The sequence below is a fragment of the Halocatena salina genome (assembly GCF_023115355.1).
GTDB classification, from domain to species: Archaea; Halobacteriota; Halobacteria; order Halobacteriales; family Haloarculaceae; genus Halocatena; species Halocatena salina.
The window spans coordinates 1-57671 of sequence record NZ_CP096023.1; the positions used below are offsets into that span (position 1 = coordinate 1).

At 54.3% G+C, this 57671-nt stretch carries 35 protein-coding genes and 4 pseudogenes (1 of these 39 running past the window's edge); 20 read left to right on the forward strand and 19 right to left on the reverse strand.

Translation table 11 applies throughout. The features are described 5' to 3' along the window. The first annotated feature begins 253 nt into the window (after positions 1 to 253). A complete protein-coding gene (locus MW046_RS18690; protein ID WP_247996007.1) occupies positions 254 to 1111 on the forward strand; it encodes a ParA family protein in 858 nt (285 codons plus the stop codon). Continuing rightward, a complete protein-coding gene (locus MW046_RS18695) occupies positions 1111 to 1548 on the forward strand; it encodes a DUF7970 domain-containing protein (RefSeq protein ID WP_247995958.1) in 438 nt (145 codons plus the stop codon). The genes MW046_RS18690 and MW046_RS18695 overlap by 1 nt, the downstream gene beginning before the upstream one ends. Before the next feature lie 63 nt (positions 1549 to 1611). On the opposite strand, the pseudogene MW046_RS18700 reads toward MW046_RS18695, so the two are convergent. Further along, a pseudogene (locus MW046_RS18700) lies at positions 1612 to 1766 on the reverse strand (DUF1931 domain-containing protein). Positions 1767 to 1929: 163 nt separating this feature from the next. Continuing rightward, positions 1930 to 2307: an HVO_A0114 family putative DNA-binding protein gene (locus tag MW046_RS18705; RefSeq protein ID WP_247995959.1), complete on the reverse strand. Its 378-nt coding sequence runs from the start codon at positions 2305 to 2307 to the stop codon at positions 1930 to 1932. 268 nt (positions 2308 to 2575) lie between these two features. Here MW046_RS18705 and tnpA point away from each other — a divergent pair, with 268 nt between their 5' ends. The 3 genes and pseudogenes from tnpA to MW046_RS18720 all read left to right on the forward strand — a co-directional run bounded on the left by tnpA (position 2576) and on the right by MW046_RS18720 (position 6776). Next, on the forward strand, positions 2576 to 2980 hold the full coding sequence (gene tnpA / locus MW046_RS18710) for an IS200/IS605 family transposase (protein WP_247995960.1): 405 nt from the start codon (positions 2576 to 2578) through the stop codon (positions 2978 to 2980). Between the two features lies 1 nt (position 2981). Then, a pseudogene (locus MW046_RS18715) lies at positions 2982 to 4220 on the forward strand (RNA-guided endonuclease InsQ/TnpB family protein). A gap of 621 nt (positions 4221 to 4841) precedes the next feature. Continuing rightward, the gene (locus MW046_RS18720; protein ID WP_247995961.1) at positions 4842 to 6776 is read left to right on the forward strand and encodes an ABC transporter ATP-binding protein; all 1935 of its coding nucleotides are present in this window, start codon (positions 4842 to 4844) and stop codon (positions 6774 to 6776) included. A gap of 19 nt (positions 6777 to 6795) precedes the next feature. On the opposite strand, the gene MW046_RS18725 is transcribed toward MW046_RS18720, so the two are convergent. Further along, positions 6796 to 7323, reverse strand: coding sequence for an NUDIX domain-containing protein (locus MW046_RS18725; protein WP_247996008.1), 528 nt, complete (start codon positions 7321 to 7323; stop codon positions 6796 to 6798). Between the two features lie 201 nt (positions 7324 to 7524). Between MW046_RS18725 and MW046_RS18730 the strand changes: the two genes are divergently transcribed. Then, a complete protein-coding gene (locus MW046_RS18730) occupies positions 7525 to 7818 on the forward strand; it encodes a PadR family transcriptional regulator (RefSeq protein WP_247995962.1) in 294 nt (97 codons plus the stop codon). A gap of 91 nt (positions 7819 to 7909) precedes the next feature. Here the strand turns inward: MW046_RS18730 and MW046_RS18735 are convergent, their stop codons facing one another. Beyond that, complete coding sequence (locus MW046_RS18735) at positions 7910 to 8185, reverse strand: excalibur calcium-binding domain-containing protein (protein ID WP_247995963.1); 276 nt, start codon at positions 8183 to 8185, stop codon at positions 7910 to 7912. 107 nt (positions 8186 to 8292) lie between these two features. On the opposite strand from MW046_RS18735, the gene MW046_RS18740 reads away from it, so the two are divergent. Further along, entirely contained in the window at positions 8293 to 8550 is a 258-nt protein-coding gene (locus tag MW046_RS18740; protein ID WP_247995964.1) for a hypothetical protein, read from the forward strand. 43 nt (positions 8551 to 8593) lie between these two features. Here MW046_RS18740 and MW046_RS18745 read toward each other — a convergent pair whose 3' ends face one another. Beyond that, positions 8594 to 8737, reverse strand: coding sequence for a hypothetical protein (locus MW046_RS18745; protein ID WP_247995965.1), 144 nt, complete (start codon positions 8735 to 8737; stop codon positions 8594 to 8596). A 151-nt stretch (positions 8738 to 8888) separates the two neighbouring features. Between MW046_RS18745 and MW046_RS18750 the strand changes: the two genes are divergently transcribed. Both MW046_RS18750 and MW046_RS18755 read left to right on the forward strand, forming a co-directional pair. Next, positions 8889 to 9134, forward strand: a complete 246-nt coding sequence (locus MW046_RS18750) for a hypothetical protein (protein ID WP_247995966.1) — start codon at positions 8889 to 8891, stop codon at positions 9132 to 9134. A 231-nt stretch (positions 9135 to 9365) separates the two neighbouring features. Beyond that, complete coding sequence (locus MW046_RS18755) at positions 9366 to 10220, forward strand: lamin tail domain-containing protein (RefSeq protein ID WP_247995967.1); 855 nt, start codon at positions 9366 to 9368, stop codon at positions 10218 to 10220. 142 nt (positions 10221 to 10362) lie between these two features. Here MW046_RS18755 and MW046_RS18760 read toward each other — a convergent pair whose 3' ends face one another. After that, positions 10363 to 10893 (reverse strand): HNH endonuclease, encoded by a 531-nt coding sequence (locus MW046_RS18760; protein ID WP_247995968.1) that lies wholly within the window; start codon positions 10891 to 10893, stop codon positions 10363 to 10365. Positions 10894 to 11045: 152 nt separating this feature from the next. Here MW046_RS18760 and MW046_RS18765 point away from each other — a divergent pair, with 152 nt between their 5' ends. After that, entirely contained in the window at positions 11046 to 11438 is a 393-nt protein-coding gene (locus MW046_RS18765) for a hypothetical protein (protein ID WP_247995969.1), read from the forward strand. 28 nt (positions 11439 to 11466) lie between these two features. On the opposite strand, the pseudogene MW046_RS18770 reads toward MW046_RS18765, so the two are convergent. From MW046_RS18770 to metG, 7 genes and pseudogenes are all read right to left on the reverse strand, one after another. Then, positions 11467 to 12107: pseudogene (locus MW046_RS18770) on the reverse strand (IS6 family transposase). Between the two features lie 415 nt (positions 12108 to 12522). Further along, positions 12523 to 12939 carry a restriction endonuclease gene (locus MW046_RS18775; protein WP_185715605.1) on the reverse strand — a complete coding sequence of 139 codons (417 nt, stop codon included), beginning with the start codon at positions 12937 to 12939 and terminating at the stop codon, positions 12523 to 12525. A 236-nt stretch (positions 12940 to 13175) separates the two neighbouring features. After that, positions 13176 to 15206, reverse strand: a complete 2031-nt coding sequence (locus MW046_RS18780) for a hypothetical protein (protein ID WP_247995970.1) — start codon at positions 15204 to 15206, stop codon at positions 13176 to 13178. A gap of 57 nt (positions 15207 to 15263) precedes the next feature. Then, positions 15264 to 17051 (reverse strand): DEAD/DEAH box helicase, encoded by a 1788-nt coding sequence (locus MW046_RS18785; protein ID WP_124955281.1) that lies wholly within the window; start codon positions 17049 to 17051, stop codon positions 15264 to 15266. 853 nt (positions 17052 to 17904) lie between these two features. After that, positions 17905 to 19302, reverse strand: coding sequence for a Cdc6/Cdc18 family protein (locus MW046_RS18790; RefSeq protein WP_368411457.1), 1398 nt, complete (start codon positions 19300 to 19302; stop codon positions 17905 to 17907). An 800-nt stretch (positions 19303 to 20102) separates the two neighbouring features. Continuing rightward, positions 20103 to 20284: pseudogene (locus MW046_RS18795) on the reverse strand (IS6 family transposase); the annotation flags it as partial. Between the two features lie 458 nt (positions 20285 to 20742). Continuing rightward, a complete protein-coding gene (gene metG / locus MW046_RS18800) occupies positions 20743 to 22815 on the reverse strand; it encodes a methionine--tRNA ligase (protein WP_247995971.1) in 2073 nt (690 codons plus the stop codon). A 383-nt stretch (positions 22816 to 23198) separates the two neighbouring features. Here metG and MW046_RS18805 point away from each other — a divergent pair, with 383 nt between their 5' ends. Next, positions 23199 to 23372 (forward strand): hypothetical protein, encoded by a 174-nt coding sequence (locus MW046_RS18805; RefSeq protein ID WP_247995972.1) that lies wholly within the window; start codon positions 23199 to 23201, stop codon positions 23370 to 23372. 150 nt (positions 23373 to 23522) lie between these two features. Beyond that, positions 23523 to 23759, forward strand: coding sequence for a hypothetical protein (locus MW046_RS18810; protein ID WP_247995973.1), 237 nt, complete (start codon positions 23523 to 23525; stop codon positions 23757 to 23759). Between the two features lie 673 nt (positions 23760 to 24432). On the opposite strand, the gene MW046_RS18815 is transcribed toward MW046_RS18810, so the two are convergent. The 5 genes from MW046_RS18815 to MW046_RS18835 form a co-directional block, all read right to left on the reverse strand. After that, positions 24433 to 25338: an ADP-ribosylglycohydrolase family protein gene (locus MW046_RS18815; RefSeq protein ID WP_247995974.1), complete on the reverse strand. Its 906-nt coding sequence runs from the start codon at positions 25336 to 25338 to the stop codon at positions 24433 to 24435. Positions 25339 to 25783: 445 nt separating this feature from the next. After that, positions 25784 to 27049, reverse strand: coding sequence for an McrC family protein (locus MW046_RS18820; protein WP_247995975.1), 1266 nt, complete (start codon positions 27047 to 27049; stop codon positions 25784 to 25786). A 2-nt stretch (positions 27050 to 27051) separates the two neighbouring features. Next, positions 27052 to 29178: an AAA family ATPase gene (locus MW046_RS18825; RefSeq protein ID WP_124956160.1), complete on the reverse strand. Its 2127-nt coding sequence runs from the start codon at positions 29176 to 29178 to the stop codon at positions 27052 to 27054. 611 nt (positions 29179 to 29789) lie between these two features. Then, the gene (locus tag MW046_RS18830; RefSeq protein ID WP_247995976.1) at positions 29790 to 33431 is read right to left on the reverse strand and encodes a UvrD-helicase domain-containing protein; all 3642 of its coding nucleotides are present in this window, start codon (positions 33429 to 33431) and stop codon (positions 29790 to 29792) included. After that, entirely contained in the window at positions 33424 to 36609 is a 3186-nt protein-coding gene (locus tag MW046_RS18835; protein ID WP_247995977.1) for a PD-(D/E)XK nuclease family protein, read from the reverse strand. The genes MW046_RS18830 and MW046_RS18835 overlap by 8 nt, the downstream gene beginning before the upstream one ends. A gap of 345 nt (positions 36610 to 36954) precedes the next feature. Here MW046_RS18835 and MW046_RS18840 point away from each other — a divergent pair, with 345 nt between their 5' ends. The 6 genes from MW046_RS18840 (at position 36955) to pglX (ending at position 50832) form a co-directional block, all read left to right on the forward strand. Continuing rightward, a complete protein-coding gene (locus MW046_RS18840; RefSeq protein WP_247995978.1) occupies positions 36955 to 37722 on the forward strand; it encodes a BrxA family protein in 768 nt (255 codons plus the stop codon). After that, positions 37719 to 41396, forward strand: a complete 3678-nt coding sequence (locus tag MW046_RS18845) for a DUF6079 family protein (RefSeq protein WP_247995979.1) — start codon at positions 37719 to 37721, stop codon at positions 41394 to 41396. The genes MW046_RS18840 and MW046_RS18845 overlap by 4 nt, the downstream gene beginning before the upstream one ends. Further along, positions 41393 to 41974 (forward strand): BREX protein BrxB domain-containing protein, encoded by a 582-nt coding sequence (locus MW046_RS18850; RefSeq protein ID WP_247995980.1) that lies wholly within the window; start codon positions 41393 to 41395, stop codon positions 41972 to 41974. Before MW046_RS18845 ends, MW046_RS18850 begins: the two co-directional genes overlap by 4 nt. Beyond that, complete coding sequence (locus tag MW046_RS18855; protein ID WP_247995981.1) at positions 41971 to 45807, forward strand: hypothetical protein; 3837 nt, start codon at positions 41971 to 41973, stop codon at positions 45805 to 45807. Before MW046_RS18850 ends, MW046_RS18855 begins: the two co-directional genes overlap by 4 nt. Positions 45808 to 45880: 73 nt before the next feature. Beyond that, on the forward strand, positions 45881 to 46525 hold the full coding sequence (locus MW046_RS18860) for a hypothetical protein (RefSeq protein ID WP_247995982.1): 645 nt from the start codon (positions 45881 to 45883) through the stop codon (positions 46523 to 46525). 92 nt (positions 46526 to 46617) lie between these two features. Continuing rightward, positions 46618 to 50832 (forward strand): BREX-5 system adenine-specific DNA-methyltransferase PglX, encoded by a 4215-nt coding sequence (pglX, locus tag MW046_RS18865; protein WP_247995983.1) that lies wholly within the window; start codon positions 46618 to 46620, stop codon positions 50830 to 50832. 4 nt (positions 50833 to 50836) lie between these two features. Here the strand turns inward: pglX and MW046_RS18870 are convergent, their stop codons facing one another. After that, positions 50837 to 52501, reverse strand: coding sequence for an ATP-dependent nuclease (locus MW046_RS18870; protein ID WP_247995984.1), 1665 nt, complete (start codon positions 52499 to 52501; stop codon positions 50837 to 50839). Between the two features lie 343 nt (positions 52502 to 52844). Between MW046_RS18870 and pglZ the strand changes: the two genes are divergently transcribed. Next, positions 52845 to 55037 (forward strand): BREX-5 system phosphatase PglZ, encoded by a 2193-nt coding sequence (gene pglZ / locus MW046_RS18875; protein ID WP_247995985.1) that lies wholly within the window; start codon positions 52845 to 52847, stop codon positions 55035 to 55037. Between the two features lie 82 nt (positions 55038 to 55119). Further along, a protein-coding gene (locus tag MW046_RS18880) for a helicase-related protein (RefSeq protein WP_247995986.1) crosses the window boundary here: on the forward strand, positions 55120 to 57671 show its 5' portion. It continues 367 nt past the right edge of the window; 2552 of the gene's 2919 nt are visible here — the first part of the coding sequence; its start codon is at positions 55120 to 55122; its stop codon lies off the right edge, out of view.

The following is a 57671-nucleotide window of genomic DNA, read 5'->3' on the forward strand; positions in this document are numbered from 1 at the left end:
GTCGGGGGAATCAGGATGTTCTGTATGGTCCGGAGCAATTGGCCTGCTTAGTCTGTGGAAACGATAATAGCGGTGATTGTAGCTATTGGGACTGTATAGCTGCCAGCTATCGCTATGTGATATGAGCATACACCATAGTTGTAGAGTATCGCTGGAGGGTATAGTTGAAGAGTATAGCTATATCTTATAGGTAAATGTAGCAGCGATATCGTCTACCTTAGATTTATGCTTGTTGCCTTCAACTATACCACTAATGCTCACTTACACCCCAGTTTCAGAGGCTGGTGGAGTTGGCAAAACGACTACTGCAGCCACTCTCGCCGTCAGTCACGCGCGTTCAGGACATAACGTCCTCACGATCGACATGGACACACAGAACGGGAGCCTCACATACTTTTTCGGTCCCGACTATGATCGAGGCGATCCAAACATAGACAATCTTGTTCGTCATCTGGTGGGACGACCAAAAGGTGATTTCTACAATCTCACTCACGAGGTCGAAGCAGGGGTTGATTTGATTCCATCGCATAATATGCTCGAAGATCTCGAAGAGTTCCTTCTTAACGAGAAGGATCAAGCCGAGAATTTTGGAGAATCCTACAGCATGTATCATCAGCTTCATCGGATTCTCCGTGAGGCCGATATCCGTGAAGAGTATGATGTGGTTATTGTCGATACTGCTGGGAAGGCAGGTCCGATTTTGTACAATACACTCGTGGCTGTTAGGAACGTCGTGATCCCGTTTGAGGTGACTGCAAAAGGGGAAGAGTCGATTGATGGACTTGATGATCTCGTTGACGGATTAGAACAGAACATCAATATCGATGTGGGAGTACTCGCAATCGTTCCGATCGGATACAAAGAGACTCGTGATCGACAAGAGATTCTTAAAAAAGTACAGAACGATGGATTTCCGGTACCTATCGTGATCGGTCAACGTGGCTCATTGATCGAGGGATGTTGGAAACAGCAGTGCAGCCCCTACAAATACATCGAAGAGTACCGCAATCGACAGCGGGACTATGAGCTTACTACGCTTAACAAATTTGATGAACTATCTCGATACCTTGAGCGAGAAGCAGATATTGGATCTCCGGAGGTGACTGTGTAATGGGCTTGAAATCTGGCTCCCGAAATGCCGGCCTCGATGACTCGGAAGATAGTAACAAACAGTCCACTGACCAAGAGGTCGATATATCTACCTCCGAAGCAACTGAGTCACGTGAAACGCGATCCGACACAGCAACCGATACGACTTCAGAGTCTATCGGCGAGTCTAAAACAGGTTCTCGACGACCGACGATCGAGTCACTCCCATATAAACTCCGGCGAGAAAAAGTGAATGAAGGCCGCGAGCAGGTCCCATACTTTCTTCGAAAAGATGTCATTGAATCTGAATCTGAACTCCAAGAGACACTCGAAGAGCAACTTGGTGAGGATGTTTATAAGTCGGATTATCGAGAAGCCGCAATGGTTGTGGCTCAGCGCAACCCTGAACTAGTCGCTGAGGTGCTCCGTGAGTGGGGTTATGATCTTAATAGTGCATAATCGTGAAGGGTGTTACGCCAAACGGAACGGTCGCCGGAACCATGACCATCGACAACAATCGCGCTACTGCACCGTCTTCCGACCATTTTCTGTGCTCGACGTTCGGTGTCGTCGAGGAGATTCTGCACCTCCTCATCGAGCACGTCATAGAGATCCGACGCCACATCTATTTCCCCGAGCGCGTCCTTGACGGCGGCTTTGACGATCACATTTGTCATACCGCTCGTTCTTCCAGCAAGATGATTGAATCTTGACGATTAATTTGCGTCGATAAATCATACCAATCGGACCGACTAAGCTGGTGAGGTCCACGCAAGACCATCGATTTCGATCCAGACAGTCCGTCTATCGCTCGTCCGGATCACCGTCCGTTAGTGGTGGTCACGGAGCCGCAGCCGCGTGGTTCGATTCTGATGCGAACGGAACGCGCATCACGGGTTCGTCGAACCAGACGACGGGACATTTCGCCTGTCCCTCCTCTGCGAAATAGATCACACCGAGGTTTTCCAGCCGAACTAATTGCTCGTGGACGTTCTTCACATCCCGGTCGACTGCCCGAGCTGCTTCGTTCATGCTTGTCGGTTCCTCCTGTCGGATGGTTTCGATGAGCTTGAGGGTCGTCGCAGTGAACGTTTTCAGCAGCTCCTCATAGCTGGTGAGCGACAGCGTTAGTGATTCACCCACACTGTCATTCGCGGCCAGCGTCTCAATCGCGTCCGTTACGTTGTCATGGAACCGTTTGGAGCATTCCACAGTCACAACGAGTGTCGGTGCAGCGTTCAGGTATTCGCGTTCTTTAGCTGAATTGAGGCGCTAAGCCCCCTTCCTCAGCGAGCGCCGACCGAACGGGAGGCGCGAGCAGGGAGGGGATACAGCGTTCACAAGAGCTGAAGCTCTTGTGGGCTAACGAGACGCGAAGCGTCTCGTGAACGCCGCACGGTTCTCATACACGATTCGGTGGCAGGCTCACAGACCCACGCAATTACAATGTTTTTACAGTAGAGTAGCACAGTATTGACCGAACCCAATGGAGTACGACCTCAACTCGGGAGCGCACTCGACGTATTCCCTGCACTACCACCTGATACTCACCACGAAGTATCAGCGCGGAGTGCTAACCGAGGAGCGAACCCAATTCATTCACGAGGTCATCAGCGAGTTCACGGACAACTACGGTGTCGAACTGACGAACCTCGACGGCGAGGACGACCACGTTCACATCCTCTTCCGAGCGAAGCCAACCACAGACCTCGTGAAGTTCATCAACACGGCCAAGGGCGCGACTGCCCGCCGTATCCGCGACGAGTACGCGGACGAACTCAAGACCGAACTGTGGGGCGATTCGTTCTGGAACGACTCGTACTGCCTCATCTCGACGGGGCAGGTATCGCTGGATGTGCTAAAACAGTACGTAGAGGACCAACGCGAGTAGAATGTACTACGCCTACAAGTTCCGTCTCAAGCCGTCCGACGCCCACCGTGAGGAGTTGGACCGCCACCGAGACATTTGTAGGCAACTGTACAACCACACGCTCTACCGTCTCAACGAGTACCAAGACGAACACGGTGAACTGCCGTCCATGACCGCCCTGCGGTCGGAACTCCCCGACCTCAAGAAGTGGTGGGACGGCCTCTCCGACGTGTACTCGAAGGTTCTCCAAACCGTCGTAGAACGCCTGTTCGATAACCTCAAAGGACTCTCGGCGCTCAAGAAGAACGGCTACGGCGTCGGTCAACTCAAGTGGAAGCCGCCGGGAGTTCCGCAGTTTTACCTACAGTCAATCTGGCTTCAAGCTCGACAAGAAGGGCGGTCAGACTGTGCTGTCACTCTCGAAACTCGCGGACATACCGATTCGGCTCCACCGCGCCATCCCCAACGACGCGAAGCTCAAACAGGTCACGGTCAAGAAGGAACCGACGGGTGAGTGGTTCGCCATGTTCGGCGTCCAAATGGACCGTGAGCCGCCCGAACCGCCTGAGAATCCCGAGAAGTGCGTCGGCATCGACGTGGGATTCTCAAGTACGCCCACGATACCGACGGAACCGCCGTCGGGTCGCTCGACCTCTCCGACGAGCGCGAACGCTTGGAGCGTGAGCAACGGAAACTCTCGCGGAAGCAACACGGGTCGAACAACTATGAGACGCAACGACGGCGCGTAGCGGAGTGTCACGCCGACCTCCGACGGAAGCGCCGCGACTTCTTGCACAAACTCTCGAACTACTACGCTCGGGAGTACGACCTCATGGCGGTCGAAGACCTGAACGTGAAGGGGATGATGGAGTCGCCGTCGAACAGCCGCAACACGGCGTCTGCCGCGTGGCGGACGTTCCTCTCGTTGCTCGATTACAAGTGTGAGCGCGAGGGGACGCACTTCGTCGCGGTCAATCCGAGAGGAACGACCAAGGAGTGCGCGTCGTGCGGCGTTTCGACCGACAAGCCGTTGTGGGTCCGTGAACACTCCTGTCCTGCCTGCGGGTTTGAGGCGGACAGGGACGCGAACGCGGCGTGGAACATCCTTTCTCGCGGCCTCGAAGATGTAGGGGTGGGATACTCCGAATCAACGCCTGGGGAGACTGCGCTCCCTGTGGATACGTCCGTATCTGCAAAGCGCGTCGTGGAAACAGGAAGCCCCACCCTCAAGGAGCGAACGGCGTCAGCCGTGAGCGAGTAGGGTAGGGTAGTTCACGGTGGATGATTTCTCTTAAGATGCTCAGTCAGTCACGGCACGTCAATCTCCTCTTTCGGAACTTCCGATCAGGACTAGTCCCACAGTTCGACCATACCGGGAATTCGATGATCATCGGTCCCGGATCGGGTGCGACATGTAGTTTCGTTTCCATTACGGATATTCCACTTCTATCTGTGACTCAAATTGCTTGAAATATAGGTGACGGTTATCCTAAAAGTTTCTCGGACCCGATTGCACTGAGTAAAACTCCTCGAGGAAAGTAGGTACATACTGTTTGAAGAACTCGCGTTGCCTATCTCATTCTTCTAACATGAGATCTTTGGAGATCGATATATGGCACCAATCATAAGTACTATAATAATTATATAGATTGGATATAAGTCTTATACAGATGTACGGTAACATAGGGCTAAAAACTATATACTGGGATCAATATGAAGAACAAACGGTACTTCAAACGGATCGTGTCGACTACTCAGTAAGTGAATATCAATTGAAGGAAGGAATAGAGAGTCAACTGAACACAGTCAACACTCACCGCTCGGGCCGTGTCTCTCTGTCAAGACAGCTGGTAACAGAGTGGTGGTCGCCTATACTTGTTTCATGACGGCTGACAACACTGATGCAGACGCCGACGATGAATCGCTCCTGTTCGAACAACAGCAAGACACGACGGACTGGCCGATTCCCCGACTGTTTTGGGAGTACGGTCATGACTATAGACCGCTCATTGCGGTCGCACTGCTGGCATCAGTCCTCTCGCCAGTCGTGAGCCTGGTTCCAACCTATCTCTTGAAGGTTGTAATCGATGGGGTATTTCTCAACACGACGCCCTTTTCGCTTCCTCTTATACCGGGAGGGTGGCTTCCAGCGGAGCCCCAAGCCCAGTTGGCACTGTCGGTCGGGCTCATCGTTGGAGCGGCAGTGACGAGCACTGGGCTCGGCTGGGTGAGCAGTTGGACGTGGGGTCGGTTCGCCCAAACCGTACAACACGTCGTGCGGACGGATGCCTACGAGAAGATCCAGCGGCTCAGCATCGCCTTTTTCGACGACCAACAGACCGGTCAGATCCTCAGCATTCTCAACGACGACGTGAACGAGCTCAATCGCCTGCTCCAACGATTTCTGGACGATCTGCTCCGGATCGGAGCCCAATTCATCGGCATCGCCGTGTTTTTGATGTATCTCCACTGGCAACTCGCGCTCATCGCGTTACTACCAGTGCCAATACTGGCTGTGATGAGTCGATGGTTTGTCACCCGTATTCGCCCGATGTACGACGATGTCCGCCAGCGGGTGGGCGTGCTCAGCGCGCGCATCGAAAACAGTCTCAGCGGCATCAAGGTGGTGAAAGCCTATACTGCGGAGCCATTCGAGGCTGGCCGTGTTGACAGGGCCTCTCGTGATCTTTTCGACATTCGGTGGGACGTGATCACCGCACGCATCAGCTTCTTTCCCGCAATGAATGTCGTCAACTGGCTCAGCTTCGGCGTTCTGGTGATTATTGGCGGCCTGTGGATTCTTGACGGCCCGCCGTTGTTCTTCACCAAACCGTTGTCGGTCGGAACGCTCGTCGCGTTTCTCACCTACAATCGTCAGTTCACAGGCCCGCTGATCCAAGCCGGGCACTTAGTCGATCTGTACCATGACGCTCGGGCCTCAGTGGTTCGTATCTTCGCCCTCAACGACTACGAGATCGAGATCAATGACGACGAGAACGCTCTCTCACTCGTCGATGTCGACGGTCACATCAAGTATGAGGACGTGACCTTCCGCTATGTGTCCGCTGATGAGCCAGCGATCGAGGAGATCAGTTTCGAGGTCGAACCAGGGGCGTTCGTCGGCCTCGTTGGCCCGACCGGCTCAGGGAAAACCACACTGACAAAGCTGCTTCCTCGGTTTTACGACCCGACTGGGGGAACGATTCGTCTCGATGGCCACGATCTGCGTTCGGTCGCACTCGATGATCTCCGGACGGCGATTGGCTACGTCTCTCAGGAACCGTTCCTCTTTTCCGGCACAGTTAGTGAAAACATCGCCTACAGCACCCCAGACGTTGCTCAGGCGGAGATCGAGCGCGCGGCGCAGATGGCTGGTGCCCACGACTTCATTGCGGAACTAGCGGATGGCTACGAGACCGAGGTCGGTGAACGGGGGGTGAAACTGTCGGGCGGCCAGCGCCAACGCATCGCTATCGCCCGTGCAATCATTACCGATCCGGAGCTGTTGATTCTGGACGAAGCGACCTCCCACGTCGATAACGAAACGGAAGTGTTGATCCAGACGGCCCTGCGGGAGTTCAGTGCTGATCGCACCACGTTCGCCATCGCTCACCGGCTTTCGACAGTGCGCCACGCCGATACGATCCTCGTTCTCGATGATGGGTCGATCGTCGAACGGGGGACACACGAGGAACTACTCGCACAGGACGGCCTGTATGCGAACCTCTGGCGGGTCCAAGTCGGAGAGCTGGATGAGTTGCCCGAGGCGTTCCTCGAACAAACTATTGACACCGATACGACACTCTCCGGTCGGTAACAGTACGCCGTGTGGCGTACTACAATGAGGTGGCCTCAGGGTCTCGAAGCGTAGCAAGTTGTTCGAGGACAGTCTCACGACTCACGTCGGTGGCTGCGTATGGATTCGTAACGGCCGCAAACGGTGGAGAGCCGTCGAAGGCCGCTGCTCGTTCGACGGCCCGACCGAGCCGGACAACTGATTCGGCTAGTCGTGCCGCTGCTGTCTCCGGTGGGAGCCACTCGTATGCGTCGTGTTCGTCATTCAGGGAGATGGTTCGCTCGTCAGTCTCACAGCGATAGACGAGTGTCACCATCGGCGCACCCGTCGCATCATCAATCCAGCCGCCGTACAATGCTTCAACGAGTGGCCCAACACGACTCTCGATGGACAACTCCTCGCGGAGTTCTCGACGAAGGCCACCGACGAGCGTTTCTCCGTACTCGAACGTCCCGCCGGGTGGTTCCCAGTGATCATCACATATCGTAAGCAACACCTGGTCGTCCGGGCCGAACAGGATTGCCTTTTGGGTGAGTTTGCCAACGTAGTGGTTGGATGGCTCCGACATCGTCACGTTGACAGTGTTGAGACGGAGAGACAATATCAGTCGTGGGCTAGCCATCCACGGGCCGGCCGGAGAGTGGCTCTCCAAGCAGTCCATGTGAGCGTGTTCCCCCTCCGAAACGGATGTGTGATAGTATTTATGACATGAACGGGCCGTCGGTAACGACAAAGCCCATATAACGCACTCCCAAAGCGCTGAATAGATATGTATGATGTGACTGGTTTTCAGCGTGATCTTCTCTACATCATTGCAGGGGGCGATGAACCACATGGGCTGGCGATCAAAGACGAGCTTGAGGATTACTACGAGACAGAGATCCACGCCGGTCGGCTGTATCCGAACCTCGACACGCTCGTCGAGAAGGGACTCGTTGAGAAAGGCCAACAGGACCGCCGGACGAACGCCTACTCGGTAACACGGCGAGGGCACCGCGAGATCGATGCCCGCACCGAGTGGGAAGCGCAGTACGTCGATCACTCGGTCTCTGTGAACGCGTAGGGACTTCCGTTGTGTCTGTTGCTATTACAGAACAATACCGGCGGCTGTCTTCATCCACATCACCACCCTTTGCCTCGCATCAGTTCGTGGCTCAGTATGGGAGCAACTCGCAGGCCTGTCCGTTGCCATCGGCGTCGAGGCGATGAGGATCGTTCGCGGGGTCGTGGGTCTCGAAGAATTGCTGTGCCTCTGCTCGCGTCTCGAAGTCAGAACAGTCACGATCGGCGCCGGTAGTCGGTGTCGGTACTGGTGTTGCTGGTGCTCGGTCGAATGCCCAGACACCTCGCCTTTCGGCCTGTGCGGTTTGCTCGGCACTGCCGAACTGCTTACGATATGAAGATAAGTCTCTATTGAAAGCTCTTCTCAAAAGATTTATTTCGTGAAAAGAATCCCTACTCTATGTGGAATTGGTTATGTCCGTCTGGTGAAGTCAATGTAGAAACTACTTTTGCGTCTCAATTTGATGCTTAGTTTATGGCTGCTGAATCTGGTCCCACTGCGATAGATTTCCGAGAATTACTCAGAGATGGCTGGAAAATAGCGGCAATCCTTCTCTTCTGGGGAGCGCTTGCCCTAATTGGGTTCGCTGGAGTCACAAACATCGGATTCTACAGACCTGGCAGCTTCTTCTGGTGGATCGGGAATATGCTTGGATGGACATTCGTAGTAACAGGGGTTGGTAACATACTCATCTACACCATCGCTCGTGGTATCCACCTTTCCCGTCAATAACTGATGTAACTGAGAGAGGTTCTGAACTGAGCGAAGCGTAGCCCTAGTTCAACAGCCAGTCGCGGTCCTCAACTGTTTTTGGAACAGTAAACTCCGGTGGGCCTTCGTTCGCGGGATTTGTTTCGGTCGTCCTGTTCGTAGACTGCACCTCGATCGTGTCGCTGTCCACCACGCGTGTAACTGTCACCGTTTGCGTCTCACCTCCCGTTGGTGGTGCCTCTGCCGATGGATCAGGATCCCTGCATCGCCGGCCAACAGCAGTAGCGGTAGTAGGAGCACAAGACAGTTCCAGTGCATCGTGATAAGATACCTAAATGGAGACAATCCTACAGTCATTCGTGACCTCTTCCAACGCTTCGACGGTGTTCGATTACACTCGATCGGATGGCCGCACCGCTACTCAGGAGCCCCAGTGTCCCCATTGTGAGACGAGGTTTCACAGCGAGCACAGAGACAGCGAATCCGTCATCGATCGCCACGGGGAGTCATATCCCAGCATCGACGCCCCTGCTCACGACGGGCCGTTTTTCTGTCCGCCATGCTGGGCGGATTTGGAAACGAATCGGCTGGCCCAAGATATCTGAGAGTCGTAGCACACGCAGGTGACTGCGCACAATACCGACGGGCACGTGGCCTGTGCTGTGGGACGGAACTGCTTCGTCAGAGCCCGCTTGGCAGACAGCGGAATAGCCGTCGAGAGTGTGTCCGATGGGCAGGTCTGTCAGTGTAGTTCTATATACATTTTGTAACCAATGTTAATATATTATTATCTAAAAGGTATGGGCGTGATACGAACATCGCATATAGTAGTGGTGATGGCAGTGTTGTCCGTTGCGATTCCAGCGGGCGTCGTGGGCAGTCCTTCGACGACAAGTGACACGCTGAGTGGGACGGTCACCGAGGTCGTTGACGGCGATACAGTCGATATCGAATACGCAAACGGGACGACCGACACCGTGCGACTGTTGGGTATCGATACGCCGGAAATCTACGGTGAAAACGACCCGACGGAGTTCGAAGGCGTGCCGGATACGAGCGCGGGCGAACAGTGTCTCGCTGATGCAGGAGATGCTGCGAGTGCCTACACGAAGGATGTGCTTCAGCCGGGTGAACAGGTGACGCTTGAGCTCGACGCGGCAAGCGATGGGCGAGGAGACTACGGGCGCTTATTAGCGTACATTCACGACGATGGCCAGAACCTCAACTACGACCTCATCCAGACTGGCCATGCGCGCGTGTATGACTCAGAGTTTTCCCAGTCTGACCGGTTTTATGCCGCTGAATCGGATGCACAGGCGGCCGAACGCGGCCTGTGGCAGTGTCGGAACGCAGGGAGTGAGAGCAGCCTTTCTATCACAGAGATCCACGCCGACGCGGCTGGGAACGACAACGATAATTTAAATGATGAATACGTGGTGTTCGAGAATACAGGTACTGACACGCTTGATCTCTCGGGCTGGTCGGTATCAGACGACGCGGGCCACACCTACATGTTCCCGAGTGGGGCGTCGCTCGCGGCTGGTGGGACCGTCACGCTCCACACGGGCAGCGGCTCGGACACGGCCAGTGATCGCTACTGGGGATCCTCAAGTGCGATCTGGAATAACGGCGGTGATACCGTGACGGTCACAGACAGTGCTGGGACCGTCATGACGAGCCAATCTTACTGACGACGGCTCAACAGCAAATCCGTAGGTGTAATCATGGTTCCCCGGATGAGTTCTCATGTTGCAGATTGGGTGTCGCTGTTCTAGTTGGTCGGTTGTCAACTTCTCAAAAATTCTAGAAACAGCAGTGAGACGTGCTATTCACTTAGAGTTCTTCAAAGTCGTCGAATGTTAGTTGGCACTCGTCCTGGTGTCCGCTGTCAATCTGTGGGTGGGGGAGATGATCAGTTGTAGACCATTCGTCGAAGGTTCCCTGATCCTCATCGGCTTTAGGGCGCGAGTGCTCACGCCTGTGCCTTGCGCGACTATCACAGGGAAGGAGATTTTCGGGGCGGTTATCCCACTTGTGGGTGTTTTTGTGATGAACTACTGCCTCGGCTACAGCGTCAATCCCATATTCAGCTACCGCTACGAGCCTGTGTACGAGGATAGTGTGCCCATCAACGAGCCAACAGTCATATCCATCGGGTCTTGTGGTATAGTAGGCGGGGGAGTCAAGTGGGTCAAGAATGCCAAACCGTCGTAGGTAGTTCCTCACGGTGGTCTCAGAACAGTCCAATTCCTCGGCGATATCTGGGATAGTTTTCTCTTGTGTCTCATACAGGTCATAAAGCAGCATTCGGTCTCGATAGGGTTCGGTGAGATCTCCTGCCAGCGTTGTCTGCTGGTTCTCCATCTACTATTTTTATTTATTATGCTGATATAGAATAAATATTTTGTATATGTGGATGATCGAATCTCGACGGAAGTACTGGCCAGTATATGGTGGTGGGGAGAATATGTAGAGATGGAATGAGTAGTTTACCAGCGGACGACCGAGAGGACGAATTGAACGACGAGGACATCCCAACGGTGGTAATTCCTGGGTTTGATCCCGAGGATGAAGCCGATACCGACACACTGTTCGAAGGCCATCCGTTCCTTGAGCTTCTCACGCCGAACTCAAGAGCTAAAATACTCTTGGCGATGCTCCGTGTACGAGGCGATAAACTCCGAGAAGCCGATATTTGCGACGCAGCGCGGATTAGTCACGACACGTGGAACAACCACAAGGACATTTTAGCTGACAAATATGGGGTTATCGAACATGTTGTGAATATTGAAAATTCGCCGCTGTACACCATCCCGGAAGACAGCGAACTTGCTGATCTCCTTGAAAAAGTCATTGGAACTGCTGCTCAGGAGGAACGCGAGTGGCTCATTGAGCAACGCGACAAGTAGCCCAATCTGGAACTGTCTAGATAATTTCCTAGGTCGGTGTTCGTCTATCAAGCGCTTGATGTGGTCGTTGAAATTGTAGTAATCAACGAACAGCGCAAGCCACTGGCGGACGCTCAGCCGACTCCCCACCCACGAATTGTGAAAGCGGTTGATGTGCATTGGGAGGGTGTAAAACCACTTCTCGATTAGGTTTCGATCGGCGTAGCCAACCCGACCGCACAATCTTCATCGAGCGAGGGCAGTCCAATAACCGAACTGATCGACCAGAAACACTGTGTCTTCGCAGTCGTGTTTTTCGACAACTCTGTGAAGGAACGTAACCGCCGAACCGGTTCGTGTCGCTCAAACAGTTGTCCGTCGAGGAGCAACTTTGTGTTGATATCTACTGCAGCGTCCAACTAAGACCATTTACCATTGATTTTGACAGCACTTTTGTCGACGGCGGCCCGCAACGGCTGCGCTGCGGCGGATTCGAAACGCTATCAGTCAGTCGATGTACTCACTGGAAAATCGTCTGATGAGGGCGTTCAACACCTAATTCAGCGAGAGTCGAAGCTGTTTAGCTAAGTGAACAGTCGGTCGCGTAAAGGTGGACGGCAAACGCTCCCAACATTCTTCTAAATCTATTGCAAAGCACTCGCTGAGCAGGTCTGCGAGCGTTCTAACCACATCACTCAACGACCTATTCACTTCTCAAACTGATCCAACTGGGCGGTGCCAACGCCACTATTATTCTTGAAGTGCGAAAAGCTATGAGAACCGCGTGGCTGCCACCGCATCAACCGAGCTATGCACTGACTCCAAAGGTATGAGCATCAACTCTCGTGATCCGCCCTACTTGTCTTCATACCATCTTGTTTTAAGAGGGACAGTCACCGCGTCCCTGTATCTTATTATTCTTGAAATAGACATCATGTTCACCATCGTCTTGACACTATGGCGTTCTGTGAGTTAGCACCAGTCGTCTCACTCATCTGCTTGCGTTCGGCACGGGATTACCGGATCCACAACCTATCAGCACCTGATTGATCCAAAGAGCTCGACTCACGATGCCACATAAATAGTGCATTCATCGTTGGGCCTACTAGACACTATCGAGAAGTTCGCCCATCGCTTCTGCATCGAGTTCAGCCTGTGATAACCATTGTTCTAGATCTGTGCGGTTGTAGAGCGTAACATTCGAATTTTCGGCGGCCTCTTTTGCGCCTTCAGTATACCGAGATGTTGTAACGACTGCAGGGATATCGATCGCAAATTCTGATTGTCGAACGACCGATCCCGTATGAATCTCCTGCACAGCACTGTTTCCAACTGGATTATTGATGTTGTATGCCTTCGCTTGGATCCCAACAGTGGTGGCTTCACGAACCCACACAACGTCGACCCCTTGGTCCCCGGAACCTTCTGTAACTGTGGCATCACCCTCCACTCGGCGGAGAATCTCAGCAAGAATATGCTCAAATTCATAGCCAGATACCAACTCGAGGTCGTTGAGATCCACGTATCGGGGGGCTCGCGACGTTTCGGAGAATGAAACGCTCTGATACTCAGCTAGTCGCTCGCGCTCACGTCGAAGTATTTTGAGAACCCTGTCCTGCGGGATCTCCCGCTCCCAGACCTGTTCAAGTAACTGCGACGCTTGGACATGTTCGGGAATATCATGGCTTTCTGCTCTTTCAATAAACTCAGCGAGCGAATCAGCGTCTTCCGCCCATGTCTGAACGTCTGTGTGTCTACTCATTTGTACGTCCCCATGAGCTGTTTCAGCATCCCCGCACTATATCGATCAACTTCTTGTTCTGCTTGCACATCATATATGACGACCTTGTTACGTCCCAGCAATTTCTTGCCAAGGATTACCATATACGCATCATTACTACCGGCCTCCACGGAGCGGAAGTCCGATGCGATTTCAGTCGGTATCTGGGTTTGGGCAACGTCACCGAGTGATCGGCATGCTGTGCATTGACCGTCGTTCAACACGGGTGTACTGTATATAATCTCGCAGGTGTCACACGTGTCATGGTGATTCTGACACAGATGTCCAGTGCCAAGTGGTCTGGAGACACGGTGGTTGGAGCACACGGTCTCTTCGCCGACCGAACACTGGGTTGCATGAGTCTGACAGAACGTTTTCTCCTCACTGTCTTGTCCCTCAGCACATGTCACGCAGACCTCGGTATGTTCTTCACAGAGCGTCTCGCCACACATGGTGCAGATAGTACTGTGGTCGGAACAAATCAGGTCATCACAGGCTGAACACCGCTCAATATCTGTTTCACATCGAGGTGATTCACAAACGCTACATCGCCGTGTATGCGCATCACAGTGGTGATCATCACAGTCTGAGCAGTGCGTGAGATGAGAATCACAATGGAACGTACCGCCTGTAGCGCACTCTTCACCACAGAGATGACAGGTTATTGATTCACAACTATCGCAGAACTCGCTGTGATCAGCGCAGACTGCTGTTCCACATGAGGCACACGTCTGTAGACACTCCTGACACACATCCTCCCAACAGACCACACACGGTGTACAGTGTTCAGTTCCATCACAGTCTTCACAGTACGTCAACCCACAGCTCCGGCAACTTGTAGCACACGGATCGCCGATCAAGTGTCCATTTGTACACAGCTTTGGAAGAACCCCTTCAGTTAGATCTTGCGAACAGACGCTACAATCCAAGCCTCGGAAGGCATCTGTAGCTGGGAGGTAGGAGAGTTCAACGGTCGCAGCAGTATGGTTGGAGCTGAGTTCCAATGTCAGGATTCCCCGAACGTACGCTACCTCTGTCACACCTATGAGTGATACATCAACATCAATCTCGTTCCTATCGATAACCTCATCAATTTCTGTCCTCTCTTCGGCATTCAGTTCTTCTTTCTTTTCTTCTATCTTTCTCTGCAGTTGGGTCAATTCCTGCTCTGCCTCTCTTCGGTTTGTGATGTATTTGCGGCGGGTGCTGTCCTTACGGGCTTTACGACGCTTGTTCTCCCATTTGTGGATCTCTTGGCGCTGTTCCGTTAGTTGCTGATCGAGTTCGCTTCGACGCTGATCATACCAATCTGTAATTTCCTGAATCCGTTCACTGGCGCTATCATCTGCTTCCTCTTTCAACTCAGAGATAATTGGGCGAGACCGATCGATCACAGTTTGCTGGGCTTCTTCGAAGGCCTGTTGTACCTGTGTGTCCGAAACGTTGCGGGGTGGATGCTCGTTATTTTGTTGAAGAAGCTGTGGGAGATGAGATACAAGCCGTTTCGTTAATTCTGGCAGTCTCGCCTGTGTTACTGGATCAACAGTTACGGAAAACATCTCCTCATTGTGGAACGACGAGGGGGTTTCGAATTGTACCCAAAAATGAAATGCCAGAGCAACGTCGGATGTGCGTTCGCTGAAGTCAGTAATCTCCACCGTCAGATCTGACTCCTGAAGCACGGTGGGCGGATTTACTTGGAGAGTGTCCTCTGTTAATCGAAGTCGACCGATACTCCCCGGTTGCTGTACAAGATTTAGTAGGGTAGAGAATACTGTTGTTCCCGGCTGGACAAGAAGGTCACCAGATCCCAGTTCACGATCAGCAGCATCAAATACCAACGTTCCGTGGTCACGATCAAGTTGTCGCGAGAGTTCGCCTGGGAAAGTGACCTCCCACTTAGCACTATTTGACCGATCGATCTCGGCTCCGTATTCCTCCAGGACAGATTTGGTGAAGCGCTTGATGTTAACGCTGTTTAGAATGGAGGTGTCAACTTCAGATTCCATGGTGACCTATACAGTATAGCTGTCTATGATATGCCGTGTTACTATTCTGAGTCGGATTCATGCTTGGCCTTCTCCAGTCTCGAAGCCCTCAAAGACTTCCTCATTGAACCGCTGTGCTTTCTTTGCAGATCTCATATCTCCTTCCAGATCAACAGACATCTCCTCAAAATTGTTCTCTAATTCCCGTTCAGAATCCGCCTCTATCATCTGTTGGAGCACCTCCTGTTCGAACTGGCCGGTCGACTGCTCTCGCTCCGAAAGAATTTCCTTCAGTCCACCGACGGTCTGATGGAAGACATCGATCTTCCCATACAACTTCTCAAGGACATAGTCTTCAATCGTTCCTTCCAGCGCTAGATTGTATACGTAAACGTCGCGGTCTTGACCGATCCTGTCGATTCGACCGATGCGCTGTTCGACGCTCATCGGATTCCACGGGAGGTCATAGTTCACGATTACATTACAAAACTGGATGTTTCTTCCCTCACTAATTGAGTCGGTGGTGACGAGGACCCCGCCCCGCTCTCTGAAATGCTGGATTTGTTGGTCTTTGTCCGCGCTCGAAAGCGATCCGCTGACCGTATGAATCGGGATCTCGTCTTGTCGATCGTCGGCCCGTAGTGCGTCCACGATCGCATCTTGGGTGGCGTGGAATTGCGTGAAGACGATCGCCCGGCCAGTCTCCATCCGTTCATTGACGCCTTCAATGATATTCAGGAGCTTTTCCTGCTTTGTCGTTCGGCCGATTGCTCTCGCCTGTTTTGCGACTTTGAGAAGTTCTTCACGCTCTTGCCCAACAACATCACGCCCGTCACCGTTGAGCCATTTCTCGACGGTACTGAGGACAGCCCACGGTGAACTCACCACTTCTTTTTGGAGCATTAACATGACGAGGTGTCGTCCATCCTGCATCGAATAATGGCTCTTAACGTACTCTGTGACGGCTTCGTACAGCTTTTGCTCTTGAGTATTTGGCTCGAATGTTTTTGTCCTAACCTGTCGGTCAGTGAAGTCGATCGCGGTGTCTCCACGTTTGTGACGGATCATTACTGACCGAAGTTGCCGATTCAGCTCATCAGCGTTTAGTACTCCACTATCATCGTGATCAGGGACATAGCGCCGTTCAAATTCAGATTCCGTTCCAAAGAGCCCTGGACGGATAAGATTGATAATATTGTATAGATCCGTGACGTCGTTTTGAACAGGTGTGGCTGTCGCAAAGAAGGCGTATTGATAGTCGATATCTGCGACGAAGTCGTATCGATTAGTCCCGCTGTTCCGTAGATAATGGGCTTCGTCGACAATTAGGGCGTCCCAGTCACGTGCGTAGATTTCCTCGGCATATCGATCTCGTTTGGCCGTATCAATACTGGCAATGATTTTGTCGTAGGCATCGAAGCCAGCAAAGGTATCATCATAATTGCAGGCAAAGTCCAGACCGAACTTGTCGGCCATCTCCTTCTGCCATTGGGTAGCTAGCTGTGCCGGAGTCAGGATTAAGAACGTATCATGGGCATCCCGAAAGACCATCTCTTTGAGGACCATTCCCACTTCGATCGTCTTTCCAAGTCCGACCTCATCAGCAAACAACGCTTTTCCGTCCATCTGAAAGAGCGCCCGATGCGCCGCATCCAACTGATGCTCTAATAGTTGGATCGTATCCGTTATCTCTTCGATGGATTGGAGTTCTTGTTGGCTTTGGGCGATCGACAGCCGGTTTGCTTCGATATTGAGGAGATGTTGGGATAGATCCGACCCTTCCCTGGTTGTAATTTCATCAAGCAGAGGCGGGGAATCTTCCAACTCGAAATGAACATCAACAAGTGATTCATCCTCTGTCGACATTTGAGTACGGATTTAACCCAGTAATTAGGTATATGCTTTTGGGTTCCACATGGGTAGCACCATGTTGATACCACAGTCTATAGCTGCAGAGGAGATCAATGAGTATGTCCAAAACGGAGGATAGCCATTCGCTTCGAATGGCTTACGAGATAGTATGGTTGTGATCGTTGGTAGTAGTAGCTGATGGTGGGGTGTGTTGAGTGTCGGATCATCCCTAACAGGCATTTATCATATTTCCATGATGTACCAACAACTATGTATGGGATCCTTACGAGCGATCCAGCGCTAGTTCGAGAAGACACTGGCAGTGTCACGTACTGCAGTGCCGAGGAAGGAAGTGGTCGCCGTCGCGATCCGATTGAGGGGGTAATCAACTCCGTTGTGTGCTGGGGAGATACGGCAGCTGTTCGGGATGATCCCTCTCGGGACACACTCTCTGCAGACGGTACCTGTGCATGTCCAGAGGCCGACGGGCATCGCTATCATTGGGAGGTGCCTCCGTGTACGCTATAGCCGACAACCAACATTCATTCACTTGCTCGGCTGAACAGGATGTTTCTCGGCTATCCAGAACACGATATCAAGCAGTATTTTTTGACTGAACTGCCTACACTGAGTCAAAAGATCTCTTCGCAAGAAAGTTTTCGCCTCCCATATAATATATGTACTTCAGCGGAACGAGAAACGGCGTCGACGACAATACCGGCGTCTGCTCTCTGGTTGCTGCTTCAAGCTCAACCGAATCGAGATCATCTTGAGTACTGACTGAGAGAACTGAGAAAGAGCCCTGTGACCTGTCGCGATAAGTGGTTATCCGGGTCGTCCGTCGCACGACAGTTTACGAACGAGCCGGTTAGGCGAAGCGTTTCAGCGAGGCTTTGGAGATGGCTCTGAACCGAGTATCCTCCACCACAATATCAAGTATCACTTCAGGATTGTGGAGTAATCGATGAGAATTATGGCGGCCGCCGCCTTTTCCCATATTTACCTCTTTAGTTTCGATGACCTGACTGAGCTGCATCTCATCGAGAATATCCCGGAACCGCCGTATCCCGATCGTGTCCATATCTACTGCGTTAGTGATCTGCTGGTACGCATCGTAGAGTTCGCCTGTGATGATGTAATCGTCGCGCGAGTAGAGTGACTTAGCTGCGATCGAGAGACATGCCGCTTTCATCTGCGTCGGGGTTCCCTGAAGGAAGTCGCGGAATCGATCCTTCTCAAGTGTGTCTTGAGATCGTCGCACGTGGTGTTCCTCGACTACGCCCGATCCTTCACGATCAGCAAGCTCTCCTGCTGTCCTGAACAATCGCATTGCCTTTCGTGCGTCTCCGTGCTCCTGGGCAGAGAACGCCGCGACGAGTGGAATAACGTCATCTGTGAGAACCCCATCGCGGAACGCGTCCTCCCGCCCTCGAAGAATATCTTGGATTTGAGTCGCGTTGTATGGGTCGAAGTTGAGTTCTACGGCTTGGAAGGCACTTTTGGTTCGAGGGTTCAGCTCGTCGAAATAGTTGATCTGATTGCTTATTGCGATGATACCAATTTGGCATGACGTATCATTCGACTCGACGGCCTTCGCGAGACTCATCAGAACGTGGTCACTTCTGAGAAGGTCGACTTCGTCAAGGATGATGATAACTGAATCGTAGTGAGCAAGGATCTGCCAGAGCCGCTTATAGAACTTGTCTGTCGGAAGCCCAGTATCGGGCATTTTCACGATGTCTTCAGCTTCGTCATAGATACTTTCGTCGTTCAGCTGTTGCCCAATTGTCGAGATGACTTGGACTTCGGTTGAGGACTTTGAGCAGTCAAGATACGTATGACCCATTCGGACATCATCGACTGACGCATTGACAGCTCGGCGGGTAACGTATCGGGAAACGAGCGATTTTCCCGTTCCTGTCTTACCGGTAATTGAGATGTGGTTTGGTGCGCCACCATAGACTGCATCGTTCAGACAGCTACTGATAGTTGAGATGTAATCATCTCGTCCGACAATTCGATTGCCATCGGGTACCCAACCGACGCGGACCATCTCCTTATTCCGGAAAATCCCCGTCCGTTGGGAGAAGAGTGGGTCGTCAACCTCGAATTGCTGGCCATTCTCGTCGCTTGATTGTGATTTTTCGGTCTCATCCAGACTCCCCTTCGGTTCCGACGTTTGACCACGAAATTGTGCGTTTTGACCGTCTGAAGCACGAAAATCCTGATCTCGACTTTCATCGGAAGTCGAGGTGCTGTCTGACATAACGATATCGACGAAACCTGATTACTTAAAAGTATTCCCACCACGACTTCCGACGTAAATCTACTACGAACGACGGTCCACTGAGGATAACACCTTAATTTCTGAACAATTGTGAGTTCCAACACACCCACCCCTTCGGTTCCGTCGTTACTGATGGACGGGTTTCCTCCACTGGAAAGATAGGACGAAACACGATTCTAGGGGGAACGCTGTTCTAGGCAGTATTTAGCTGTGTTATCTAGTTGGTAGGTTTCATCTAGAATATAGAGATCGCTTTGCTTCTTTTCTCTAGAGTTTTGTCCTGCGGAGTTGTTACAACGCCACCGTAATAAAGACATGGGTATACTAACGTAATTCTAATAACTTCTTATTGTGATGCAGAATACGGATGACTAACAGTACTCCCAGTACAATTATACTAATTTCCTCCCTTCTTAGTCGCTAACGTCGGAACTGGTGGGGTGTGCTTAGTCATCGTGATCTTAAGATAGGTGACCCACACATCTAACGACGGAACCGAAGGGGTGGGGGCCAGACACCGAGCAGGGACGGATTACTTCCTCGGCTCCAATGTTCGCCTCTGCCCTTTGAACGCTAAATTCCTCGCTATCGACGGAGCTGATAGGGTACTCCCTCCTCGTTACCATCGGAGGTCGTAGGGTAGTTCATCTGTCTCACCCAACGCCGGAACTGGTGGGGCGTCCCTTCTATGGAAACGCCGTAGGAAGAGCCCCCCGACTGATGACTACAGTGACCACATGAACGGCATCCTCCCGACAGAATTGCTATGATGGGATTGTCTAGATAACCTCCTGAACCAGTGTTAGTCCATCAAGCGCTTGATGTGGTCATTGAAATTGTAGCAATGAACGAACAGCGCAAGCCACTGGCGGACGCTCAGCCGACTCCTCACCCACGAATTGTGAAAGCGGTTGATGTGCATTGGGAGGGTGTAAAACCACTTCTCGATTAGGTTTCGATCGATACCGAGATTTCAGTGCCCATCTCCACTTCTAGATCTGCTTTGATGTCGAGACCGTGCTGGGGTTTACCGTGGGTAGCCACGGAACATCAACTCTGGAGCATGAAACGCCACGATTCCTGTGTATCAGTCTGATCGACCAGTTGTCGTCTTATGATCTGCTCTCAATCTAGTAGTACCTTTATCATAGATACCAGCAAGAATAACATTTATGAGAACTTATTAGTTATTGTAGATTATCACATTGAACTGATGCCAGGTAGAGGTTCAACGTACAAATGTCAGAGTTGCAATTATAGTACTGGGAAAAAGAAGTCTAAGTGTCCTGAATGTGGCGGAACAATACAGAAGAACATCTAATACATAGAATAGAAACTGTGCGGTTAATGTACGGACACCAGTTACCGTATTTTCGATAATCAAGTAGATCTGGTAATCTTTTCCAGATAGTACTGAGATTAACGGATCTTTGTTCCAGGCTGGGTGTCTTCAGTTGTGGTGAGGAGATCGGCCTGTTCGCCCGCCGCGAGCAACATCCCATTGGATTCATGGTCCATAATTGTGGCCGGTTCGAGGTTGGCGACAATCACGACCTGAGTGCCAGGGAGTGCTTCTATGTCGTGGCTTTGTTTGATCCCGGCCACGATCTGGCGTGTCTCGTGTCCAATATCGACCATCAACTTCACTAGGTGGTCCGATTCGGCAATCGGATCGGCAGATTGTACTTCTCCGGTTCTGAGGTCGATAGTCTCGAACGTCTCCATACTCACGCGTTCGTCTGTAAGCGGTTCGACCTCGGCTAGTTCGTTTCCGTTAGCTTCAGAGGAAGCAGCAGCGTCTCCACTGACTTCTTGAACCCGCTTGTCGAGTTTGGCATTCAACTGCTCGACTCGCTCGTCTTCGAGTGTCTCGAAGAGTTCCGTGGGGGCGTCGAACTCCCGGGAGGGAGGATCAAGCGCTGCCTGCACCGTCTGATCGTGAACCGATCCATCCTCGTTCAGTTGCTTCCAGAGCGCTTGGCTTTTCTCGGGTGCGACGGGTTCAAGGAGTACCGCGATCGCTTTGACGAGCTGCACACAGTCGCGGATGACTTGGGCCGCGCGCTCTGGGTCGGAGTCGGTCAACGCCCACGGCTCATTGTTCTGAATGTACTCGTTGCCAAAGCGCGCTAGTGTCACCGCTATCGTGCCGATCTCCCGCACAGTGTACTCGTTGACGGCCGTGTTGAACGCCTCGATAGCGTCTTCAATCCGAGCCGTTACTGTTTCGGAAGGATCGGCCTTGGGTGTGCCGCCGAAGTTTCGGTGGGCAAACAGTAGCGAGCGATAGAGGAAGTTCCCCAGGGTCCCCACGAGATCGTTGTTCACCTTCTCGCTGAACTTCTCCCACGAGAAGTCCACGTCCTGCTGGAATCCCCCTGTCGTCATGAGGTAGTAGCGAAGAAGATCCGGATGGAACCCTTCATCGAGATACTCACGGGCCCAGATTGCCCGGCCACGGGACTTCGAGAACCCCTTGCCGTCGAGCGTCATGAAGCCACTCGCTAGCACTGCACGCGGCTCGTTGTAGTCCGTTGCGTGGAGTACTGAGGGCCAGAAAACGGTGTGGTGTTGGATGATGTCGCGACCAATGATGTGGATAATCTCGCCGTCGTCCTTCCACGCTGACTTCCAGTCGTACTCAGCAGCCCCAGCGCGTTCTGTATACTGCTTAGTCGCCGAGATGTATTCGATGTGAGCATCAACCCACACGTATAGAACGAGCCTATCCTGACCGTCTGGCAACTCTCCAGGGTAGTCGACGCCCCAATCGATATCCCGGGTGATACACCAATCTTCCAGTTCACCGAAAATCCATTCACGGGGTTGGTGCTTCGCGTTGTCGGTACCTTCGAGCCGCTCGATAAATGCCTGGAGGTACTCCTGCAGATCAGACAGTCGGAAGAACTTGTGTGTCTGTTCGCGGTACTCCGCTTCGTTGCCCGTGATTGTGGAGACCGGATTTTCAATCTCACCGGGTTCAAGGTGCCGGCCACACCCCTCATCACACTCATCACCGCGAGCTTTGCTGCCACAGTAGGGACATGTGCCCTCGACGTATCGATCGGGGAGCGTTTGATCTGCCTCTGGATCGTACGCAACCGTTGCCTCTCGTTCGTCGATGTAGCCCCGCTCTTCGAGCGTCTGCACGATTTGCGTGGTAATTTCGATGTTCGTCGGTTGGCGCGTATGGCCGTATTCGTCAAATTCGACGTTAAATTCCGGAAACAGTGCTTTGTGCTCACGATAATAGTCGAGTGCGAGGGTTTCCGGGTCCTCATCGTTTTGCTTTGCATCCACTGCGACGGGCGTTCCGTGCATGTCCGAGCCACAGACGAAGGCAGTCTGCTGACCGAGCGTTTCGAGCGCGCGGGCGTACACGTCACCGCCGACGTAGGTCCGGAAGTGACCGATATGGAGATCACCATTCGCATACGGCAGCCCGCACGTTACGACAGCCGGTTCGTCAGTTGGGTATGTATCATGTGTCATGAGTGGGTGGCTATCAGTCAGTAGTGAGGGAAACCGACGCTGCACCGATATCCCCTCGTCCTGTAAGTAGGTACATAGATGTATTCCATCCCTGTAAAACATCCGAGATTGTCCGACAATACGGCACAAATCATCCTATTGATCGCTGGAGGGAAGGTGGTAAGTTGGTAACTACATTGGTGACAGTACGATCATACTCTCTATTATTATCAACTTTATGAATTATGAATGAATATTAGTGTCTCATCGAACACGCTGCGGACTTCGATCGGATGACGACCCACGAGCAGACGATCGAACTACTCGACGCAGACATCGACAGCTGGGCAAAGGCGATCTAAGCCAGTCCTCGATCGACATGCTTTGGTACTACTTGGAGATAGGTGCGAATCGACTGTTTACTCAACGCTGCTGAAGATCTTCTCACACCGACTGCCCGCGACGGTGATGTTCCAGCGTACGACGCGGCCGGTGGCAGTGGGCAGCCATTCGATACGCTTGCTGATGAACTCGCGCTGCGAACGATGCGTCGGCTCCACGAGGCCACTGATGGCTGATACGCGCATCTAGTCCGTCGTAAACAGGCTGTGGTCAATCTCGTCTTTAAGCTTGAGGACGAATACCGCTGGAGTCGTCGCAGTGACGCAGCCAATTCTACTCTACTTCACCACCAAATGTATATAGATAGAATAAAAATACTTTGAGTAATGGTTGGTATCGAAATATCAGGAGAACTCGCTCTTCTTATTGGTCTCCTTGGTGCTGTTTGGATCTATTATGACGGTCAGAGTCACAACATGCAAACAGCCGATATGTGGGCTGTTGGGTTCTTTCTAGGCATGTTTATTCCACCTATCATCGGTGCAGTAATCGTCATGGTATTGTACCTCCAAAAACGGAATCGTCGTAGGCGGGGGAAGGTCAATCAATTTGACCACTACTAACCACTATGGCTTCATACTGTAGTAGACGAACGTGACCTATCTGTTCTCGTTCTGAGACTGCGTAACTATGAAGCTCTCGGCGTCTGAAGCCACGATTGAGCGGCTTGTCGATGTGACCCGTCAGATCGATCCAGTGAAGCCGTCCAAGCCCCGGTCGATTCTGCTCCCTCTGGCTCGTGTTCCAGTGGACCTGCTGTCACAGAGCAACGTTTATACCGTAGATCTGTCACTGTGTGTCCATGCCGTCGAATCGGCTCCGTAGCTGTCCATATTCCGTTTGGCAGCGTCGGTATCGGTGCGTTCCGATCGACCGATGCAGACACCCCAGATTGCAAGTGAAAAACCACGTGACGAGCTGGGGATCACACACCACCATTTCCAGTGTTTCCTGATCGTGCGCCACCTGATCAGTTGCGCTCGGGACACACCATCTGCAATATGAAGAACGTCCCGATGGAGCCGTTTGTGAGGCCTCTCTCATTCCCTCTCGGCTCGGTGTTGCCGTCTCTACGCGCAAGGATGAATGTATCCGACGTTTATATCATACTGATAGTCACTATACTGGTAATACATACTATCATAGGTGAATATACTTCTATACCGACTGAGAAGAGGCGATATGACCGTCAGTTCGTCCCTTGGTTAGCTGGTGTAGAATGATACAGTACTTTGGTTACAGTTTCATGAGCTGTGCTGCCAGCGTTCGCAGTTCGGTCTCCGCGTTGATCGCTGCCAGCCAGCGGTCGGGAAGCGCAGTTGCCCCGAAGCGGGCTCCGGCGATGGCTCCGGTGACAGCACCGATGGTATCCGTATCACCACCACGATTCACACTTCGGACGATTGCCGTCTCAACATCTCCTGTATGGAGGCCGTCGTAGAGTGCCGTCTGGAGGGTATGAATCACGTAGCCTGACGTCGGCAGGGACGCTCGCTCATCTCCGCGAGCAATGGGTTCGAGTGCCGTAAGGAGTTCCTCAGGCGCCTCGGGTTCGACGTAGTTTAGGGCTGTCCTGAGTGGTTCTGCATCGCCTCGCATCACCGCTGCAATGGTGAGGTTCACCACTGCACATCCATAGGTACAGCGTGGATCAGCGTGTGTGATCTCAGATGACTGCCGACTCACCTGACCGAGCATGGATGGATCATCCGGATACGCGACTGCAAGCGGTGGGCAGCGCATCACGCTCCCATTGCCAGCATTGCTTCCTTCAGCACTGGCCTCCCACACGTCACGGCCAGCCGTTTCCCATGTCACGCCTTGTTTTAGCTTCTGCAGCGAACGGCGTGTCATGATCCCGATGTCAAACGGCTCCGTGTCATACCACTCGACGAAGCGATCTGCGATGTCTGCGGGATCGAACTCCGAACGATCAGCTACACTCCGAGCGAGACAGCGCGCCTGAGCCGTGTCGTCTGTGACTGTCCCGGCTGGCTGTCTCCACGTCCCGTGGCCGACCATCTCCCGGAGGGTGCCGTGCTCTGCTTCGATCTCGGCGGCTGATTTGAACTCAACGGGCCGCCCGAGGGCGTCACCACACGCGAGCCCGAGGAGGACGCCCTCGGCATGATCTGTGTCCATACATCGCTGCACACTGCTATGTGTGAAAAAGATTAGTTAATATGCATTAGATATAATGGATTGGGATACGAGATAAGAATAGATTCAGATTGGCACCGTGTGCTTCATGGGGACGTTCTCGTTTACCATTTCGAACATCAAATACCTCTGTAAGCCGCTTCAATTACCGGTATCGGTCGCTATTCAACATGGTAACTGGTGTGATTGCTGTACCTGACGTTATCTAGGGATTCAATATAGTTGTGTGGAGGACAGCTCTTTTCCGCTCCCTAGAGTTTCACCCGTCGTCTGGATCGTAGATCTTGTTAATCCACGATCCTTGAGCGAGTTTTAACTGGATTTCTTCGCTGTCGTCCCAGTAGTTGTCGAAGCCGCCAAAGTTGTATCCGCACCCTTCATCGAGATCAAGGCACGTAATTAAGCCCCCGTCAATCCGTGGTACTGCTCAACAGAGCTGTCGAATCCGGTGGTTGAGGCAACGCTCCAGACGGGTCCCTAGCGCCTCAGCGGTTGCGGCTGGTTTCCGAGTCGGCAATTCGACGACAGCTAGTTCTCCTGCGTTCTGAACGGCATAGTTAGTTGTAAGGGATCCTTCTTGACTGGGATATATAAGCAATCCGGATACATCATCCGTGAGTTGATACGCGACCATCTGATAGATGTCTGCGTTGTCGACTGACTCCGGTGTCTTCCACTTTGCGTCTGCAACAAACTGAACGGTCTCATACTGGTCACGAACGAGGATGTCTGGCCGCATCGTAATCGATGGCGATCCACCAGTGACGAGTCCCCGTCTCGTTGCCTGTGGTTCGATGGACCAATCGGTACGTGACTCCAATGCTCCGCGAACTGCCCGTTCTACAACGTCTTCGAAGACACGATTCATGTCTATTAATAGTGAATATGAGTCCCGGTTGCCGCGCTCTAATCGATCGACGTGAGCGTTATCGAGAAGTAGCTCAGTGAGTCGCAAGATAGCTGTATAGTGCTCACTGAGGCGAGTGAGTTCGATGTCGCGTACCTCTTGGACACGAACCGATCGAAGCGTCACACGACGGCGAATGCGCGTCTGATATCGCTGTAGTGACTGGCCGAGGTCTTCGTCGCTGACGAGCCCCAAGAGAACGGATACCGTATACAGAATTGCCTGATTTGCTGGCGTTTCATACGTGAGTTCATCATACGAACATTCAAACGTCGTTGCACAGGGACCCTGTCGCTGTAGCTGCTGTTGCAGATCGAGACGCCCGCGGAGATAGTCCTCGGTATTGCTGGAGCGTCGATACGCTTGTTGGAGGCCACGCTTGATGAGCTGCTCCAGCTCGGCGAGGTAGAGTGCAGCGAGGATGTCGATGAATGTGGCTCCGGTTTGGATCGATGTTTCCTGTTTGATCGTCGTTGCTTCGGTTCCGTGCGCATACTGAAGGAGTGACAGCAGATTGTCTCCTGCTGCTTTGGGACGGATCTGAATCGTCGGCCCATCTGGCAGTGAGACAATGCCAACGTACTGTGAGGTACGAAGCATCGGTTGCCTCTCGTGGTCAAAGCTCACTGTCATTTGTTGCGATGACAGTGTCTGTTCGATGAATTCCCGGTCTCGCTCTGACAATTGAGTATCCAACTGTGTTTCGTCGTGTTCTGTGAGCGTGATGGTCGGGACTGGTGCGGACGGCGACTGGGAACGACCTACTGTCTGTTCGTGCAATGCCATACTCACTCCGTAGATACGGACCGATCAGTGCCAGCAACACCGTTGTCGCGGAGTTGGTAGAGGTTTCGGTCATTGAATTGCGGATGGCACCAGTGGTCTGGTTGTCCGACAGTGGTCTCGTCTCCGTTCGTTAGTTCATCGAAAATCTGTTGTGCCGCCCCCGATAGCGAATATAAGTCGCCATCATTTAGCCATCGAATGTCGCCCGACTCAGCGGTGGCATCGATTACCTCACTCTGCCAAAACGCAGCATCACGCTCAGCCACTGCTCGCTCTATGTCTGTATCTGAGACCGTTGTCCCGTTCCGCAGCTGTTCACGGTTAAATTCGAGGATATCTCCTGCTTCGAGGACACCATTTTCAGACAGGATATCTACTGTCTGTCGTGATGTCGTCTCTGGTTCAATATTGAGGAGTGATGCGAGAGCTGTGTGAAGATCATCTGCGGTGAAGTCTTTGATCTGCTTGGTACGCCAATCGACGAGGCGATCATCAGTCCCTGCGAGGAGATCCTGTTCGATACGCTCGAATTGTCCGAAGTAATATTCCTCTAGGAGGGGGAGGATTTCGTACTTCCAGGTATCGACAAGCGCATCTTCGTCGATCTGTCCATCATCCCGTGTGCACCCAAAGAGATACGAATGCCCGATCTGCTTTCCCTTGCCAAGGTCCGGCAGGCTCCGAATCCGCTCGTTGAGTTCCTCAAGAGCAAGGAGTGAGAGGGCGAGCAGCGCACGCAGAGACGCACCTGACTCAGCTGTGGCGTGCACATCGCGTTTGTGATCAAAGTTGTACTCTTCATAGAGTGCGTCGTAGTCCGGTGGGAAATTGATGAATCGGAACCGGCGACGAAGAGCTGCGTCAACGAGTGCGATAGAGCGATCTGCAGTATTCATCGTGCCGATGACGAAGAGATTCGGCGGCACGACGAACGACTCTCCCGAATGAGCAAGCTGTACCTGAACTTCGTTTGCTTCATCACGACGTTTATCGGCTTCTAGTTGTGTAATGGTTTCACCGAAGATTTGCGCCAGATTGCCTCGATTAATCTCATCGATAATCAGCACGAATCGCGGCGGGGTCTCTTTTTTGGAGACCATCTCGTAGGCTTCTTGTGCAGCTTCACAGACACGCTTGAACCGCCCTGGGCTGATGTCGTAGTTGACGGTGCCGCTGTCAGTGGCCTCAGCGGACAGTCCTTCGACGAAATCTTCATAGGAGAATGAAGGATGGAATGTGACGATATGGACCTGTGACATTGATGTTGTGACTGGAGGACCTTCACTCACCCACCACTCAGCGAATTGGTTCGCTGAATACGTTTTTCCGGTTCCTGGTGGGCCATAGAACACGACCTGCTTTGTCGTTTCAAGCTGTCGTGCGATGTCGTCTGCTCGTTCAGGCTTTTCACTGGACTCCTCTGAGCCCCGTGTAAGGTCCCCAGTCTCAGCGTATCGAATCACACACTCAGGTACATCATCACGGGCAAATCCGAGAAGTGGAAAGAGTACATCGGCAAACGTTTCGGCTATAATATCGATAAATGACGTGTTAAAGATTCCATCGGCTTCGCGATAGCGTCGTTTTGCGGCAAACCGCGTGATACCGTTGGCAGCCAACCGGTCTATATCATCTCCAGTAAACTCGTCTACTGGCATCGAGTAGCTGTTTCCATATTTCGGCTGATAACTGACGGTAGCATCGTCGAACTGTGAAAGAATCGTGAGAAAGGTCTCTGATTGTTCACCAATATTCGTTTTTAGCGTCTCACGTTGGTCAGCTACCGGGGTCGCATCACCCGCCGTGCCTGCATTGAAACGCACATCAACAAAGGGTCCGTCATCGTCTTCCCCAATAAGGAATTCTGGATGAACGAGTTCGTGTGGGCCTCGATCATCACCTGCTCGACCGTACATCGTCCACATGTACTCGCGATAGTCTTTTTCCGTGTGTTGTGGCCGGATGCGTGATGCTGTTGGGTCACTACTGATGTTTTGGAACTGTTTTGGTGCCCGATTATATACGTCTTCGCCGATTTGCTGTAGATGACGCCGTATCGACTGTAAATTCGATTTTGTCGTTCCGAGCTGCTCGAAATCATCACGTGTAAAATGTGTTGTGTCTGCCATACATCTGAGTTCGGCCATTTCTATTAGAATGTTTGGGTATCTGAGCCCGTTGTGATCTATTCTCTCCTCCCGATAGGCATCGTTATTTTTGTAGTGGGGAAATTCCATCCCTGTGTAAAGTTTCCATCTATCAGACGGTGAGTAGCGTCGCCAGATCACATCCGGTCAGTTCCGAGAGTATGGTTTTGTATATTGGCTCATACTTTGTAGGCGTTGGATGCAGAGTGTTCGACTTTACCGTTTCACCCCGTTAGCTATGCATTTGCGCATAGGTATGGTCTAGCTCAACTGTTTGTAGAGAGAACAGGTCGCCTACAGAAAGGTATGATATCATGTCGAGCAATCGTGTGCTCACGTAATACACTACTAAAGATCTATCACAATTCAAGCACAGCATTAATATGAGCCATCGGGTTCTGTTCTTGGCAGCAGTCGATCTATCAGCTGGACTTTCGCTATCATCCTGATCTCCTCTAACCAATAATATATTACTTAATATATAAATATAGTGTATAGAGTGTGTCTTGTACTTCCGACCACAGTGTTCCAGATAGTCTGATAAGAGGACTCACTGTCTGCAATATAAGAAATAATCGATTTCAACGACCACGTTAGGTGCGTTCGTCCACTATTGTACGGAGTTCGGCCTTAATCTCGTCCAGTTCTTCTGGGTTCCACTCGAAGCGTTCTTCGACGCCGATATCGGTAAACCGGAGTGACGCGCGAACACATCGATCGGAATCGTGCTGAAGGAGCGCAAGGGCATACGAGAGCATCTGCGGCCGATAGTGCTCTGCTAGCTCCTCGGTCATCGTTGTCGAGAGGTCATTGGTCTTGTAATCGATGATGTGGTACCCATCGGGTGTAACGAGCAGGCGATCGATATCCCCGACGATTCGCGTGCCATCGATGCGTGCCACCACAGAGTACTCGTCGTGAGTGGCTTCGAGGGCGACCGACGACTCGACATCGTCAACAAACGCAATCGCGTCTTCTGCGTGGGTGACCGCCTCACGGAGAGCATCCGGTGTCGGCTCCTCTCCTGCTATCTGACTCACTCGATGGATGAACGTCTCCCAGTCGTCTCTCGGTGGTTGAAGCTCGGTAAGACGATGAACCACGGTGCCGAACGTGGTCGGGCTGAGTCCGACTGATTCCGTTCTATCTGCAGAGCTGTGCTCGCCACCGGAGTGGTCTGTAACGTTATTTACAAGGGTCGTCGCTGCCACTCGTCTTCCGACATCGCGTTCAGATGGGGATGGAATCGATATCTCGGGCATCACGGCATCGGTTTCCGTAGCAGAGCGCCAGTTTATCGGCCGTGGCGGTGTGCGAACGGTGTATTCAGCATTACCGAGGTGGCCAGACGCGGGTCCGTTCCGGACCGCCTCGGTAAGGAGTTCGGTATCGTCAAGAAGGACGGGCTGGAGCCAGTCTCGCCAACGATTGGCTTCATCGAACGGCTCGGTCTCGCCAAGGTCAAGCGCTCCAGACGCGTCCACGTCGATCTCGTGTGTGCCACACAGGAGCAGATGATCGCGTACTCTCGTGCATGCAACGTAGAGCAGACGCTTTGCTTCCGCGCGTTCCTGTAGACGTGCGAGCCGATCGGCGTACGCATGGACCGCCGTCTCCTCTATCGAGAACGCGTCGTGTGGATCGGGGCCACCAACAGCAGGAAGCGGTGGCGCGTCATCAGTCCCCTCCACGAGCTGAACGTAGCCATAATCGTCGACGCTGCGCCCAAAGTTCAAACTGCTTCCAAGGTCAGGAATCATGACAATGGGGAATTCCAATCCTTTCGAGGCGTGGATCGTCATGATGCGGACGCCCTCGGCGTCCCCTGGGATGTCTGCGTCTCCCTCACGTGATTCGATGTTGGCTTGCCGGTCGATCCGATGTAGGAGTCCAGCAGCCGTGTGAACTCCACTCTCGCTCCACGTCCGTACCTGGTCGCGGAACTTCTCGACGTTCGCGACGGCCTGCTGGCCCCGTTCGTCCGCACTGACGCTCGCCAGAAAGCCCGTCTCGTCGATGACACGTGTGAGGACACGATCCCACGAGAGCATGCCTTCCTCGTCAGGGGACGTACACCCACTGCGCGTTCGCCACGTCGTTAGCAGCTCGAACGCGTCAGTGAGGTGTGGATCGTCGGACTGTTCGAGTGCGTGCCAGATGGAGTCCGCGTCGGCAACTGCCGGCGCGAGCCGGTCGTCGGTGAACCCAAACAGCGGGGAACGAAGCACACCGTACAACGAGACGTCGTCCGTTGGGTCACCAAGTACACGAAGGAGATTCGTCAACGCTTGGATTTCGGGAGTCTCATAGAATCCGACACCCCCGATGACTGTGTACGGAATATCGTGCGCCGCAAGTGCGCGCTGGTATCGATGGAGGTGTGTTCTCCGGCGGAGCAAGATCGCTACATCATCCGGCGTTGCCGCACGATGGTCACCAGTCTCTGGGTCTTGGATCGTCGGTGGCTCGTTGAAGAGATGGGTCAATCGGGCAGCAAGCCCCTGCGCTTCCGCCTCGGTCGTATGCTCTACTGCCCCCTCTGCAACGGGATGATCGTCGCCGAACAGCGTGGTTGCTGTCTCGGCGTCGTTCGGAACGACGAGGTATTCGACACTTCCCTCTAACCCCTCGACGTCTTCGACCTGATTCCGTCGTGCAGTGAGCGATTGAGGTCTCGCTTCGAACGGCCTATGTTTGTCGCCCTCCGGGTGGAACAACTGCTCGAAGAGTTCGTTCAGAAACACAAGCGGTTCTTCAAGCGTTCGGAAGTTCCCGGAGAGTTCGAGTGACGTTGGTCGCTTTGCCTCGCTGTCTGGCACGTGGTCGATGTCGAAGGTCGCGTTGACGGAGTGCAGTTCGGCCCGTGCAGTGGCGAAGGTCGTGACATCGGCTCCACGGAAGGCGTAGATGCTCTGTTTCTCGTCGCCGACGAGAAATACGTTCGTTGCTGTTCCTTCCATTCCCCCCGTGAGGAGCTTCACGAGTTCCCATTGCCGGTCGTCAGTATCTTGGAACTCATCGACCATGACGGCCGCAAACTGGTCCTGGAGACGGGTGCGAACCTCATCGTTGCGACGGAGAAAGGAGATCGTCGTCTCGATCACGTCTGGGAAATCGAGGGCGTCTCGCCGGTCTTTCTCGGCGTCGTACTGCTCTCGGACTTCATCGAAGACACGCATCAGTGCCAACGCGTAGTGTGCACTGTTTTCTTCGAGCTCTCCGGGCGTCGTATCGACAGCCTCCTCGTGTGGTCCGATCGCGTCGATGACCACATCGATGGCATCCTTCAGATCATCGTAGACGTCGCCGTCTTCGTTCCAGTCGTCCCGGTCACCGATGACGTAGCCAGCACTGCTGTAGAGTCCACCGCTTTTCTTCTCACACACTGTATAGAGTTCGAGAATTGCCCGTTGACACGTTCGGGGAGTACTTGCTTCAGGATCGTCGGGGAGCAGGTCAGCAATGGTTTCGAACGTTTGGTAGGCCTGCAGCCCATCGTCATCTTGGATCTCGGCTTCGACCGTCACTCGTCCCGCCAAGTCCCGCAAGTGGGTCAGTACACCGGTCGTGTAGAGCGTTTCGCGAGCCTCGTCGGCATCCACATCGCAGACGACCTTCCATAGAAGGTCGACATACTCATCGACATCAGCGTCTCGCCAGCGGTCGAGGACCGCTTCACTCTGTGGACGCGCATCAAGCAACCCGGTCAAGATGGTGAGAAGCTGCGGTCGCCCCCAGAGGTGGGCGAGGAGCGCCACGTCTTCGTCGCTCTGGTGTCGTTCGAGGAACTCGGTAACGACCGCACGCTGGAGTGAGGCTGCACCATCCTCGTCGAGCACGTCGAATCCGAGCGAGACCGGGGCTTCGATCGCCCGCTCTCGCAACAGGCGGGTACAGAAGGCATGTATCGTGTGGACGTATCCATCCTCAAGGTCGTCGAGTACTGCTCGCCACCGCTGATACGCCGCTTGCGAGTCCACGGCTGCAAGTCGGTCGTAGATCTCCGCTCGGACACGCTCGGTCAACTCTGCAGCGGCCTTTCGTGTGAAGGTGATCGTGACGATGTTCTCGGGTGTGAGTGTCGGGTTCTCTTCCAGCACCGTCACGTACCGTTCGGTCAGCGTCGTCGTTTTGCCGGTGCCGGCACCGGCGGTGATGGCGACGTTTCGGTCCTGCACGAGCGCGTCTTCCTGTTCGGTGGTCAGTTGGATCGCGTTATCGTCGTTATCAGTCATCGCTCATCACCGCCGTGAGATCCGCCTCATCTTGCACACGCAACGGGACGTACGACGCATCGTCCGCTTGTGCCTGTTCGACTCGCTGTCGCTTTTGATGGTGTCGGACATCGCAGGCGCGTCGATACTCACAGTAGTTACAGTTCGCACTGCGAGCCGACAACAGCGACGTATGGAACCGTCCGTTCGCGATTGCATCGTCGATATTCCCGAGCCACTCCGGCACAACGTTGTTCAGAAACCGTCGCAATGCTGCCTGTGACTCGAACTTCGATTCCACCCCTCGCCGGACCGTGACGTCGTTGGGTGGATGGACCTGGTAGTACGTCGCAGAAAGCGCTGCGTCGGCAGTCAGGTTTTCATCCACAACTGTGTCTGCAGCGAGGAGATAGATCGGGAGCTGGAACTTCGTTCCACCCGTCGTTTTGGTCATATACGGAGTCCGCCCGGTCTTGTAATCGTAGAGCGCCAGCTCCGCGTGCTCCCCATTCCCGTTCACGTCGATGCGATCGATGTACCCACGGATGGAGACCGTCGATCCATCAGAACGCTCAACATCGAACCGTCCGCTTTCCGAATCAGGGAGGCCCGCACCGAACGGCGCTTCGAACCACTGTCGCTTGGCAGGGTCCCGTGAGCGTTCCTCCGTGAGGAACGTCGCGAACAGCCCCTCCGCAGGCGCAGTGTGTGGCCGGTCACTGTTGGAATAGGGGTTCGTCTCTGGCTTGCCCAGTCCCGCGAATAATTCTGTCAGCCATCGCTCGTAGAACAGCCCCTCATACTCGAAATCAGCCTGCTCCAGTTCATCGAGGGCAACGTCGAGGAGGTGCTGTTCTAGGTCGGCTTTGTCATACGCCATGAACTCAATGTCGTCGTCGGACTCTCCCAGCAGATCCACATAGAAGCGTTCGAGGACATCATGCACGTAGCTGCCAGCCTCAAGCGGTGTCGGCCTTACCTCGATCTCGTCGTGATCTTCGATTCCGATGACGTTCTCGGCGTAGAATTTGAACCCACATTCGACGTACCGTTCGATCCGACTGGCGCTGTATGGCGCTCGATCAGTGGGTGGATACACCGTATCGACGGTGTCTGCATCGAGGATGCCATCGTGTGGGGTGAGCTCCGCAGTGCTTCGATTAGCGGCGCACACGAGACCACGGTCGGTTCGCTTCGTTTGTTCGGGCGAGAGATCGCCCTGTTTGCCAGCGTGGTCAACAGCCGCTCGCCGGTCAGGGTGAGCGGCGAGGTGTCGCTGGAGGTCCTCACGCGAGCCGACGCGATCATCGACACCGGTTTCTGGTTCGATTCCCGTTACCCGCTGGAGTTCATCGAGCACCGGCGATCGAACGACTGCTGCTTCACCGTCGCCAGTGTCGGGAGTCGTGAGGGTTACCTCCTCACTGTTCGCCAGCAGTGTTGCGAAGAGATACCGTCCCCGACGGCGTCCATCACCCGTGTCGAATCGAGGATGGGCATCGGTCATCGCGTCGAAGAAGGCCGGGCGCTCCGGCGAGGCCGGGAAATGCTCGGTCGTGAGTCCGACGACGAAGACGTGCTCGAACGATCGCATTCGGGCGTCGAGCATCCCCATGACCTCGACGTGGCCTCCTGTGATGCTTTGTGGGACGCGAACGGATACGCTGTCGAACGCACGGGCGAGTAATGCCAGCGGAGGGTAGTCATTCGATATTGCTTGCAACTCTTCGAACGAACTGAGGATGTCATCGACGACAGAATATGCCTGCTGCTCACGTGCCTGTGGTGTGCTACCGGCGTAGTTCTTGACGGCGGTGTCTAGTTCGATGTCCTCGGCTAGCACCCGCCGAAGGACGTCGAGCGCCGTTCCAATGTCCCCTGTTCGGAGTGGCTTGAGTGACGCCACTAGCTCCTTCACGAAGGCCGTAGCATCACCGTCAATGGTTTCTAGCAGTGGGGCAAGGGCGACTGTGTCGCGGCGTCGAGCTGCTCTCGTGATCGCATCGACCTGTTCTTGTGGGAAGATATCAACGAGGGAGTTCGCCAATAACGATGTCAGATTTTCAGCGTAAGGGTCTGCTTCGGCCAGCTTGAGTAGATCATGGACAACACTCCCAACAAAGGTCTCATCCAACTGGGTTGCTGCGGTCGTGACGTGTGGGATCTCATAGATGTCGAAGATGTCTTCAACGTATCCAGCATACGATTCGGTCCCTGGGATCACGACTGCTAGATCGTCTGGATTTCGACCGGCTGCGAGTTCCATCCGAAGTTCGCGAGCAACGAATCGGATCTCCCGTTCTGGCGTCGGTAGCTCCCGCCAATAGAGCGTGCTGGGGTGGGATACTGTTTCTAGATCGTGACGATACAGGGCGTTCGTGACGGCTGCGATTGCCCTAGCTGTTTCCTGCTGGGGTTCGATCACTTCCCGGTTGAATCCCAACGTCTCATACACCGCGAGGCCGTCGTGGGTGACCGCGTCTACGCCACCGTCACCGTGTTGGTGAAGCGGGAGGATCGCAATTGTATCGAACGCGTCGACGATTCGAGCGAGCACGGCCCGTTCGACAGGTCGAAACTCGTGATAGCCCGAGATGATGACGGTATCGAGATCGGGTGAAAGTTCGGAGAGAGACACCTCAGTCGTCGCGACGGTCTGAAAGAGCTCACCGCGGGTAGCGGTCCACTCGTCGCCAGCGGTTTGATGCAGCTCTCGGTAACACTGGTAGATGTCGACGGTCGCTGTTGCGATGCGTTCGTCAAGTATAGACTCATCGAACGCAGTCGCCAACGCATCAGGGGTGGTTACGCCGGCATCATCGAACAGTGAGAAGCGATGACTGAACGCATCTACAAGTGACCCAGAGGCTGGCTCGCCGGCAAATATACTTTCGTCACCCGCCGTCGCACGATCAAGGGCGTACTCCGTAAGGCGACGGTTTACCTGGCTGGACAGCCTTGCAACTGGGCCTTCGAGTGCTTCGTACCACTCACGGACGACGGCGTCAAGCGTCTCAGCGCGGAGCCGCAGTGGGCGATGCGCCTCTGCCCACGCATCTTCGACGTGCGATCGACGAGCGTCGTTTCGCGTGATATAGAGGATACTTCCTAGCGAATCATCGGCGAGGGCATCGGCTTGCTGGAATGCTTGTTGTTCCAGCCGTGCATGTTGTGGACCAGTTAGCAGCGTGGCATTCATCGAACAGATTTGCTATTACTGGATTATACTTCAATCTTTATAATAATTTGACGTAGAAAACGTCCTAAGAGATTGAGTGCATCAGGAGATTCATATCACATCACGAGTTTTATTCATTCTAGATTCCTTTCCAGTTCGTAGATCATGAGTACGACGATGTCATATACGAAGCCGAGGGGCTGTTCACATAGGTGTGAAGTCAAGCATCGAGACAGTGGCGCGGGCCATTATCCCTATCACATAAGTGGCGTCGATGGTTCGATTCGTACTATGAGTCTTCGTACCGATGGAAACGGCACCTCTCTGCTGTCGCTTGATATGCGACCTTCACAAGAAGAGGTTTCTATGGATCTCACGAGATGTGGTCTCCTCATCGAGAGAGCAGAGACACTCGCCCGTCTCTACGCGAATCATCGGGATTGGACGGTTGTCGAGGAGAAATGGCTCGACGAGCGATTCGACGAGCGCAGTACTCGGCGCAGCTCCAAAGGCATCTATCGCGTTCTCAGCTCGCGGTTCAAGACTGCCAGCGCGAATCTGCCCGCGATAGTCCGCCTTCCATCCATATTCGAGCAGTGTGAGACTGCACGTGACAAGGCACAGATTCTCTATCTCTATCTGCTGGAAGACGATCCGCTCGTGAAATACGCGGTCCATCAGTATGTTCAGCGGCTACAACGATCAGGCATCGACGAACTCGATTTCGACCAAGACACTGTGGAACGCCTCCTAAGCGAATTTCACTACGCTGATGGAAGTGCATTCGAGTACGCGGAGTCGACGACACGTCGGTGGGGGGATGGACTCCGATCGGTGATGCGAGAGATCGGCGTTCTCGAGACCCAACAGTCGCTCACCGGGCAGCTTCCGAAGATCGGTACCATTCCACTGCTCGTCGCATCCGGCTATTCGTGGGAGAAAGCGGAGACAGATTGGCTTTCTCGGCCCGCCGGCTGGCTCTATCTCTTCCAGCCCGAACAGTCCTGGGACTCACTGGCCGAGCGTGTGAGCGACCATCCGAGTTGGGAGGCGAGCGGGATTCACGGGGAACTACGACTCCAACCGACCGAAGAAACGTACGGGTGGGCAGAATCGATGGGGGGTGATGAATGACTCGCGAAGAGTGGTTCACTGCCAATGTCGGCGCAGATTTCGAGGAGTCCGTCCGCATCGATCGCCAGGACGACGGACGCGATCATCGACTGGCGTCTATCGACACCTACCACGTCACCGACGAAGCCGAGAACTTCATGCACGACTTCTTCGCGCGGCTGCTTGGCCGTTCAGAGGACATGCGTTCCGGCGCCAATTACTGGCTCTACGGCTACTATGGAAGCGGGAAGAGCCACCTTCTTAGTGTCCTTCGTGGTTTGATGGACAGCGAGTGGCTCTCCCAGCGAGATACCACCTGGGCACAGCTAACCGATGGGCGGGAGTTGCCGTCACTGAAAACGACGTGGGAGTCGATCCACAACGAGTACGAGGTCATTCCGATCTCGGTGAATCTCCTCACGTATCAGGGCCAGAAAGAGCGGAGCTTCAGCGAGATCGTTCTTCGATCCGCACATACGACCGAACGACTCACTGGCGTTGAAGGCGGCTTCTCTTCACAGCTCGACGTTGCGTACTTCGAGGACTGGTATCGCACGACCGATGCATGGCCCGAGCGGACGACACGTGCCCGGTCGGCACTCGAAGGCACCGTCGACGATCCCACCACGTACGACTGGGAGAAGATCCAGCAGTACAACGCTCTCGCCAAAGTGGTGTTGCCGGAGCTTTTCGAGGAACAGACTGGGACATCCGACGGATTGGCCGATCTGAGGCCATCTGACCTCGATCCTGAGGCGATGGTTACACGGCTCGAGGCGTTACGAAACCAACGCGAGGAGGACCTCGACCGTCCGGTTAAACTCATCTTGTTACTGGACGAAGTGAGTCTCTTCATTGGAACTGACTTCGACCGTCTCACTGAACTGCAAACGCTCGCCGAGAGTGTCGACGAAATCGGCGACGGGAATATCCAGTTAGTGGCCACCGCACAGGCTAAAATCGAGGATGTCCAGCCCCAATTCGCGGCTCGGGGGGCCGACTTCAGCATCGTCAAGGATCGCTTTCCCCACCGATTCGGCCTCCCGAGCAGACACGTCGGGGAGATCTCTACCCAGCGCTTGTTGCAGAAGACGGCGTCCGGCAGACGAGAGGTGGAACGCGTTCTCGCACACACGAGCAACGATCCCGAGACGCTGCTCGTATATTCGGAAATCGAAGGCAATACCGAACCACAACTCGACGCCATTGATCACGAGCGTCTCATCGACTTCTATCCGTTTCTCCCCTATCAACCGTCGCTGTTCCTCGAGATCCTCTCGAACCTTCGGCAAGAAGCACGTGATCCAGCCAAGTCGATCTTCTCTGGGACGGCCCGAGCGATTCTCGCGCTCGTCCATGGGCTGTTACAGGAATGGGCCGACGATGGTGAGGAGACGCACGTCATCTCGCTGGTCGACTTTTACGATCTCATCGAGCCTGAACTCGATGATATCACACCGCGGGATGTGGAAGTCATCGACGAGATCGAGGAGCAGCACGAAGCGGGACAGGTAGAGCACATCGATGTCGACGTCGCAAAGGCAGTGTTGCTGCTTCAGCACGTCCCCGAGACGATCCCGATGTCGGAGCGCAATCTTGCTGTTGCCGTATTAAGCGACCTCAACGGTCCGACACAATTCCAGATGGAAAACCGGGTCGAGGAATCGCTCCAGCGACTTCGGAAGTTCATTCGCCCGACGCACGACGAAGTCGGACCGAAGTACGAATTTGCCACCCAGGAAGAGCGGGAAATCATCGAGGCGGCGGAAACGAATCTCGACGCCCCGGACTGGGATGCTATTATCGAGGCCGTCGACCGCCATCTCTGGGCAGACATCGTTCGTGATCTCTCGCTCCCGTCATCGGCAGAGTACGGCGACACTAGTGAACAATATCCCGTCCGCTATGAGTTCACCGTCGATGGCATTGCTCTCAATACGACAGTCGACGCAGAGGACGCGCTCGATGTCGAGGTGGCCATCGAGGGACTGGCACTGGAGGCAACAGAGGCCGACTACGATGGAAATCCGCTTGAATGGACTGTCGGTGGAAACGGGATGAACGACCTCCGCGACACTCTCATCGAGTGGTGGTCGCTCAGAACCGCCGTCGGCGACCACACTCTTCCACAGTCAATAGAGCGCGATCTCTCGGATCGAGCAACCCGCGTGCGGAGCAAGGTCGTCGAGGCGCTCAAGAGTGGCACGTTCACCGTCAAGGATCGAACGGACATCCGCGGCCTGACTTCGGCAGTTGACACATTCGTTGCGGTACGCTATCCCGACGACTTCCACCCGACGATGCTGCAGGTCGGTGAAGAACACCTTCGGGAGCTTCAGAGTCTCACAGCGCAAGACCTGCTCCCCACCTGGGCGCAGCAGATCGAGGTCGCCACCGAGGATCCAGGAACACACGGCGGTTCGATTCAGAACAACGTTCGAGCGTTCACGGGCAGACAACTGAAACGGAGTGATGGGAGCCTTGCGATGGCGACGATTCTCGATGGAATCATCGCCGAGAAGCCGATCTACGAGGAGGCACAACCCGCATTGTGCGCCATCATCTGGGGGCTCTGCCGCAAGGGTGACTTCCTCCCGGTGGACGAAACGGGCGACTCTCTTGAATTAGATACCGTCCTCGATCTGGGCAGCTTGACAACAACGCGCCTCAAGATAGCCGAGGGAACTGGTGTTCGCGAAGCGCTCGAAGACGGTGGATTCCTCGAATCCACGGAAACGGTTCCCGACGGCATCGTTCGGGTACAGAACGCCAACGAATCGCTCGCCGGGCGACTCGGCAGTCTCATCGAGGATGTTAAGTTGGTCGCACAAAGCGATATCCAGACACGGATCGTCTGTGACCTGCTTGACTCGTTCGTCGATGCTCTCGAGAACCAGAAGCAGAAGGCCGTCGAGCGACACGAGGCTGTAAAGTCCGGCGACACCGACTGGCGGCGGACAGTCGAGGACACCAACGATGCTGAAGAATGGTACGAGGATGTCACGGAAGTGTGGAGCCTGCGTCGCTCCGCTCTGACGCAACTTGACGCTCAGTTCGTGCTGGCACAGCAGTCCTTCGACTGGCTGACTGACGACTGTGAAACGGCCAGTCAGCAGCTCCACGAAAGGATCGACGACTACGGCGGCAAGTGGTGGACGCACGACGGCTGGGATCGGTTCAACGACACCAGAACCGTCTCGCCACCCTTGGACGACGCTATCGAGGATGCATGGGCCACCTATCGGCAATCAACCGGCTTGGATGAACTCGTCGCCGAGTTCGAGGAGCACCCGTGGATCCAACCAGCGAGCGACTTCACGTCGGCCGTCCGACCCGCGTTCGAGAGTGAATATATCATGCAGCTCCGGCGAGCCGCCGCGTGGTACGACGATGTCTCTGGGGTCGTGACCACCGTCGTTGGAGGGACGACGAGTACGGAGACCGACGACTTCATTCGAGCGGTGAACACGCTACTCGACACTGAACCCCTTCGTGTCACCGCCGGCGAAGTGACCGAGTTACAGGCGACATTTGACGAGCTCAAGAGTATCGTCGGCGATCGATCCCCGTCCGACGTCACGGCGATCGGCGTCGTTCCATCGGATCACGAATCACTCGATAGCGAACTTGAGCGGCTTGCGGGACGGTACGATCTCAGTATCGAGCGGACGGAAACGGGGGTGATCGTTCGATGACGAGTAATCGACCCCTCCACGACTTCATTGAGCGACTCGCCGACTTCGCGGACGGGCGTCGCGGCATTCGGAATCCGTTCGTGATCGTGCCCGTTCAGCCGACGTACGAACGACGTGTCGCCGATCGGCTCACCGCGTGGGCAAGGAATCCCCACGAAACGGAGGGCTTCCCAGAGGACGGAACTGTGCAAGTCCTCCAGCTCGATAAACTGTTCATCCAAACCAACGTGTTCGACCTCGCGGTCGATCTCGGTGAGCAGGCCGACCCGGCGACGATCACGGACACGATGCAAGACCGGCTCGCCAAAGAACTCATCACGGACATGACCGAAGAGATCGATGCTCCAGATCACCAACGACATGTAGTGATCCTAACCCACCTCGGAAGCCTCTACCCGTTCACACGGGCTTCAGAACTCCTCGACGAACTCGACCGTCGTAACGTCCAATCGACGATCGGCATTCCCTTCCCAGGTGACATCGTCGGTGGAAAGTTGAACTTCTTCAGCAAGGAATCGCGCAACTACTACCCGGCACATCAGATCGACGGACGGATCGAAGGGGTGCATCTCCAATGAGTGACACACAGATCCACGATATTTTCCACCAGTCACCGACTCGTGAGCTCAAGGAAGTCCAGAAGGTTAACGCCAGAGAGCGGGCCGAGAACGATATCCGTGAGTTCTACGAGACCGACAGTGCCCGGAACGTCCTCACCACGCTCGGGACCCTTATCGACAAGTATCCGCACGAAGAGTCGCGGTTCCTCTACATTTCGGCGACCTTCGGGTCGGGCAAGACACACCTGCTGAAGCTCGCAGGCTTCGCCGCCGACACTGAATCGGAGTATGCGGATCTCGGAGAGGAACTGTCAAACCGATGGGCGGGCTTTCGGTCGTTCCGTCAACACATTGTTGACTCCCACGTCGACCGCCTGAAGCCGGTGTTCCTCAATCTCCTCAACCGTGACGCGTCACAAGAGCCGCCACTTCCATACCTCATCTACGAGGCGGTCGGGCGGGAACTCGGCTATCCGACCGATCCAAACTGGCTGCTGGAGTGGGCGTGGCAACTCGACATGAACCACGGCGATTACTGGACGCAGCTGCAGGAAATCGAGCATGATGGAAAGACGTTCGACGAGGTATACGAAGAACGGGCATCGCTGCGGAGCTGGCTCTACGAAGCCGTTCCGATGCTCGATGACTCGCCGTTTGGCTCCTCTGAAGAGGTGAAACACTCCATTGACACGGCTATCGCGGAGGTTGCTCCCGACGAGTTTGATCCGGACGAACTCGTTGCCCGGATCGAAGAGGCCCAAGACGACCTGAGCACCCCTGATACGAAGACGGAATTACTGATCGGCCTCGACGAGGTGGCGTTATTCATCGGCGATGGTCGGAACCGCTACGGGGAGTTCCAAGAGACGATGGAGGCGCTGACGAAGCTGGGCATCGGGCCAAATCCCCCGATCGTCGGAACAGGGCAATACCCGATCAAAAAGATCCATGGCGAGTTTGAGGATACTGATGTCACCAACCAGCCGTGGTACGGAGAACAGGAACAGCTTGAAGGAGCCGACACGGAGATTATCGTCCGCAAACGCTGGCTGCAGAAGGACGACACCGGTCAGCAAACTGTCGCGTCGACCATCGATGACGCGCCCGACCTGACGCTTGACTCATATGAAGCCATCGCCAGCACTGATCCCAACCCGATCGAATCGTACCCATTCCGTGAGTACGATCTTGGCTTGTTGCGCACAGTAATCCAGCAGTTGATGCCGGGCGGCCACATGACTAAAGAGGAGTACGTACAGGGGCGGACCTTGCTCATCCTCGTCCGATCGCTGTTCACTCGGTTCGAATGGGGGGACAAGTCCGTCGGTGCGTTCGTCACATGGGACGAACTATACGATTTGCTGGTCGCAGAGACGACCTACGTACCACTGTGGGTGCGGGAGATGATCGACAATAAGCTCATTCCATCCGCCGGCGGCGATGACGATGCGCTCTCGGTGCGGGTCGCAAAGGCGCTCTACCTCCTGAATCAGGTGCGGGCGGACGTACCTTCGACGCCGAAGAACCTCGCTCGGCTGATGGTTGGATCGATAGATGCGTCCTTGGAATCGACGCTCGATGACGTCGAGACGGCGTTGGCCGAACTCGTCGAGGACAGGAAGGTATTGACCGAGACAAATGATCGTGGCGACGAGGAGTACTTGCTAGTCTCCGAACAGCAGGAAGACATTCTGACGCGAGCGAAGACGCATGCCCATGAAATTCAATCACATCGGGTCTCGGCCAAACTAGAGACATACTTACAGGACGGAAGCGCTCACTTGCTCTCGGAGGGAAGCAGACATGAGGTGGACGTCGCTGGCGAGCGTAGCGTCCCCCTCCGATTCGAATACTCTGTGCTCGAGCAAATCGAGCGGGCACCCACACCGGAGTTCGATGCCGTTCAAGTGCGACTCGTTGCACACTATCCCGACACACTGTCTGAACAAGTCGACACGTGGCAGTCAGCTAATCAGGGACGTGATGGGGGTGAACACGTCCTTATTGCCGTACCGATTCCTAAGCCGATGGAGGAACGGCTACAGGAAGTCATGGGGATGCAGGAAGTGCTCTCCAAGGAGTCAGAGACGTACCCGGACTTGCAAGCTGACAATCGTGCCGACCAACGGGCGCTCGAATCGGCGGTGCGCGAGCAACTCGATGCGGCCGATGTCTATGTGTTGACTGGCAGTTCGCGAGGCCGCTACGAGACTGTGTTCGAGCAGGTTGTGACGGAGCAGGTGCGATCGGTGTTCGGCCTAACGCGACACGTTTTGACGAACGGAATCACGGAGGTCGACGACGCAGAACAAATGGCGCAGTTCTTCCGTGGGGTCGGCGACTGGCCCCTGTCGAACGAGGATGCCATCACACTCGGCGTCGACACGGAGCGAGGCGAACTCGCTGACGGCTGGTGTCGGAATTTCCTTGACGAGTACGAGGCTCAGCAATCGGTGCGTGGCGAGGATCTCCTCGCGGAGACGGTCCAACGCGGCGGCACATACCGCGGGACGCCCCGGGAATCGATCTCGGCACTGCTGATCACGCTTGCCGCAGCCAACGACATCGCGCTTCGGCGCAACGACGAGTATATTACCGATCCGGCAGCAATCGGCCGCGCGGTCAGAAACAAGACGAATCTGGCCGATGTACAGGTTCGGTTCGAGTCAGTCGGCGACCCCGAACAGATTCGACGCATCACGGAAGCGATCATCGGCGACCCTGTCTCCGGACGTGATCCGGATGCGTGGCTCTCGGAGTTGGAAGCGTGGGTCGACGAGAACAGCGTGCTGGTGAAACGCATTCTTCGCGACGTTAGCAGGGCATTCGGTGATAGCGCCACGCTTGATGATGTAGCGGAGGCACTTGATCCGGCGCTCGGTGGCGGGTCGCTTGAAACGGATGACTTCGCAACTGACGAGATCGAGACACAGGCCAACCGGTTCGATCGTGCTAAAGGGCTCTTCCAGACAGTAGAGGACGGAGAGACGCTCTGGGAACGCTTCACCGACCAGGCGAGCGAAATGCAGCGGCTGCATCCCGGCGCAACCGTCACGGCTGAGATGCAGAGGATCGTTGATGGCGACGACATTCCCGCCGTCGACCGACTGCGAGCAGTACTCGATGATGCCGAGACACACAAGCGACAGGTCGTCCACGAGCAGTATGAACGCATTACTGGCGAGACGCCAGCGGACGATGAGCCGAACAGCATCGTCTCCAGCCTCACCACGTGGCTCTACGCTCACGATGGAACGAGCAAGGAGACAGCCGACCGCGTCGTTGTCGAGTTCGAGGGAGTGACCATCGACGACCTGTACGACCTCTTCGAGCAAGCGTGGAACGGCGATACGTTTTCCGAGGCAGCCCTCGTCGATCCATCGGTCATCCAACAAGCGAAGCGATACGCGAGAGCGCGCCGACTCCTCGATAACGCAGGGCAGGGTGTGAGTCTCTGGTCACAGCTCCGAGACGCGTCGAGGCGGCTTGAAACCGAGTACCCGAACCATCCGATAACGAACGACGTGACGGGAATGCTCGATCAGTCACAGCCACCGACCGTTGAGGAGGTGAAACGGCTTCTCGACGAAACTGAGAATCCATTTGAGCTCAACGAGCGACTGGCAGAACTCGCCACGGAACTACAGGCCGAGTATCCTGACCACGAAACGACGGCAGCGGTTGTCGATGCCATCGAACGAAGTAGTCCTCCGAGTAACGAACGTGTGAGCGAATTAATCGAGGAGGGCAACCGATTACGCGAAGGGGTGGACGAGCAGCTGCGACGGATACAGGAAACAATAGACGATCTCGAGAGCGGTTCCGTTGTCCTCGTTGAATCGCCTGAATAGCGGAGCTTCGTTGTGGAAGTACGATCCTACTGATTTGTTGAACATTTTTATTGTCTGTATGTCTGTCTTCAGTATGGTCGATATCGAATGGGCACTGAAACAGCTTGATCAGGTCTACCACTCAGAGGATCATTTTAAGCTCTCTCTCGCTGCCGAACTCGCGCAGATGTACGGTGACGAGCGCGTTCGATTGGAGTGGAAGCCAGAGACACAAGCACAGGTCGACATCGGGATCCGTCGTGAAGACGTGACGATTCCAGTCGAACTCAAGTACAAAACAGACGGAGCAACCGTTGAAGACGATACCTTTGACGAATCGTTCGAACTCGCTTCACAAGGGGCTCAGTCAGACGCCCACTATCGAATTTTCAGGGATATCCGACGAATCGAGGAGATTGTCACCGAGCAAGGTCGGTACGGGTATGTTGTGTTACTAACTAACGACGCGAATTACTGGTCACCGCCAACGCACACCTCAGAGTCACTCCACGATGCGTTTCGGATTCACGAAGGACGGACTGTGGAGGGACCGCTAGCGTGGCGAGAAATCAGAGGGTGGATTCGAAATCAAGGTATGTCCGATCCGATCGACCTGAAGGGACGATACCAGATGGAGTGGTCAGGCTACAGTTATCGAGACGAGATCCGTGTGTCAGACAACTCGGCGTTTCGGTCTCTCGTTCTCCGTGCCGACGTGGCAGATTTGGATGATGACTAGAGAACAACTCTGTGTTCGTGACTATCTCCGCCTCCGTATGAACAATTTCAAGACACCTCACTGATTCTGTTTGAAACATCAACTAGCTCTCTATGCAAGGGAATTCTCCGCAGCAACGAAAGGCCCAACTCGATAAGGAAGAGCGCGAGCATCTCGAGGATATCGTCACCGAAATGCGCGAGCGCGTGGAGGCGAACGTCCGCTATCAGCTCGAAGAATACGATCTCGAAGATGAGCCTGCCGAGGACGCGTCCCTGCGTGACGAGCAGGAAGACCTCGTCGAAGCGATCGAACTCGAAATTGTCGATGGGGACGAGTGGGCGGATGGATACGAGCAGTACATTACGGGCGTTGGCTACACGATCGTCAATCGGTTGGCTGCGCTGCGGTGTATGGAAGTTCGTGGCTTCATTGACGACGAGGTCACGGCCTTCCGCGAGGACGGGCTTACGCCAGCAGCCGACCGGCTGGTTACAGAGGAGTTTATGCTTGAGGAAGAGGCCGTCCTCGAAGCCTACCGAAACGTGTGCGACGACCTCACCGAGGAGATCGAGATTCTCTTCGATCGTTCGACTGTCTACAGCCTGGTTGACCCCGATGACGACACGTTCGAGGAACTCTGCGGGATGCTAGATGATGTGCCGGATGCGGTCTGGCGGGCTGACGACGTGCTGGGCTGGGTCTATGAATACTATAACCGCCCCGTGGTTGAGGCACTTGACGCGAAGAACACTCTTGAACCTGAGGATGTGGGTCCGGCGAACCAGTTCTACACGCCCCATTGGGTTGTTCGAATGCTCACTGATAATAGTCTCGGCAAGCTCTATCTCGAATCAACCGGAAACGAATCGACTGTCCCTGCCCCCGAGGACCTTTCACCGGAAGAACGAAAAGAACGCCTCGTTACCCCAGAGGATGCGCCAGACATTCCTAGTCTCTGTACGTATCTCATTCCCGATAACGAGAATCAGGAGGCTCCGTCGTTCGACCATCCCTCGGAGCTTCGTGTGATCGATCCAGCGTGTGGGAGCGGCCACTTTTTACTTTACGCCTTCGATGTCCTCGAACGCATCTGGTGGACCGAAACCGATCTCGATCGTGGTGAGATTCCGGCGAAGATCCTTGAACACAACCTCTACGGCGTCGACATTGATCTGCGATCCTGTCAACTATCTGCATTCAATCTCTATCTGAAGGCCCGAACCCGCGCCGAACAGGAGGGTAACGACAGGTTCGAGATACCTACCGTCGGCATCGTCTGCGCTGACGCTCGGGTTGCCGAGGTTGAGACGGCCGTCGATGTGCTTGACGAGATTACGGGAGAGGGAACCGACGTTCGGGAGGCGCTTGAGGAGATCATTGAGGAGTTCCAGACGACGGAAGCACTCGGGAGCCTGCTTGACGTGCAGAGTGTGTTGGCCGAGGAGTTCGTGAAGGACCAGACAGACGTCATGGAGTGGAGTGGGGAAGGTCCACACACGCTGAACGGATTTCTAAAACGGCTCAGGACGGCCGTCGAGAAACGAACGTCAGACTCGTTCGGCGAACAGAATTTGCGGAGCTTACTGCATCTACTGGTGGTGTTGACACAGGACTACGACGTGGCGCTGATGAATCCGCCGTATGGGATGCGTGGGCGGATGCCCGAGGATGTGAAAAGCTATGTCGAACAACAGTACCAACACTATCCCGACTATTATATCAACTTTTTCGAGGTCTGTGAGCGTCTCTCGAAAGAACATGGTCGTGTCGGGATGCTTATCCCGTGGTCGTTCATGTTCCGGAAGGTCTTCGAAAGCTTCCGAGTTGATTTTGTCGGCGAAGATCGACGTTTCGACTTTCTCGCTGAGTTCGGTTATGATATCCTTGACAACGCGACTGTCGGAACAGTGGGAACAGTCGTCCGGGTTGGCACTGCTGGGAATGGCAAGGGGACTTTTATTCGTCTGCATGATGTTCCGAAAGCGGATAAGGAAAGTAGACTCCTTAACGCTGCTTTCGTTAATGCGTATGACGGGGACGTACAGCGGCGGTTCACGCGTGACACGTCTGAGTTCTCCATGGTCCCTGGAGCCTCCATCTCTTATTGGGTACCGAAGGATCTCAGAGAACTCTATAAGGCTGAGACAGTCTTGGATGCAGATAATGCAGACTTACCTACAAGAGAGGGGATAGGTGTTGTCAAGCAAGGATTGGCGACAGGTAACGATGACCGTTTCTTCCGTTATTTCTGGGAGGTAGAATGCTGCGAAAATAACTTTGCACCTATCTCAAAAGGGGGAGAAGATGCCTGGCTACTTCCGAGAATAAGCAAAGCGGTACACTGGGAAGAGAATGGGAAAGAGGTCCGTAGATACCCTGGCTCCTATCCCCGGAATACGAATCTTTACTTCACGGAAGGCGTATCATTTAATAGCAGGAAGCGTAGTGGACGGAATTTCGGTTACATGCATCGACAGTCGGTTTTCTCTCATGTTGGGACTGCAATTTTCCCAGATAAGATGGATGCTTGGCCACTTATCGCATACCTCAATAGTCGGCTCGTTACGTACCTCAAATTTGCTCAAACGTTCGAGCGAAAGTGGGAGGTGAGTACAGTCGCACGGCTACCCGTAATTGATGCCGTTTTTGATCATGAAGAGGAATTAGCAAATGCAGCCAAAGAACAGGTAGCCAATGTGGTTTCTAAGCGAAGCGTTGAGTTTACTTCCCCCCATTTCTCAGGCTGTCTGATCGCTCAAATGATTGGATATGAACTAACAAGGTCTTCTAATCATCCTCATCGAACCATATTGGATGATGTTCCATGGACATCTCCACCCCAGGTCGACTCTGATACGACGTTCGAAGAAATGAGCAAGTTAGCGAATCAACATCTCTTAGAGATCGACGAGGACCTTGAACGAGTTGCACAGGAAACTGATAATATACTCTTCAATTATGTGGGAATCACCGATGAGCAAAGAGAAAATATTCTTCGGGAGGTTGGTTTGCGAACGATCGACGATCCTCTCGACAATAAAAAGAAGGACAACCTCCAAACGATACCGTCAGAGGAACAAGCGATCGAAACTGAGCACTTGCTCAAAGACTTCCTGCTTCAGTTGAGTATGGATCTCTTATCCGAGGATAGCGACGGGATCATTCCAGTCTCAGATATTACGGAGAAAGATAATTTACTCTCCCGCATCGAAGGCGAGTTTGAGCGGCTCTTCGGTGAGCATGCTGACGATCGCCTCGCAGAGGTCGATCAGCTCCTTGGTACCGAGCCACCGGCCGAAGAGGCCTACCCGAACCTGCGAACGTGGCTCGAAGACGATCTCTTCGAGTATCACATCTCGACGTTCGACCGAACGCCGATCCTCTGGCAGTTAACGACCGAGCAGCTCGTTTCCGACCCGGAGGGCGAAGGGTTCGTCTGTCTCGTCGACTACCATCAACTCGACGCGAACGTCTTCGACCAGCTCCAAAACCGCTACCTCGAACCCCGGAAAGCATATCTCCGGGAACAACGGAGCGCGGCCAACCGACGCCGGAGCGACGACTCGCTCTCGACTACCGAGCAGGCAGCAGCCGTCACGGAGTACGAACGATGTGAGAGCGGCCTCGAACAGATCAGTGCATTCGAAGACCGGATGGCTGAACTCGCACAGACCACTCCTCGCGCATGGTCAGAAGCAAATCAGGAACTCGCCGCGGCGACGGCCAAACGGGTCATGGAGTTCCGCGAACGAACGGCCACCCGACTGGAGACGCTTGAGCAACTCGCTGATCTTGACGATGTCGACATGGGTGAGCTGTTTAGCCCAACGTTCTACGAAACCGTCCAAGAGAACCGCGAGGAGTGGCTCGATGCGCTCAACGACCTCGAAACCGCATTCGAAGCCTATGCGAAAGATGGTTCCGAGCCGGTCGAGGCCCACCTGTACGACCTCTTCGAGTACTACCATGACCTTGTGGGATCGTCCCACTACGCGAGCAATGGCATCCTCTTTATGACCTACTACTTCGACAAGTTCGACGATGCTGGCCAGACACAGATCGGCGACGGGGGCGTCTCCGAACGCCAGCGTCTCCTCTCCGAACTGGCGAATGACCTCGGGGACTACCAGGCACTCGCAGACGAGATCGCAGGCGCCTGCGAGGAAATCGCAGCCGACATCTCCTCCGACTGGTCAGACCGGGCCCTGTCAGAAATCACGACCGCTGGCTACCAACCCAACCAAAAGCACGGCGTGGCGATCAACATCACACCCCTCGCGGAGAAGAATATCGTCCCAGTGATTGTCGAAGATAAAATGCTGTAGGCGACTATGCGTTCGCCTGTTCTACACAAGAATCGAGGAACCCTTCAATCTCCTCGATCGATTTTCCGTTCTCATACATCCACTCGATTATCTGCTTTCCGTGTTCTATCTTCTTGTAACAGCCTGAATTCTCGACCCCGGGAGGCATATTCTGCTCCGCCACCATCTGGTTAACCTTCCCCTCAACGTCACAGAATTCAGTAATGTCGTCTCTAGAAACAGAAATGGATAACACTTCGCCGATCCCGTCAGGATAGAAGTAGTTCTCTATCTCTCTGTGTTCCAGAACATGACAGTCAATCCCAGCGCTTTCAGCATGCTCTCTCAATTGCGCCACTTTTGGCTTAAGTTCATCTTCTCTGTCTTTCCTGTCACTATCCAACAGGAACGCGAAGTGGCGGTTTATCTTCTTTAATTTTCTTGGCTTACAATGACTGATATTACCTGTTCCACCGAGATGTTGGATGGTGATGTTATGTTCTTGCCAGTTATCGTAATACGAATCGGCAATTGTTTCGAGGATCTTTACGTCGGATGGGCCCTCTACGTAGATTACGAAGTCACTCTGGAGGATGTCGCTGTTCCGTGCCCCGATCTCATCGACTGCTTTGAAGGCATCCTCCTCAATACGCTCGAAGGTCGTGATACCGGAATCACGACGGGTGATGTACATCTCTGCGGCCGTTCGGTTATCGATAAACACCTGTGAGTGCGTGGTTATTACTACCTGGCCACCGCTATCAGCGATACTTCGCAATGCGTCCAGCATCTTCCGTTCGGCTGCTGGATGGAGAAAGTTACCTGGCTCCTCGAAAAGCAGCATATACCCCTCACCTACTTGAAGGTCGACATAGGCTTGCATCATTGATAGAAGAAGGAGACTTCCCACACCTGACCCACGCTCATGGACGTCTATACTCTCGGAGAGATGCTTGTCCTCGAGATGAATTTTCGGAGAGATTGCCTTGCTGATTTGGATACTTCCCGGCCTCATATTCACCTTTTCAACGTCGGCTAGATGTGCCTGCATGTACTCGGTCAACCGCTCCCCAATACCTTCTGAAGTCTCTTCGAGTGAATGTTTAAGCTCCTCGATTTGTTGATCAATTTCGTCGTGGAGTCCACCGCCTTTTAGAACTGGCATGAGGAGCTTGTTCAGAAAAGTACCACCCTTCAGCTTTGTCTCCTCGTTCACATCACGTTCAGCGAAAATCGGGAGTGGCTCTGGGAAATACTCCCAGATGAAGTTCCGTGATTTCGCTTTGTAGAGTTCTTCTCCATCAACGACGACTGCTCCCTTAGCCATTTTTTCGCCATTGACGTAGGTTTCGGCTTTAGGCGTCGTTCCATCCCGTCGCGTGAACTCCTTTTCAATTGTAAATGTCTCATTCACATCGGGGAGGTAATCTTCGGTCAGTACATCTTCAAGGTCTGTGGGGACTTCTGCAAGTTTCGCAATGAATGAAATTGACTCAGCTTCGCACTTGTGGAAGTGTTCGTTCTCGGGTTTACCACCATCCAGGAAGATAGAAAGTGCCTCAAGGAAAGATGATTTGCCAGCATCGTTTTTCCCGATGAAAGTCGTTATATCACCGATGTTGATTGGGCCTGAATCCTGAATTGGTTTGTAATTTTTGACCTCGAATGTGTCAATCGTGATCATTGCCATTTGGAATTTCGACATCTCATGATAGTACCATAAGTCTTCTGTAGGTAACGATCGGATGGATAGTTCAGAAGAGCCGAACCGATGGAGGCAGTCCCCCGACTAACGTGCGCTATTCCAGATCGTATTCGAGTTGATCGCGGTTGTAGTTGTCGATACGAGCGATGAAATTATATCTTTCTATGATATAGAATCGGGTTATTATTCTGATTAAATATTATGGTTCCCATAGATGTCGACAATTGCATGTGTTTGAACTCGGAATGTTGTAGCGAAATTAATAAATGTTGCCCCATCTCATTAATTCACAGACCGAACAAACTCATTTGTAATTCTTTAATCATTCATGCAAGCAACTCAGACCCTCCCCGACGCCGCGAAAGACACTATCCGGCGAGAGTTCGACCATGCCGAGTCGGACGAGCCGATCGTGCTCTGGTGGGATGATGGACACTACCTTGAAGACATCCTTCAGCAGGCCTGCGACGAACTCGACGTCCACCTAAAGATTGCCGAGGAGACACCGTTGGACCTCCGCACTGATCCCGTCGATGGCGAGCAGGTTTGGTACGTCCCACACGTCAAAGACCCCGAAGACGTCGAGGGAGACTATGACTGGTTTCGCGACATCGAACACACGGGCAGCGAAGTAGCGTTGAGTATCGAAGACCTCACCGTCCGCGTCTTTGGGAGCGAACAGCTCCAGGCGTGGGAACTAAAAAACGCCACCGAAGCTGACAGCCACCAACAGCGACGGGAAATTGCACGGATCCTCCACGACCAACTGACTGGCGGTCAACTCCCGACGCTCGAACAACTCCGCACCCAGATCGTTACCGGCGGCTACACCGATCCTGTGGCGTTCATTCTGGAGAACGGCTGGGCCAACATCGACGACGACCGCCAGACCGTCGACCAGATGAAGGACTTGCTGACCAGCGAAGGCGTCGACGCGGTCGCCGGCGAAACTGAGCCGACAGATATTGTTACACAGACCCGTCGCTGGGCCGTCGCTGAGTGGCTCATTCACGCTGGAGCTGCTCCCGACCTGTTTCCCAGCGGGTTCCGCGCTGAGACGGCTGGGGCCCACGATCTCCCGGAACTCAAGTCTGTACTGAACAACACAGCTACTTCCGGCGTTATCGCCGACCAATACCTCGGCGAAGAGCTGTGGCCCGACGTCGTTCGAGAGTTGGACAACCCGTGGCAGCTCGTAGATTGTCTCGTCGACGCCGCACTCGAACGACGACTCTGGGAGGAGTGGCATGCGTCCTTCGAGGCTGGCGAGTACGAACCGTGCCTTGACCGGGCTGACGAGCGATGCGAGGCACTTCGCGGGAGGGAGGGTTACCATAGCGAGTACCGGGGTGCATACGGCCCCGACAACGCGTGGACACAGACGTGGGAGCAGGCCACCGAGATTGCTCGCCTCGCCCACCGGTTCGACACGTGGAACGAGCGTGCAACCGACGACATCGTCTCCCTCTATGCCGACGAGGACGATGGAACGTGGCAGATCGACAACGCTGTGCTCAATCTCGTCGTTTCCGGCGAACCCGAGACAAACCTTCCCGATGCCCACCCGGCGACAGAGACCCTCGCCGATCTCCGTACTCACCTTCAGTCGGAGTACGTCAAGTATCTCGAAGACCTCGGTGACCTCGTCGCCGAGACCGTTGAGGCTGGTGCTCCGTTTGTCAACGAAGACCACACCTATCAGTTCTTCACCAAGGAATCCACTGGGCTCGAAAGCGGCCAGTCCGTTGCGCTGTTTGTCATCGACGCACTCCGATTCGATCTTGCTCGCCGACTCGTGGACCAACTGCGCGAACATATCGCAACCTTGCCAGCTGATGCGCCTGAGTTTGCAATCGAGGAGAGCGTCTGGCTCGGCACGCTCCCTTCGTCGACGAAATTCGGAAAGGCCGCACTCACGCCGGGCGAAGTCCAGATGTTCGATATCTCGCTCGTCAACGGTGACCTACAGCCGCTCCGGAACAATCGTCACGTCACGTCGAATCGGCGTGGGTCGTTGCTGGATAGCGACGGCTGGACGGTTACCCGTGAGGAAGACGACGGTTGGCAGTCCCCCCGTGTGGCCTACTACGAAAACGACATCGACGACATGGGGGAGAAGGGACTCAGCGACATCGAGGAATTGCTTGCTCGACGCGTCGAGAGCCTTGCCGACTTCATCGGGGAAAAACTCGAACAGGGCGAGTGGGATCAAGCGTACATCCTAACCGACCACGGGTTCGTCCTGCTGCCTCAGCAGTTCACGCCAGAGCGGATCGATCGACCGGCAGAAGCAACGGACTCGGGACGGCGATGGATTGCCGGCGAAGACATGGATGAGGACAATCCGGGGGTGTTACTCGATGCAAGCACTCGGCTTGGGTATCTGGACGCCAACGTCAGCATCCTTACTAGTCCGCTTAAGTACTTCAGAAAGCGCGGTCGCGATGATGCTCGCTTCTACCACAGCGGACTGTTACCACAAGAGTTCGTGCTGAACTTCATTAGCATTACGAAGGGCTGAACGCAGACTGGAAGATCAATCACCATATGGACAGACCAACAATATTGAAGAAGCCATCTCGCATTGATAGATATATCGATCGATGACGGATGCTACATGCTTTTCACCAGGCCAACGGGTAGTTCTCAACGGCGCGTCTGCAGAGGTTATCCGGACTCGGACTGTCGGCGATATCGAATATCTTCGTGCCTACATAGACGGAGAGGGCGTCAAAACGGTCTGTCTCGACGACGTTACCGTCGAACCACATCATAATCCGATCGAGAGATTATCGAATCAACAGCTCGATGGCCTTCATCCGAGACACGACGCTGTGTCGGCCCAGTGGTTCGATCTTCATACACAGGCTACAAAGCTCAAACTCGCCCACGAACAGGGCCAGCTGCTGAGCATCTCGAACTCGCTCGTTCGATTGGAGCCGTACCAGCTCGATTGTGTGAACTGGGTGATGCAGAAGCTCCGACAACGCGCCCTCATCGGTGACGATGTGGGACTTGGGAAGACTATCGAGGCAGGCCTGATTCTCAAGGAACTCTCCGCGCGGAATCGCGCTGATCGCGTTCTCTTCGTCGTTCCCGCTCACCTGCAGAAGAAGTGGGTGCGAGACATGGATCGCTTCTTCGACGTCGATCTCACCGTCGCCGATCGGACGTGGGTCGAGGGTGAGCGCCGGCGGCTCGGCGAGGCGGGGAATATCTGGGATCAAGGCCAGCTACGATTGGTTACCAGCATGGCCTTCCTTCGGCAAGACGAGTTTCGACCCGCGCTCAGCGACGTGTTCTGGGATGTCGTTGTCGTTGATGAGGCTCACAAAGCAGCTAAACGTGGCGATTCGCCGAGCAAGACAGCACACACAGTCGAGACCGTGGCTAACAATTCTGACTCTCTGCTGCTCCTCAGCGCGACGCCTCATGACGGAAAGGGCGAGGCGTTTCATTCACTCGTTGAATACATCGATCCGTTTCTCGTGGCCGAGAACCGCGACCTCACACGAGAGACGGTCGACCAGGTAATGATCAGACGGGGAAAAGAGGGGATCTACGACGATAACGGGGAACGAGTGTTCCCCGACCGGGAGGTCAACTCCGTGTCCGTCACGATGACACATGACGAGCGCCACTTCTATTCTGCCGTCACGGAGTACGTCAAGACCGTCTACAACCGGTCGGAGACGTTGAATGAGCCTGCGGTCGGCTTCGCAATGGCGCTCATGCAAAAGCGGCTGGTGAGTAGCGTCGGAGCGATCCACGCCACGCTTCGCCGCCGTCTGAATGAGCTGTTAGAGACCGAAACTGCGACGGATGAGCTCTCTCCGCAAGCAGAAGCGTATCTCGACGGTGAGGATCTCGATGAGGACACCAAGCAGGACGTAGAGGATGAGATTGCTGGACTGACCATTACAAGCGATGACGATGAGCTCCAAGAAGAGATCGAGACCCTCCATGATCTCGTTTCGCTTGCCGAGAATCTCCCCGTCGACTCGAAAGCCCAGAAGGTACGCCGGTTCATAACGGAACTTCTCGAAGAACAGCCGGGGGAGAAGCTTCTTCTCTTCACGGAGTACCGAGACACGCTCGACTATCTCCTCGAGTTCGTACAGGACGAACCGTGGGCCGACGAAATCCTCGTGATCCACGGTGACATCGATACGGAAGAACGCGCCCGAATCGAGGAGGAGTTCAACCACGGCCAGTCCCGACTGCTGTTTGCGACTGATGCGGCCAGCGAGGGTATCGACCTCCAACACAGTTGCCACATCATGGCGAACTATGAGTTGCCGTGGAATCCGAACCGCCTCGAGCAGCGGATCGGACGGATCCACCGCTACGGACAAGACAAGGAGGTCAAGGTCTGGAATTTCCTGTTCGACGATACTCGTGAGAGCGAAATCTTCGAACTACTCCAGAACAAGGTCGAGGAGATTCGTTCGAAGCTTGGAAACACCGCCGACGTGCTGGGGATGCTCGACGATGTCGACGTGGACTCGCTTATTATGGAGTCGATCCAGAGTGACGAGCCACCAGGCGTGACCACGGAAGAACTTGAGGACCTGATCGACGAACGCCAGCGCACGCTCGAAGAGTGGTACGAGCGCAGCCTCGTCGATACCAGTACCTTCGATGCTGAGAGCCGCCGCCAGATACAGGCTGTCGTCGACGACTCTGAAGATGTCTACGGAAGTGCGGGCGATATCCGGGAGTTCTTCGAACAGGCGGTTGAGGCCTTCGACGGCACGTTCGAGAAGCGGGGCACAAATCTCTATCAGGCCGAGCTGCCGGAAGGACTCCGTCCGCCCGGTATTGACGCGTCGTTCGGCCCGTTCACGTTCGACCGACACTTCGCGATGGAGCACGAGGACATCACGTACCTCGCTCCCGATACAGACGTTCTCCAGCGGCTCATGGTACGTGTGTTGGAGGACGAGCGTGGACAGGTCGGGCTCAAGCTACTTCCATTCATCAACACGCCGGGCATCACCTACAACTATGGCGTCGTCTTCGAGGATGGAACTGGCGAAATAATCAGAGAAGAGATGATTCCTGTGTTCGTGGATGTCGAGCAAGAGGACGCCCAACAGTCCCTTGGTGAACGCGTCGTTGAGGGCGAAACGATCGCTGCAAAGCCCGATGTGGA

What these genes read in the sequence shown, in the direction of transcription:
- MW046_RS18690 (WP_247996007.1), top strand. Translation starts at nt 254, where the DNA reads ATGCTCACTTACACCCCAGTTTCAGAGGCTGGTGGAGTTGGCAAAACG.
- MW046_RS18695 (WP_247995958.1), top strand. Translation starts at nt 1,111, where the DNA reads ATGGGCTTGAAATCTGGCTCCCGAAATGCCGGCCTCGATGACTCGGAA.
- tnpA (WP_247995960.1), top strand. Translation starts at nt 2,576, where the DNA reads ATGGAGTACGACCTCAACTCGGGAGCGCACTCGACGTATTCCCTGCAC.
- MW046_RS18720 (WP_247995961.1), top strand. Translation starts at nt 4,842, where the DNA reads ATGACGGCTGACAACACTGATGCAGACGCCGACGATGAATCGCTCCTG.
- MW046_RS18725 (WP_247996008.1), bottom strand. Translation starts at nt 7,323, where the DNA reads ATGTCGGAGCCATCCAACCACTACGTTGGCAAACTCACCCAAAAGGCA.
- MW046_RS18730 (WP_247995962.1), top strand. Translation starts at nt 7,525, where the DNA reads ATGTATGATGTGACTGGTTTTCAGCGTGATCTTCTCTACATCATTGCA.
- MW046_RS18740 (WP_247995964.1), top strand. Translation starts at nt 8,293, where the DNA reads ATGGCTGCTGAATCTGGTCCCACTGCGATAGATTTCCGAGAATTACTC.
- MW046_RS18755 (WP_247995967.1), top strand. Translation starts at nt 9,366, where the DNA reads ATGGCAGTGTTGTCCGTTGCGATTCCAGCGGGCGTCGTGGGCAGTCCT.
- MW046_RS18760 (WP_247995968.1), bottom strand. Translation starts at nt 10,893, where the DNA reads ATGGAGAACCAGCAGACAACGCTGGCAGGAGATCTCACCGAACCCTAT.
- MW046_RS18780 (WP_247995970.1), bottom strand. Translation starts at nt 15,206, where the DNA reads ATGGAATCTGAAGTTGACACCTCCATTCTAAACAGCGTTAACATCAAG.
- MW046_RS18785 (WP_124955281.1), bottom strand. Translation starts at nt 17,051, where the DNA reads ATGTCGACAGAGGATGAATCACTTGTTGATGTTCATTTCGAGTTGGAA.
- MW046_RS18790 (WP_368411457.1), bottom strand. Translation starts at nt 19,302, where the DNA reads ATGTCAGACAGCACCTCGACTTCCGATGAAAGTCGAGATCAGGATTTT.
- metG (WP_247995971.1), bottom strand. Translation starts at nt 22,815, where the DNA reads ATGACACATGATACATACCCAACTGACGAACCGGCTGTCGTAACGTGC.
- MW046_RS18810 (WP_247995973.1), top strand. Translation starts at nt 23,523, where the DNA reads ATGGTTGGTATCGAAATATCAGGAGAACTCGCTCTTCTTATTGGTCTC.
- MW046_RS18815 (WP_247995974.1), bottom strand. Translation starts at nt 25,338, where the DNA reads ATGGACACAGATCATGCCGAGGGCGTCCTCCTCGGGCTCGCGTGTGGT.
- MW046_RS18820 (WP_247995975.1), bottom strand. Translation starts at nt 27,049, where the DNA reads ATGGCATTGCACGAACAGACAGTAGGTCGTTCCCAGTCGCCGTCCGCA.
- MW046_RS18825 (WP_124956160.1), bottom strand. Translation starts at nt 29,178, where the DNA reads ATGGCAGACACAACACATTTTACACGTGATGATTTCGAGCAGCTCGGA.
- MW046_RS18830 (WP_247995976.1), bottom strand. Translation starts at nt 33,431, where the DNA reads ATGACTGATAACGACGATAACGCGATCCAACTGACCACCGAACAGGAA.
- MW046_RS18835 (WP_247995977.1), bottom strand. Translation starts at nt 36,609, where the DNA reads ATGAATGCCACGCTGCTAACTGGTCCACAACATGCACGGCTGGAACAA.
- MW046_RS18840 (WP_247995978.1), top strand. Translation starts at nt 36,955, where the DNA reads ATGGATCTCACGAGATGTGGTCTCCTCATCGAGAGAGCAGAGACACTC.
- MW046_RS18845 (WP_247995979.1), top strand. Translation starts at nt 37,719, where the DNA reads ATGACTCGCGAAGAGTGGTTCACTGCCAATGTCGGCGCAGATTTCGAG.
- MW046_RS18850 (WP_247995980.1), top strand. Translation starts at nt 41,393, where the DNA reads ATGACGAGTAATCGACCCCTCCACGACTTCATTGAGCGACTCGCCGAC.
- MW046_RS18855 (WP_247995981.1), top strand. Translation starts at nt 41,971, where the DNA reads ATGAGTGACACACAGATCCACGATATTTTCCACCAGTCACCGACTCGT.
- MW046_RS18860 (WP_247995982.1), top strand. Translation starts at nt 45,881, where the DNA reads ATGGTCGATATCGAATGGGCACTGAAACAGCTTGATCAGGTCTACCAC.
- pglX (WP_247995983.1), top strand. Translation starts at nt 46,618, where the DNA reads ATGCAAGGGAATTCTCCGCAGCAACGAAAGGCCCAACTCGATAAGGAA.
- MW046_RS18870 (WP_247995984.1), bottom strand. Translation starts at nt 52,501, where the DNA reads ATGGCAATGATCACGATTGACACATTCGAGGTCAAAAATTACAAACCA.
- pglZ (WP_247995985.1), top strand. Translation starts at nt 52,845, where the DNA reads ATGCAAGCAACTCAGACCCTCCCCGACGCCGCGAAAGACACTATCCGG.